The organism is Streptomyces sp. NP160 (assembly GCF_006335115.1).
GTDB lineage: Bacteria > Actinomycetota > Actinomycetes > Actinomycetales > Quadrisphaeraceae > Quadrisphaera.
Map to the genome: position 1 here is coordinate 1 of NZ_VDMJ01000050.1, position 57,671 is coordinate 57,671.

A 57,671-nucleotide genomic window follows, 5' to 3' on the forward strand; every position below is an offset into this window, starting at 1 on the left:
ACCCACCACCGCCCCACCGGCCGCAGGCGCCACCGCGTCACCTGGCGCCTCCTCCCCACCCGCGGGCACCTCCGACTGCGCCAGCGTCCCCTCGCCCACCAGCACACCGGCACCTTCTCCGGCGGAACCGGCGCCCAGCGCCGGGGCGGACGGTGCACCGCCATCCAGCACGCCCCTCGCGACGAGCGCGGGCTCACCGCTGCCGTCCTCGGACGCGACGCCGTCGACCACCCCCGCCATGCCGTCGACGACGACGTGCACGGCGACCACCGCGCCGAGCGCACCGCCCACTGCTGCTCCCCCTGCACCAGCCACACCGGCTCCGCCCACCCCGACCCCGACGGTCTCCGCCTCGCCGGTGACCAGAGCGAGACCCGTCCTGGCACAGCCCGCTGTGAAGAGGCACAGCACGGAGCCCCGGACCGCGAGCGCTCCACGCGGGGTCTCGGTCGCGACGGTCGTCGCTTCCCTCGGCGCCGCACGTGCCGACGAGGCGGTGGCCCTGCCGGTGCCGACGGCCACGCTGCTCGTGGCCACCGACCCCGCGCTCACCGCACCGGCGCCCGATGAGTCCCTTCTACTGGGGGCGGCCCCCGTCCCCGCCTCCACGGGAACGGCCGCGGGGGCGCCCGTCACCCAAGTCGACGCCGAGCCCGTGAGCTGGCTGGACGACCTGGGCACCTACGGCATGCCGCTCCTGGTGGGAGGCGCGCTGCTGCTGGCGCTCACCGGCTCCTCCTCTCTGCGGCGCTGGGTGGACCGCCGCCGGTCGTCCTGACGCGTCCTGGTCCCACGGCCCACGGCGTGTCGCGTGCGCCCGTCCGCGCTACACCTGAGACAGTCAGTGGTTTTGCCCGCACGCAGCGCCACGGGCGTGCAGAGTGGCGCCGGTGCGCCCAGCGGGGTCGCGCCGGACGTCGAGAGGACCGTTCATGCTGCGCCACCCCGAGAGCCCCACCGCTCCGGACGACGCCGCCCCCACCCCCCGCAGGGGAGCGCTGCGCGCCGCGGGAGTGCTGGGCCTCGTGGGGGTGAGCGTGGTGGCCGCCCCGGTCACGGCGATGGCCTCGACGGACACGGGCGAGCCGGCAGCGCACGCCTCCGCCGACCCGACCGAGCTCACCGAGGCGGCGGACAGCAGCGTCGGGACCCCCTCCCCCGAGGAGTCGGTGAGCGGGACCGACAGGGGTCCCGCGGGCTCGCGCGGCGCGCACCGCGCTGAGGGATCCCCCGACGACGCCGCTCAGGACGACGCGGCGCCCCAGCGCGAGAAGACCGAGCCGGTCGTCGAGCAGACCGAGCCCGAGGAGTCGGAGGACTCGGCCGGGTCGGGCGAGTCCCAGGCCGACGACCAGCATCACGAGGACGCCGACGACCAAGCCGACGACCAAGCCGACGACCAAGCCGACGACCAAGCCGACGACCAAGCCGACGACCAAGCCGACGACCAAGCCGACGACCAAGCCGACGACGCTTCCGACGGCGGCGACTGCGCGCCGGAACCGACGGCGCCCGACGACGGCGGGGCGACCGAGCATCCGGACGCGCCGACGACCGAGCCGGTCGAGTCCTGGTCCCCCGACGAGGACCACCACGACGATGACGGCGACAGCCCCGCCGAGCAGCCGGCCGAGCAGCCCGCCGAGCAGCTGGCAGCTCCGCAGCCCGTCGTCGCGGGTCCGGCCGTCGCTGCTGTCGCCGCACCCGCCGTCATCGCCGCACCCGCCGTCGTGGCGGTGGCGGAGTCGGCGCCGGTGGCGCTGGCCACTCCCGCCGTCGTCGTCGAGCAGGCTCCCGCGGCCGCACCCGCTGCGGAGCCGAAGGCCAGCGGCCGCCGCGCGGCGGCCGCTGAGCCCGACCGCGCCGGGACCTCCGAGCGGACCACCCCCGCCAAGCACCGCGCCCAGGGGCCGGTGGCGCCGGTGGCGGACCTGCTGCCGGCAAGCCCGGCGGAGACCGGCGCCATCGCCAGCGGCAGCGGCTCGTACGTGCAGGGCGCTCCCGTGGCGGACGCCGCTCCCGCCCCCGACGGGGGCATCGGCACGCGCCTGGGCGCCGTGGTCGTCGCCGGCGGCACCACGGTCCTCGGCACCGCGCCCGCCAGCGACGAGGAGCCGGGCGGCGGCTCCGAGTCGTGGCTGCTCCCCATGAGCATCGGGCTCGGACTCGTCGCGGCCGTGGGCGGCGCGGAGGGCCTGCTGCGCAAGCGCCGCGCGCGCACCTGAGGGTCCTGACCATGGGACCCGGCTTCACGAACCGGGAGATCTCGGGCATCCTGTGCCCGCACCACCCCCCTGTGGCGCCCCTCCGACGCGGGTCTGCGTCGACGGACCCCGCTTGGAGCCCGCTGTGCGCTGCTGCCCTGGAGACCGCCGGTGAGCGCGGCGACGCGGGGAGCCCGCGCGCTCGGCGTCCTCGGCCTCACCGGTCTCGGGGTCATCGCACTCCCCGCCATGGCCCAGGCGGACGAGGTGCCGGCAGCTGTCGCGTCCCAGACCCCCGGCACCCCCAGCACCCTCGACAGCGTCACCACCCAGGAGCCGGCGTCGGAGAGCACGACGACGACGGCGGCCACGTCGAGCAGTGCTGACGCTCCGAGCAGCGGTGCGTCGTCGGGCGCCGCGGCCACGATGAGGGCGCCCACCGGCACCGGGACGTCGAGCCCGAGCGCCGACGCGACCACGGGCCCGGAGCTGACGCCCTCCGCGGGAGCGCCCACGACGCCTGCGGCGCAGTCGCCGTCCCCCGCGGCGAGCACCCCCACCGTCGAGCCGTCCTCCCCTGCGCCGACCTCGCCCGCGCCGACCTCCCCCGAGCCCGTCCCGTCCAGCGGGGGCATCCAGGGGGCAGTCGCCCCCGGCAGCGGCTCGCCCTCCTCGCCGAGCGGCGGCACGAGCACCGCACCTTCCTCGCCGAGCGGCGGCACGAACAGCGCGCCCTCGCCGAGCTCCGGGGACCCCTCACTGGCACCCAGCACCTCACCGGCGCCCAGCGCCCCCAGCTCCACGCCCGGGCAGGGAGCCGTCTACGGGCCCCCGTCGACCACTCCGCCGCCGCTGTCGTCGTCGTCATCGGCGTCCCAGCCGCGGTGGACGTCCCGTGGGGACGAATCGTCGAGCATCTTCGACACGCTCTCCACCACCTCGCCGGCAGGAACACCGTCGGGCACGCCGTCGGCCACGGGCGGGCTCGGTGCGGCGTCGTCGCCGCCGTCGTCGTCGCCGTCGTCCACCCCGGGGGTGATCGGCACGGCTTCGGGGCGCCACGTCGACAGCACGACCCACGTCGACGCCCTCCGCTCCGGCGCCGAGCTGCAGCAGGGCAGCGCCCGCCACCGCGCCACCGGTCCCGTCGACCTGGTGCAGCTGCTCTCGAGCTCGGTCGACGGCGGCGGGTCGGCGCCCGTGGGCGACCAGCAGCGCCAGCTGCTCGCCGGCACCTCCCTCGGCGCGATCGCCCCGGCGGGTGGCGCCGGATCGTCGCTGCTCACCACCGCCGCGGCGTCCCAGCGGACGACCCCCGGGTCTCCGGACACCCTGCTGCTGCTCACCACAGCGGGCGCCGCGATCGCCCTCGCGGGCACGGCGTTGGAGACGGCGCGGCGCCAGCGGGTGCGCGCCGCCGTGGCGCGCGGGCACGGCCGGCGCGCGCTGCGCTGACGGTGCCGCCACAGGCCGCCACGCTGCGTCGACGGCTGGTCACAAGCAGTCTGCAAGGTGGTGCGAGGAGGGTCACGGCAGCGTCACGGCGCGCCGCCAGGGCTTCTCCCGGTGGCTCTGCCCAGCGCACGATGGAGCCGTCGCGCGTCCCCCTCGGGCCGCGGCGCCAGGAGAGGGGAGCGGCCGTGGAGGCCCAGCAGCAGTCCGGACAGACCGTCCGCCCGTCGGCGACCCGCGCGCGGTCCGTAGGGGTGGGGGTCCTCGTGACGGCCGCCGTGCTCCTCGCGCCGGCCACCGCCTCCGCGGCGACCTCCGCCGAGGGCACCGGGTCCGGCTCCTCCTCGACCACCGCCGCAGCGGGCTCCGGCGCCGTCGATGACAGCGGCTCCGACAGCGGCTCCGACAGTGGCTCGAGCGCCGGCAGCGGTGGCGGCTCCGGCGCGGGCACCACGATGCCCGCGCCCGTCACCACCCCGCCCGCCACGACTCCCACGCCCGCCCCCCCGGTGACGACCCCTCCTGTGACGCCCCCTCCGGTCACCACGCCGACGCCGGACCCGAGCACCACGCCCCCGGTGACCACGCCCACGCCGGACCCGACCACCCCCACGGCCCCGCCGACCACGGCTCCGCCCGTCACCACCGCTCCACCCGTCACCACGGCTCCGCCAAGCAGCGCTGCTCCGCTGCCGGCGACGACCACCCCGCCCACCGCTCCGCGGGCCACCCGGGCGCCGAGCACCGCTCCGCGCGCGGAGACGTCGCCGTCGCTGGCCTCGCTGCTGCCGTCGGCCGACCCGTCCACGCTGACCGTGGTGCCGCTGGCCGACACCGTGACGGTCGACCAGCTCGGCGCCAGCGGCCAGCTGGTGCAGGCGGCCCCGGTGCTGCCGGAGGTCGCCGACGTGGCCGCGGGCCCGACGGCGCTGGGCCCGGTCGACGCGCAGTCCGCCCGGACGACCGTGCAGGACGTGGCGGGGATCCTCGCGCCGCTGCTCGTGGGTGGAGCCCTGCTGGCCGGGGTGCTCGGCCTGTCGGCGCAGGAGCGCCGCCGGCGCCGCGCGCGCTGACGCTCAGAGGCGGTCGCGGCTCGAGGTGCTCGACCGCCGTGTGAGCCGCGGCCCCACCAGCTCGATCGCCGGCGGCTCCTCCGGGTGGGCCAGCCGGCGGAAGACCGCCTCGACGGCGCGGCGCGACACGTCCTCCGGCTCCTGCGAGGTGTTGGTCAGCGGTGGCGACAGCCGCGCGGCCACCGCGTCGGGGCACTGCGCCACCACGTCGAGGTGCACTCCAGGCACGAGCCCGCGGTCGCGCAGCGCCGCCAGCACGCCGGTGAGGGCCTCGGGGTGGGGCAGGACGAGCCCGGGCAGGACGCCGTCGTCGTCCTCCTGCGACAGGACGACGTCGAGGGCGGCGTCCACGGAGCCGCGGTCCAGCTCCACCGGCGGCAGCACCTGCAGCGGCAGCCCGCGCCGGGCCGCCTCGGCGACCGCGCCCCGCTCGAAGCGCTCGATGTAGCCGATGCCTCGGTCGACCAGGGCCTGCGGGTGTCCGAACAGGGCCACCGACCTGCAGCCGCAGCCCGCGAGCTCCGCCACCGCCAGCGCCCCGCCGGCGGTGAAGTCGACGTCCACGCAGCTCACGCCGCGGGGGTCACCCGGCAGGCCGATGAGCACGACGGGCACGTCGAGGGAGCGCGCGACCGGCAGCCGCGCGTCGTCCTCCTCGACCTCCATGAGGACCACCGCGTGGACGAGACCGCGGTCGCAGATGCGGCGCAGGTCCTCCGGTCCGTCGGCGGAGGTGACGAGCAGCAGGTCGTGGTCGTGCTCGCGGACGCCGCGGGCGACGGCGTCGATGAACGGGAGCATGCCCGCGTTGTCCGACGCGGGGTCGAACGGCACCACCAGGCCGACCACGGGCGTCCTCGACGCGGAACTCATCGGCGCACCTCCCCGTGGCCCCCACAAGGAGGACAACACTACGAGGAGTGCGCCCTGACCTGGGACGATCAAGGGAGCTGCGGGCGCGGACCGTGCACAGCTCCCTCGACCGTCGCGGGTGGACGGCGAGGCCGGGTGGAGCGGGTCAGCCGCCCAGGGCGGTCCGGACCGACGTCCACGAGCGCAGCTGCTCGCGCACGTCGTCGCGGCGCTCCTCGGCCACGGCCTGCTCGTGGGCGCGGGTGAGCACGTCGTCCAGGGCCACGCGGGCCCCGGACGCCGCTGACTCCACTGCGGCCTCGACCATCGCCAGGCTGAGCACGTTCTCGTGCACCTCGCCCTGCGGCGTGGTGTCCGCGCGCAGCGCGTCGACGAACACCGCCAACGCGCCCGCGATGCCGTCGTGCGGGAGCCGTGCGCCCGGCTCAGGCACGGCGCCGCCGGCGTCGGCGATGTCGACCGTCGGCTCGTGGTCGCCGTCCCACAGGGCGCTGCCCTTCTCTCCGCCCGCGCGCCAGGCGCCGTTCCACGACGTCTCGGCGCCCGGTGCGCACCAGGAGCCGTTGAAGACGTAGCGGGCGCCGCCGGCGAACTCGAACACCGCGGTGGCGGAGGCGTCTCCGGCGTACCAGCTCCAGGAGGGGTTCCACTCCTCGCAGGTCACCGAGACGGGCTCGGCGCCGAGCAGGAAGCGGGCCATGTCGAACTGGTGGATGGCCATGTCGACCAGCAGCGGGTGCGCCATCTCGTCGCGGAACCCGCCGAAGTGCGGGGCCTTGAAGAAGTCGGTCTGCAGCAGGCCGACGGCGCCGAGGCCGCGCAGCAGGTCGCGGTAGGCCCACAGCTGCGGGTTCCACCGGCGCGACTGGCTGACCATGAACAGCTGGTCGGTCACCTCGGCGGCCGCCACCAGCGACAGCGACTGCGCGAGTGTGGCCGCGCACGGCTTCTCACCGAGCACCGGGAGCCCCGCGAACAGCGCCGCGGTGGTCACCGGGTGGTGCGCGCCGGGCACGGTGATGTCGAGGACGGCGGTGGCACCGGTCTGCGAGGCGAGGGCCACCGCGTCGGTGCCCACCGCCACGTCGGGGTGCCCGCGCTCGGCGAGCTGGCGCCGCGCAGCGTCGAGGTCGAGGTCGACCAGGCCGACCAGCTCGACGTCGGGCGACTCCGCGACCACCGACAGCCACGCGCCGCCCATGGCGCCCGCCCCGACCTGGACGACCTTCAGGGCGTCGACGCGCCCGGTGGACCCCTCGCCGATCACGAGCCCACCCTCGCAGACGGGTCGAGCGCGCCGGTGTAGTCGAAGCCGCGGTAGAAGTCCTCGGTGTCGTGGCGCAGGAGGACCGGGTGCTCGCGGCGGGCGCGCAGCGTGACGGCCCACTCCACCGCGTTCGCGATGACCTTGCGCACGCCCGGGTGGAAGTACGTCGGGTAGTCCTGGTCCCCGGGGCGGAAGTAGAAGATCTTCCCGTGGCCGCGCCGGTAGGTGATGCCCGAGCGGAACACCTCCCCGCCGGAGAAGGTGGACAGGAACACCAGCTCGTCGGGGGCGGGCACGTCGAAGAACTCGCCGTACATCTCGTCCTCGTCGATGACCATCGGGTGCGGGATCCCCTGCGCGATCGGGTGCGTGGGGTCGACGGTCCACACGAGCTCGCGGTCGTGCTCGGAGCGCCACCGCAGCGTGCACGTGGTGCCCATGAGCTTGGTGAAGATCTTCGACCAGTGGCCGGAGTGCAGCACGATCAGGCCCATGCCCTCGAGCACGTGGCGGTGCACGCGCTCGACCACCTCGTCGGCGACCTGGTCGTGGGCGGCGTGGCCCCACCAGGTGAGGACGTCGGTCTCGCGCAGCACCTCCTCGGAGAGGCCGTGCTCGGCGTCGGCGTCGAGGGTGGCGGTGCGGACCACGGCCCGCTCCCCCAGGTGCGCCTCGATCCCCTCGGCCACGGCGCCGTGCATGCCGGTGGGGTAGCGCTCGGCCACCTCCGGCTCGTTGCGCTCGTGGACGTTCTCGCCCCACACGGTGACGCGGATGGGGCGGCCGGTGGCGGCCACGCTGGTGTCGGTGCCGCGGTCGGGGCCGGTCACCGCGAAGCGGCGGCCGCCCTCCTCGCCGTGGTCACCGGTGGTCATGTCTGTCATGGGGGTGGTGCTCCCTGTGGTGGTCACTTGACGGCTCCCCCGGTGACGCCAGCGGCGACGTACCGCTGGGCCACGAGGAGCAGGACGATGGCGGGCAGCGACGACAGCACGGCGGTGGCCATGATCGGCGACCAGTCGCTGACGTACGTGCCGATGTACTGGTAGAGGCCCAGGGTGACCGGGCGCACGTCCTCCGTGGTCGTCAGGGTCAGGGCGAACAGGAAGTCGCCCCAGGCGAAGAGGAACGTGAACAGCCCGGCGGTGATGAGGGCGTTGCGGCTCATGGGCAGCACGATCGAGACGAAGGCGCGCAGCTGGCCGGCGCCGTCCACCCGCGCGGCCTCGATGACCGAGCTCGGGATCGAGTCCATGAACGCCTTCATGACGATGATCGCGAACGGCACGCCCGCGGTGGAGTCGGCGAGGATGAGGCCCGGGACCGAGTTGAGCAGACCCAGGTCGCTGAACGCGCTGTACAGGGCGTTGGCCACCACGATGCCGGGGATCATCTGGGTGATGAGGACGGCGAAGAGCACCCAGTTCACCCAGCGCCAGCGGAACTGCGCCAGCGCGTAGGCGGCCGGCGCCGCGATGACGAGGCTGACCACCACGGCACCCAGGCTCACCACCAGCGAGGTCACGAGGTTGCGGCCCTGGTCGTCGAAGGCCTGCACGTACCCGTCGAGGCTGGGCGCCTCGGGGAACCACGGGGTGGCGACCGCGCCGCCGCCGGACTGCAGCGAGACGTTGACCATCCAGTACAGCGGGAACAGCATCACCGCGAGGATGAGCACGCCGGCCGCGGTGGCGAGCCAGCGGTGCGCCGCGGGCCTGGCGTTCTGCGGCGCCTGGTCCGCAGCGGCGGTGGTGGGCACGGGCACGGCGCTCACTCGTCGACCGCCTTCCGGTTGAGCCGCAGGTAGACGACGGCGAACAGCAGCGACAGCAGCACGAGCACGTTGCCGAGCGCGGCGCCCTGGCCGAAGTCGAACTCCTTGAACGACGTGAAGTAGCTGTAGGTGGCCAGGGTCTGGGTGCTGTTGGCAGGGCCGCCGCTGGTCAGCCCGAGGATGATGTCGAGCACCTTCAGCGTGTAGACCACGCCGAGCACGAGGACCACCGTCACCACGGGACGCAGCAGCGGCCAGGTGATGTGGCGGAACGCGCGCCAGCCGGTGGCCCCGTCGAGCGCGCCGGCCTCGTAGAGCTCCTCGGGGATCTCCTGCAGGCCGCCGTACAGGATGGTCGCGTTGAAGGGGATGCCCAGCCAGATGTTCACGCCGATGACGGCGATGAGCGCCAGGGACGTGCTGGTCAGCCAGGCCGGGTTGCCGTCCACGAAGGGCAGCGCGCCGAGGAACCTGTTGAGCGCCCCGTAGTCGGTGTCGAGGATCCACCGCCACACCGCCGCGGAGGCGATGAGCGGCACCAGCCACGGCAGCAGCAGCAGGGCGCGCAGCACGTTGTTGAGGGGGAACGAGCGCCGGAAGAACACCGCGATGGCCAGGCCGAGGACGAACTGGCCGAGGATCGACCCGCCCGTGAACAGGACCGTGTTGAGCAGCGCCTTGGAGAACAGCGCGGAGCTGATGACCTCGGTGTAGTTGTCCAGGCCGACCCAGGGCGCCTCCCCGGTGAAGAAGGTCTTGGTCGTGTACTCCTGGAAGCCCATCATCACGTTCTTGACGACGGGGTACCCGAAGAACAGGACGAGGTAGACCAGGGCCGGGGCGAGGAAGGCCAGCTCGGCGAGCCTCGCCCGGGTGCGTGCGGAGCTCGACCCCGGGGAGCGGCGGCGTGACGTCTGCCCGCCTCCCCGGGACGGCGGCTGCGCGCCGCCGTCCCGGGAGAGCCGGCCGTCAGCGCCGCTCGCGGGGGCGAGCGAGCTCGGACTGCTCATGGACCGCCCCGTCAGCCGTTCTGCGCGTCGGCCAGGGCCTGCTCGGGCGTCTTGCCGCCCACGATGGCCTCCTGCATGGCGGTGTAGATCTTGGTGGCGGCGTCGGGCCACTGGTCACCCAGCTCGCCGGTGCGGGCGCGCAGGTCCGGCACCAGGTCCGCGAAGCCCTTGACGGCCGGGTTGGTGGCCCCGTACTCCTCGGCGATCGCCGTCTTGGTCGGCACCGTGTTGTTCTTCTCCGCCAGCAGCTTCTGGTTGTCGTCGGAGTTGATGCACTTGACGATCTCGGCGGCCTTGGCCTGCTTGTCGGGGTTGCCGGTCTCGGGGACGGTCCAGGTCTCGCCGCCCAGCGGGGAGACGGTGGGCTCGCCGGCCTGAGGGGCGGGGATCGGCACCACGCCGTAGTCGACGCCCGACTCGGCGAGGCTGGGGAACTGCCAGGGGCCGTTGACCATCATCGCGGCGTTGCCCGCCTTGAACTGGTCGTTGACGTCGGCCTGGGTCCAGTTCACGGCGGACTGCGAGATGGAGCCGGCCTTGAACATGTCGACCCACAGCTGCAGGGCCTGGGCGGCCTCGGGGGTGTTGATGTCCTTCTCGTCACCACCGGCCGACCAGAAGAAGGGCAGGAACTGCCAGGTCCCCTCGTAGGTGTTGATGGCCGACAGCGCCAGGCCGTACTTGCCGTCCTTGGTGAGCGCGGCGGACGCCGTCTTGAGCTCGTCCCAGGTGGTGGGGGGCTGGACGCCCGCGTCGGCGAGCATCTGCTTGTTGTAGAAGAGTGCGATGGAGTTGGTGACCGGCTGCAGGCCGTAGAGCGTGCCGTCGTAGGTGCTCGCCTGGACGATCCCCTCGGCGTAGCCGTCGGTGGAGACGTCCCACTGGGACAGGTCGGCCAGCGCGCCGGAGGAGGCGATCTGCTGCAGGTCGGGGTTGTCCAGCATGAGGACGTCGGGCATGGTCTTCGACTGCGCCTGCTGGAGCACCTTGGCGATGAGGTCGGCGCCCGGGATGTGGACGATGTTGAGCTCGACGCCCGCGGTCTGCGCGCACGCCTTGTAGACGCCCTCCCAGACGGTCTTGCCCGGGTCGTCGTTGTAGTAGTCCTGGATGGTCAGGGTGCCGGCGTCGCCGCCGCTGCTCCCCTGGCTGCCGCCGCCGGAGCCGCCGCCGCAGGCGGCCAGGGTGAAGGGCAGGAGCACCGCTGCGCCTGCCGCCAGCGCGGTGGTGAGAACACGACGTCGAGCCATGGTGGTCATCCGTTCCTCCCCGCATCGTCGCGGGGTTCTCCAGTGGCTGGTGTCCAGCCGTTGCTGACAGTGCGTAGACCCTGGTGTGCTCAAGGTCATCGATACGTATCGACGAAGCATGTGCTCGAGCGGGGCCTCCTCCCCGCGGGGTTCAGGCCGTCTGCTGCAGTGCGGCGCGGGCCGGGGTGCTCGCCCGGCGCGTGAGCCGGGGCTGGACCAGCTCGACGCCCGGCGCTGCGCCGTCGGCGGCGAGCGAGTCCGGGTCGAGCAGGCGGAAGAGCGTCTCCACCGCGCGCCGCGACACGTCGCGGGGCTCCAGGGAGACGTTGGTCAGGGGGGTGGTGAACTCCTCCGCGCCGGCGTCGGTGCTCATCGCCACCACGGCGATGTGCTCCCCCGGCACCAGGCCGCGGTCGGCCAGGGCGCGCAGCACGGCGGCGACGCCCTCGGTGTGCGGCAGCACCAGGCCCGGCAGCTCGCCGTCCTCCTCCTCCACCGAGAGGACCTCGTCGAGCGCGGCGTCGATGGAAGCCCGGTCCAGCTCCACCGGCGAGATCGTCGTCAGCGGCAGACCGCGACGCGCCGCCTCGCGCTCGACGCCCTCGTGGAAGCGGATGACGTAGTTGATGCCGCGGTCGATCTCGGCCGCGGAGTACCCGAGCACCGCCACGGTCCGGCAGCCGGACTCGGCCAGCTCGGCGACCGCCATGGCTCCCGCGGCGTCGAAGTCGAGGTCCACGCAGGGCAGGCCGGCCGGGTCGTCCGGCACGCCGATGAGGATCACGGGCACGTCGAGGGAGGCGGCCACGGGGATGCGCTCGTCGCGCGCCTCGACCTCCATGACCACGAGGGCGTCGACGATGCGGCGCCCGGCCACCCGCACCAGGCCCTGCGCGCCCTCGTCGTTGGTGACGAGCAGCAGGTCGTGGTCGTGCTCGCGCACGCTGCGGGCGATGGTCTCGATGAAGGGCAGCAGGCCCGAGTGGTCGGAGGTGACGCCGAACGGCGCCACCAGGCCGATCACCTGGGTGCGCTGGCTGGCCAGGGCGCGCGCGCCGGCGTTCGGCTGGAAGGTCAGCTCGGCGATTGCGCCCTCGACGCGCTTGCGCGTCTCCGGGGAGATCGGGCGCTTGCCGGACAGGACGTAGGAGACGGTGCTCTGGGAGACGCCGGCGAGCTTCGCCACGTCACGGCTGGTGGGCACCAGAGCACCTCCTTCGCTGCTCGCGTCCGCCATCGTCGTCGATACGGATCGATGGCGAGGAAGTTAGGCGGAGGAGGCCACTCCTGGCAAGCCCCCGTGACGCACCTGTGACATTCCGCGACCGCAGCGCCCCCGGGGATCACCAGCCCCAGGTGCCGGGGCCACCCTTGAACGGGCCGACCACGTCGGCGGTGATCCAGCCGGCGTAGAAGCCGCCCTCCTGGGGTCGCGCCACCTCGCCGTCCACCGAGCACACCAGCCGGCCCGGGCGCAGCGACAGCATCCCCGCGATCGCCTCGAACCCCCGCGACGGCGTCTCGTAGCTCCAGGCCTCCGCCTCGAGCACGTCGCCGGACGGGGTGACGACGTCCCAGTAGGTGGCGCGGCCCTTGAACTCGCACGTGGTCTGCGCGGCGCGGCTGGGTCGCAGGCGCGCGGCGTCCACGGCGGCCCGGGGCAGGTACCACGTGGGCGGGTGGCTGGTCTCCAGCACGCGCACGGCGCCGGTGGTCTCGGCGAGCGCTCCCCCGCCGTCGTCGTCGAAGAAGGCCACCACCACCCGCTTCGAGGACGGGGCGACCGCCGGCGGGCGGGGGTAGTCCCAGACCGACTCCTGGTCGGGACGAGCCGGGAGCGGGACCGGCTTCACGGGGTGCGGGCTCACCCCCGCATGGTGCGACGGCGGCCCGCGGTCCGCGAGCAGACGACGCTGTCTGCGCGCGGGCCGCGGGCCGCCGGCGGAGCGGGGGGAGGTCAGGCAGCGGCGAGCACGGCGCGCAGCGCGCGCACCGGGCGGGGCGCCGCGGAGGCCTCGGGGTGCTCGGCGAGGACCTCGTCGAGCACCTCCATGAGGGCGGGGCGGGCGGGGGCGGCCGCGGACGTCCGCGACTCCCAGACACCCACCGCCACCACTCCGACGACACCGACGACGACGAGGGCCAGCAGCGCGACGGCGAGGAGGATCACGCACTGATGGTCGGCGTGCGCGAGCCCGCTGCGGAACGGCCCGCGGCGTGTCGCGAGCGTGTCGTGTCCACACCGTGACCCGCCGTGTCCTGACCGTTATCTGCGCAGGTCAGCGCACGGTTCTGCGATCTCTGCAAGCGCTGCCCCGATCGGCGCAAGGCGCTTGCAGGTCGGGTGCAAGCGGCCCCCGGCAGGTTCTTCCCGTCAGCCAGACGACCCCGTGGAAGAGCCACCGGGGCCCTGTGAGGAAGGACCTCCCCACCATGTCCGCCACCGCCACCCGCACCCACCGCCGGACCGCCCGCCGCGGGCTCGCGACGGCACTCGCCGCCGCCGGCGCGGTGGTCGCCGCCGCCGTCCCGGCCTCGGCGACGCCGACCGCCGAGGACGTCAGCCCGGAGCAGGAGCTCACCGACGCGATCGTGGTGGTGGACCAGTACTGGGCCGACAACTACGAGTGGTACTTCGGTGAGGAGTACGTCGCACCGCTCGTCTACACCGGCTCCGAGGGCGTGCAGGGCATGTACACCTCCGGCGTCGACAGCTACCTGTGCGCCGGCGAGGAGGCCCTGACGCCGTCCAACGCGCTGCACTGCGGCGAGCCCGTCGGTGAGGACTGGGTCGCGGTGAGCGACGACCTCCTCTACGCCGGCACCGACCAGATCGGTGACGCCTTCGTCTACATGGTCGTGGCCCACGAGTGGGCGCACGGCATCCAGCAGCGCCAGCCCGGCTGGACCGCCCCCTGGACCGAGCTGCAGGCGGACTGCCTCGCCGGCGCCACCCTCGCCGAGGCCACCGAGCAGGGCCTGCTCACCTGGGACGAGGGCGACGAGGAGGAGCTCGCGGCCGGCCTGGAGGCCGTCGCCGACGAGACCGGCTGGACGGACACCACCTCGCACGGCAGCGCCCAGGAGCGCATCGACTTCTTCCAGCACGGCGTCGACGACGGCGTGGAGGGCTGCCTCTACGACGGCGTGCAGCCGTGACACCCGCCTGACCCCGACTCCACGCCCTCGCCCGCAGCCCGCTCGACACCCCAGGAGAAGCCATGCCCCCCGTCCAGGCCGTCACGTCCGCCCTCCGCCAGTACGCCGTCTTCAGCGGCCGGGCCACCCGGTCCGAGCTGTGGTGGTTCTTCGGCGCCTACTTCGCGGCGGCGGTCGTCGCCTCCGTGGTCGACTCGGTGCTCTTCGTCGGGGTGCTGGGCGTCCCGGTGACGCCGCTGACCCTCCTGGTCATCGCGGCGTCGGTCGTGCCGATGCTCTCGGTGACCGTCCGGCGCCTGCACGACTCGGGGCGCTCCGGCACGTACTACTTCATGGGCTTCATCCCGCTGGCCGGGCCGGTGCTGCTGCTCATCGCCCTGTGCGCGCCGTCCAACCCCCTGCCGAACCCCTATGGTGCTCCGCGACGGGGGGTGGTCGCTGACCTCGCCCTCCACCACGGTTTCTAGAAGGGCTGGCCCTGCTCCTAGCGGGTGGTTCGTGGACGGTCCCCTGGCGGAGATCTTCTGCGAACCACCCGCGGCGGCGATGCTGTCCACGTCAGAGAGGTGCTACCCGTGACCAACACACCACCGTCCGCAGCGTCGACCACCAGTCCGCTCCCCCACTCGCCCGGCGGCGACGTCGTCAAGGTGGGTGTGGTCGGGCTCGGCTACCTCGGAGCCGTCCACGCCGCGTGCATGGCCGAGCTCGGGCACGAGGTCGTCGGCTTCGACATCGACGAGCGCAAGCTCGCCGCCCTGCAGCAGGGACGCGCGCCGTTCTTCGAGCCCGGCCTGCCCGAGCTGCTGGCGCGCGTGACCGGCGGCGAGGCCGACGGGTCGATCACCTTCACCACCGACGTCGCGGACCTCAAGAGCTGCGAGGTCGTCTTCGTCTGCGTGGGGACGCCCCAGCGCAAGGGCGAGCTGGCTGCTGACACGACGTACGTGCAGGCCGCCTTCGAGTCGCTCGCGGACGTCATGGCCGGACCGGCGCTCCTGGTCGGCAAGTCCACGGTGCCGGTCGGCACTGCCGCGCGACTGGCGGACGTGCTGGCCGACCGCGCCCCCGACCTGGAACTGGCGTGGAACCCGGAGTTCCTCCGTGAGGGCCACGCCGTCACGGACACCCTCACGCCCGACCGCTTCGTCCTGGGGGTGCTCAGCGAGCGCGCCGAGAGCCAGCTGCGCCGCGTGTACGCCCGCCCGATCGCTGCCGGCACCCCCGTGCTCGTCGCCGACTACGCCACCGCTGAGCTGGTGAAGACCGCGGCCAACGCCTTCCTGGCCACCAAGATCTCCTTCATCAACGCCATGGCCGAGGTCTGCGAGGCCGCCGGCGGAGACGTCAAGGTCCTGGCCGACGCCATCGGCCACGACGACCGCATCGGCCGCAAGTTCCTCAACGCCGGCGTCGGCTTCGGCGGCGGCTGCCTGCCCAAGGACATCCGCGCCTTCATGGCCCGCGCCGGAGAGCTCGGGGCCGACCAGGCCCTGACCTTCCTGCGCGAGGTCGACAGCATCAACATGCGCCGCCGCGCCAAGGTGGTCGACCTGGCCCGCGAGGCCTGCGGCGGCTCCTTCATCGGCCGCAAGATCGCCGTGCTGGGTGCCGCGTTCAAGCCCCACAGCGACGACGTGCGCGACTCCCCCGCCATCTCCATCGCCGCCCAGGCCCGCCTGCAGGGCGCCGACGTCGTGGTCACCGACCCCGAGGCCGTCGCCAACGCCCAGCGCCTGTGGGGCGACCTCACCTACACCGAGGACACCGACGAGGCCCTGCGCGGCGCCGACGTCGTGCTGCTGCTCACCGAGTGGCCCCAGTACGTCGGCCTCGACCCCACCCACGTGGCGTCCCTGACCCGCGGGCGCCAGGTCATCGACGGCCGCAACGTGCTCGACGCCGCTCCCTGGCGCGCGGCGGGCTTCACCTACCGCGCGCTCGGGCGCCCCAACGCCTGACCGCAGGCCAGAACGACGACCGGGGGACACGTGGACGAGGCGCGCCGACACATCCTGCCGAGGGGGCAGCGCAACCTCTTCGTGGCGAGCACGGGAGGCCACCTCACCCAGGCCCACCTCATCGCGTCGCTGATCTCGGCCAGGGGGGACTCCCACTGGGTCACCTTCAGCAACGCGCAGAGCCGCAGCCTCCTGGCGCACACCGAGCCGACGTTCCTCCCGTACGTCGGTCCGCGAGGAGGGTGGGCCCTCCTGCGGTCCCTGCCGCAGATCTTCGCAGCGGTCACCCACACCCGGTGGGACGCCGTCATCTCCACCGGCGCCGCGATCGCCGTCCCCGCCCTGGTGTTCGCCGTGCTCACCGGCAGGCGCGCCTACTACGTCGAGAGCATCTCCCGCTTCGACGGGCCGTCGCTCAGCGGGCGCATCCTGCGCCGGGTGCCGGGGGTGCAGGTGCTGACCCAGCACTCGCGCTGGTCCGACGAGTCGTGGTTGTACGACGTCTGCGTCCTCGACGCCTACGGGTCTCCCGCACGGGTCGGAGCCGGTGACGCCCCCAGCGGAGCCAGGGGCGGCGCGGTTCGCGACGCCGAGGACGTGCTCGAGGTGTTCGTGACCCTCGGCACCATACGGCCGTACCGGTTCGACGCCCTGGTCGACAGCGTGCTCAGCGCCACGGCCGGCCGTCCGTGCAGGATCACCTGGCAGCTCGGCTGCACGACCCGGGAGGGGCTGCCCGGTGACGTGCGGGCAGAGATGTCCGGGGCGGACTTCGACGCGGCCATCGCCAGCGCCGACCTTGTCATCAGCCACGCCGGCGTCGCGACGGCGCTCAAGCTGGCCGAGTCGGGGACGCCCTTCGTGCTGGTGCCGCGCCGGGCTCAGCGCGCCGAGCACGTCGACGACCACCAGCAGCAGATCGCGGACGACCTCGCGCGACGCCGCCTGTGCACGGCCGTGGAGGCACCGGACCTGACCTGGGAGCTGCTGCTGGACGCGCACGCCCTCAACAGCGGCGACCTGGGCTCGGTCGCCTGACGCGGTCCGCCGGGCGCGTCAGGTGTAGACGCGGACCCAGTCCACGTAGAGGTCGGTGGTCTGGCCCGTCGCCGCGAGGTCGACGGGCCAGCCACCGCCGGTGGCGAGGTCGAGCATGAAGAAGAACGGCTCGTCGGTGTGCGACAGCTCGCCCAGGCTCGCCACCTTCCGGCCGTCGATGTAGAACTCCGCGCTGCCGTCCAGCACGCGCACGCCGTAGGTGTGCCACTCGGCGGCCCAGTCGAGCGGGTAGCCCTGGCACGCCTTCTGACCGCCCTTGCTCGGGCCCCAGCTGTGGGTGGTGTGGCAGGCGGCGCCGGTGTCGTGCCCGTACAGCTCCACGGCGTCGACCTCGGCGGCGGTGCCGTCGGCCCGACCGGTGCCGCTGGAGCTGTTCAGCATCCAGAACGCCGGCCACGAGCCGGGCCCGGGCGCACCGAGCATCCGCGCCTCGAAGTACCCGTGCTGCGCGCTGAAGCCGGACCCGCCCCAGCGCTGCGAGGACAGGATGCCGGCAGCGTGCGCCTGCCCCCACGTCTGCTTCGGCGCGAGCACCCCGATCGGCTGCGCCCGCACCTGCAGGTACCCCCCGGGCAGGGTGGCCAGCGTGCCGGCGCCCCAGGCGGGGTCGGCGAAGAGCGCGTCGCCGAACTGCGACCCGCCCCACGGCTCGGGCTTCACTGCGGCGTACCGGGTGCCCCAGCCGCTCTCGCTGATCGACAGCGGGGCGTCGAAGTCGTCCGCGTACTGCAGGGTCATGCCACCCGGCGGGCTGGAGCCGGCCGGCGCCGACGGGGTGGAGGCCGGTGACCCGCCGGCGCGGAACAGCTGGGCGTAGAGCGGGTCGAGGTCGGCACCCGCCGTCGTCGTCCCCGTGATCTTCACGGCGAAGGGGCCCTGGGGCAGCCGCCGCACGTCGGCGGTGAGCACCGCCCGGCCGGAGGCGTCGGCGGTGGCCGTGGCCGCGCGGCGCAGCGGCAGGTCGAGGGCCGAGCTGCTCGGGACGGACAGCCACGCCGTGAGCTCGCTGCCGGCGGGGGCGTTGACGACGACGGTGGCCGCAGCGTCCACGCCCGAGCCGGGCGTGGGGCACGCCAGGCTGAGGCGGCCCGTGAGCGGCGGCGCGACGGCGCTCGTCGTCGTGGTGGTGGCGCAGTCGGCACGGGGCGGGACGGCGGAGTAGGTGGGCGAGCCCGCGGGAGCCGCCCACTGCGGCGGGGTGGCGCCGGCGTCGTAGGCGGTGAGCTCGCGCAGGGCCACGGGTGCGGTGCCGATCTGACGGCGCACCTCCAGACGCACCCAGGTGGTGGAGCGCGGGGTGAAGGCGACGGTGGTGGGCATCCCGGCACCGGCGGCGATGCCGGGGACGCTGACGGTGGAGCCGTCGGAGAAGCGCAGCGTGCCGTAGAGGGCGGCGGCCGTGGACTGCGCCGGGTCGAACGCGTCCGCGGTGGAGCCGAACACCTGCACGCTGGCGACGCGACGGGCGCCCGAGAAGGTCAGCTGCACCCACGGGGCGGCGTCCCCGCTGCTCGCTGACCACTCGGCGCCCAGCTGGCCGGCCCCCGGAGCCCCGTCGGACAGGGCGCCGGCCTGGCCGCTGGACGCCGTCGCGGTGGTGGTCGGGACGGCCGCCTGCGCTCCGGCGAGCGGGGTCACCAGCGCCGCGGCGGCCAGCACCGCCGTGAGCGCAGACCTCCGCATGCTCCGAGGCTCGCAGCCGGTGGAGCCCGATCGCGGGAGGCGGCGTCCCGGCGCGTCGCCCTCCCGAGGCGCAGCCGAGCGCCCGGCTGCTGTTCCCGAGGCCCTCCGAACGGCAACGAGGCGCTCGGTCGCGGGACGGAGCGGGGTGGGGCGTCAGCCGAGCTTCGTCAGGCCGCGCTTGAGCTGGCGGGCGGCCTGCGCGATGCGCTGCTCGTTCTCGATCATCGCGAAGCGCACGTAGTCGTCGCCCTGGGGCCCGAAGCCCACGCCCGGCGAGACCGCCACGTCGCACTCGTTGACGATGAGCTTGGCGAACTCGATCGACCTCAGCTCCGCGTACGGCTCGGGGATGCGCGCCCAGGCGAACATCGTCCCCTTCGGCTTCTCCAGCGGCCAGCCCGCCCGCTCCAGCCCCTCCACCAGCGCGTTGCGCCGCGACTCGTACACCGAGGAGGTCCACTGCGGGTACTCGAGCTCCTCGTTGAGCGTCACCGTGGCCGCGATCTGGATCGGCTGGAACGTGCCGTAGTCGAGGTAGCTCTTGAGCTTGGCGAGGGCCGCCACCACCTCGCGGTTGCCCACGAGGAACGCCACGCGCCAGCCGGCCATCGAGTACGACTTCGTCATCGAGTACAGCTCGACGGCCACCTCCTTGGCGCCCTCGCACTCGAGGATCGACGGCGGCTTCCAGCCGTCGAAGGTGGTGTCGGCGTAGGCGAAGTCGTGCACGAGCACCACGTCGCGCTCGCGGGCCCAGTCGACCAGGCGCTGCAGGTCCGCCTTGGACGCGACCGCCGTGGTCGGGTTGTGCGGGAACGACAGGACGACGACGCGGGGCTTGGGCCAGCCGTACTCCCACGCCTCCATGACGTTCTCGACGTAGTCGTGCGCGACGCCGTTCGCGGCCTTCGGCCCGATCGGCACCTGGCGCACGTCGGCTCCGGCGAAGTACGGCCCCCAGATGTGGATCGGGTAGGACGGCGACGGCACGAGCGCTGCGTCTCCCGCCTGGAGCAGCACCCACATGAGGTGGGAGAAGCCCTCCTTGGCGCCGATGGTGTTGATGACCTCGGTGTCCGGGTCGAGGTGGACCCCGAAGCGCCGCTGGTAGAGCCCGGCCACGGCCTCGCGCAGCTTGGGCAGTCCGCGCGAGGAGGAGTAGCGGTGGTTGCGGGAGTTGTGCGCGGCCTCGGCCAGCTTCTCCACGGCGGTGGCCGGGGAGGGCAGGTCGGGGTTGCCGAACCCCAGGTCGACCACGTCGCGCCCGGCCCGTCGCGCCTGCTGCTTGAGCCCGTCGATGATGGTGAAGACGTACGGGGGCAGGCCCTGGATGCGCCGGAACTCCATGGCCGATCACCCTACGTCCGCGGCGCGGCGCGCGAGCGGGCCAAGCCGGCGACGAAGGCGGGGGACGTCACAGCTGCAGGATCCGCTCAGGCGTGAACCGCCCGCGCAGGACGTCGAGCGCTGCGAGCGCGTTGCCGCGCAGGCGCTGGCGGCGCCACGCGGCCTCCGGGCCGCCCAGGGACAGCACGGCGTTCTTCACCACGCGCCGGCCGATCTCGTCAGCGGCCAGCGGCAGCGGGAAGCTTCCCTTGCGCACGAACCAGGACGGGTTCATGACCTGGGAGTACCCGAGCCGGACGTGCGCCGTGCGCCCACCGGACTTGACCCCGCGGTGCACGATGACGCACTGCGGTGCGGTCACCAGCCGTCCCTGCTTGAGGAGCCGCCGGGCGAGGTCGTGGTCCTCGAGCCACGAGTACAGGGGCAGCCGCTCGTCGAAGCGCTCGGCGGTGGCGCCGACGCGGTAGCCGAACCCGCAGCCGTACAGCGTCTTGCGGTCCGCCACCGGCTGGCCGCCCGCGGGGTCGGGGTCCCGGGCGGACTCCGCGAGCGCCCGCAGCGCGTCGTCCACCGTCACAGCGGGGCCGACGGCCCCGTCGAGGAGCACCCGGGCGCTGAGCGCGAGGACGCTGGGGTCGGACTCGAAGACCGCGAGCGCGTTCTCGACGAAGTCGGCGCGGACGCGCGAGTCGTCGTCGAAGAAGAGGACGACGTCGACGCCGGGCACCGCGCGCATGCCCGCGTTGCGCTGCGCGGCGACGCCCGAGGCGCGGGTGACCAGCACCCCGTCCGGCACGCCACCGGTGGGCAGGCTGCGCTCGTCGGGGACGCTCAGCACCACGTGGTCGGGCGCCACGGTCTGGGCCGCGAGGTCGGCGAGGACGTCACCGACGACGTCGGGCCGGCCGGCCGTGGCGATGACCACGGCGACCTGCAGGCGAGGCTCCGTCACCGGTCAGGCCTCCCGCGCCGCGACCGTCGCGAGCGCCGCCAGGCCGCTCGCCCCGAGGGCGTCCTGGACGAGCGCTCGCACACCGAGCCCTCCGTCGCGGTACGGGCGGTAGGCGCCCGCCCCCAGCAGGCCCGCAGCCGCCCGGAGCCGGTCGCGCCCCTCTGCGGCGTGCAGGTCCGCCCGCGCGGCGTAGTGGTCGGCGAGCCGCTGCCAGCGGCTCGACGCCCGGTCGAGCACGTCGCGCTCGGCCACGGCCCCGCGCGCCAGCAGGTCTGCGCGCCCACGGCACACGTCGGCCAGGAAGGCGGCCCGCTCTCCGGCAGAGGCCGCGCTGGCGGCGTAGTGCCGTGCCCGGTCGCGCAGGTCCTCGAGGCGCCCGGCGGCGCCGCCGGTGGAGCCGGTCGAGCCGTAGAGCTGGCGGCCGTGCTGCCGGTAGGCCGCCAGCCGCTCGGCGACCGTGACGGTGGTGCCCAGGCTGGAGGCCAGGAACCAGACCCAGCGGTCGTGCGACAGGGGCCGGTCAGGCGAGTGCGTGTCGGGGCCGCGCTGATCGCGGGGCGCCACGTCGAGCAGCCACCGCTCGAAGAGGAGCGTGAAGCCGAAGTACTTCTGCCAGGGGTCCCCGGTCAGCCGCGCCGCGGGTCGCGTGCGGGTGATGCCCTGGTCGTCGTCGCCGGTGTGGCGGCCTGCGTCGTCGACCAGCCGCACGGCGTGCGCCGCCGCGACTGCGCCGTGCTCCACCAGCGCCGCGCGCATGCGCTCCAGCTTGGTCGGGTGCCAGACGTCGTCCTGGTCGCAGAAGGCCACGAAGCGCGCCCGCGTGCGCTCCGCTCCCGTGAGGAAGTTGTCGGCGAAGCCGAGCCGGCCCCCGGAGCTGGTCCAGCGCACCGGGACGGGGCTCCCGGCGGCGACTCGCTCGACCTCGGAGCGGGTGGCGTCGGTGGAGCCGTCGTCGCTGACCAGCACCTCCGCGGGGGGCAGGGTCTGGGCGAGCACGCTCGCGAGCTGCTCGGCGACGTGCCGCTCACCGTCGTAGGTGCCGATGACCACGGCGACGTCGCTGCTCACGCGCCGTCCCCGCGGGCGTGCCGGGGCAGCCGCTTGGGAGGCGGCGGCCCGACGGGGACCATCGGCTGCAGCGCCCTGACGACCTCGCCCTCGCGCACCTGCAGCCGCCCGTCCCGCAGCACCGCGGCGGCCAGCGTGCCCGTGACCAGCCACAGCAGGCCGGTCGAGTCGGACAGGTCGGGCCCGTTGTAGACCTTGCCGAGGAACATCGCGACGGCCACCCACAGCACCGGCCGGACCGACGGGATGCGCAGGGCGGGCCGCACGACGGCCACGACGAAGGCCACGAACAGCACCAGCCCGAGCACGCCGGTCTGGCTGACGAGTGCCGCCAGGAGCGAGGAGGGGCGGTTGGAGCCGAGCCCCACGCCGATGCCCAGCGTCTGCGCCGCCAGGGCGAAGGAGAAGGTGTCGGCGCCGGAGCGGTCCTCGTAGGAGGAGGAGCCCAGCTTGTCGCTGAGCGTCTGGGTCAGCAGGTCCATGAGCTGCGGCAGCACGAACACCAGCGCCGCCCCGACGGCGGCGATGGCCAGCCACGTCGTCGACTGCAGGTGGACGCGCCGCACGGTCAGGCCCAGCAGGCCGACGAGCACGGCGACCACGAGCATCACGACCCCGGAGACGATGAACGACGTCGACGTGGACGCCAGTCCGATCCAGAGCGCGGCCCCGGCCAGCGCGAGGGCCCCCAGCCGCTTCCACCCGGTGCTGCGCGGCAGGCTGGCGACGGCGAAGACCAGCGCCGGGATGGCGATGCCCGCCACCGCTGACGGCTCGGGCATGATCCCGCGGAACCTGACCACCCCGCCCTCGGCGCTGTCGATGAAGCGGAAGGCCGGGGAGTTGTCGAAGAACCCCTCCGGGAAGGGCAGGCCCGCGTCCCGGTGGAGCAGGGCCCAGACGTTGAGGGCCATCGCCACCGCCAGCCCGAGGCCGACCGCGCTGTTGCCGGTGGCGGGGCTGCGCGCCACGATCGCGAACACCGCGACACCGATCCACAGGTACGTGAGCTGGGCGATGTTCGACGTCGTCAGCAGCCCTGCAGCGCCCAGGGGCGTCTGCTGGCCGGTGGCGTCCAGCACGGGCGTCCCCGCGAAGACGATGCCCCCGAGGGCCGTGATCATCGTGGTCCACAACCCGAACAGCAGCAGCGGCGTCATGCCGGGGACGGGCGCGTCGTGGCGGCGGAAGCCGTGGCGCTGGGCCGCCCCCGCCACGGTGAGGGCGACGGCCGCGATCGCCGCGGCGTAGAACGTCGGCACCACGATCCGGTCGCTCAGAGCGAAGGCGATGCCGGCCGCGGTGGCGCCGGCCAGCGACAGCGCCCGCGGCCACCCCAGCCGGGTCAGCGCGCCGAGGGTCACGAGGAGCGCGGTGGTCAGTGTCAGGGTCGTCACGGGCACCCCTCTCGGCGCGGTTCCGGCGGACGGCGTGGCCACCCTAGGACGTCAGGCGGTCACCCACGGGCGCGCCGGCCACCCCGTGGCACCATCGCGCCCCATGCGACGGCTGCGCATCGCGCACGTGACCAACGCGATGGCGCTGGACGGCACCGGGGTGACCAACGCGGCCGTCGACCTGGCGCTGGAGCAGCGGGCGGCCGGCCACCAGGTCGCCGTGCTGTGCCGCTGGGCCGACGAGCCCATGCGCGCGCTGCTGGACGGGGCCGGCGTGCTGCTCGTCGAGGGCGTCGAGGCGGCCCGGCCGTCGGACCTGCAGCGTGCGGTGCGCGCGGCCGCGCCGGTGCTGCGCCGCGCCGACGTCGTCCACGTCCACACCGTGCGAGCCACGGCGGTGGCCCTGCTCGCCGCACCGGCGCGGTTCGCCACCCGCAGCGTCAGCACGCTGCACAACCCCTACCAGCGGTCCGCGCCGCTGATGTGGACGACGCGGCGGGTGGTGAGCATCAGCGCCGCCGACCGCGACCTCGTCGCACGCCGGACCCGGGGCCTGCGGCGACCGGCCGTGGTGCTCAACGGCACGGTGGGCAGCCGGCGGCTGCCCCCCGCCGACGCCCTGCAGCCGGTGGACCTGGGCCCGCACGCCGTCGTCTACGTCGGGGCTCTGTACGCCCGCAAGGGCGTCGACGTCCTCCTGCGCGCCATGGTGCGGGTGCGCCGCGAGCTGCCCTCGGCGCGGCTGCACCTGGTCGGCAACCGCGACAACCCGCAGCTGGAGCAGCTCGCCGACGACCTCGGCCTGGGCGAGGGCGCCGTCTTCGAGGGCTTCAGCCCCGACCCTCGTCGCTACATGAAGGGCGCAGCCGTCGTGGTGCTGCCCTCGCGCGCGGAGGGCTTCGGGCTGGTGCTCGTCGAGGCCCGTTCCACCGGGGTGCCGGTGGTGGCGACGCGGGTCGGCGGCATCCCCGAAGCGCTGGACGGCGGCAGGGCCGGGCTGCTGGTCGACCCCGAGGACGACGTCGACCTGGCCCGCGCCCTGCTGTCCGTGCTCACGGACGAGGCGCTCGCCGTCCGGCTCAGGCTGGCTGCGCTCGAGGGGCTGGAGCGCGCTCACGTGGCCCGTGCGGCGCGCGAGTACGCCGAGGTCTACGCCTCGCTGCCAGGGCTCTCGGCCGTCGGACCGTGACGGGCGGGGCCCTCGAGTGCGGTGCGGCGCAGGACGGCCCACGCCTGGTAGCCCGTCACAGCCACCTCGCTGAGCGCGAAGCCGGCCGCCACGCCGGTGGTGCCCCAGACCGCCCCGGCGCCCACCATGCCGACCAGCCCGACCACGGCACCGACCAGCGTGCTGGTGAAGACGGTGCCCGTGGCCCCCAGCGGGACCAGCACGAGCCGTCCCAGGGCGGTGTTGAGGCTGACCGCCAGGAAGGCGACCCCCACGAGCACGCTCACCGCCCGGTCCGCGGCGAGCTCCTCGGTGAACAGCAGGCCGGAGAGCCAGGGCCCGAGCAGCGAGAAGCCCACCAGGCCCGCCGCGCCGAGCGCCGCGTGCAGCGCGAGCCCGGCGCGCATCCGCCGCGTGGTCCGCTCCCCCGGCAGCACGGGCCTCTCGGCCACCCAGCCCTGCAGGGCGCTGGTGAGCGCCTGCACGGCCGTCAGGCTCAGCCGGTAGAGCCGGTCCGCCGAGCCGAACGAGGCCAGGAGCCCCACGTCGCTGACCACCACGCCGGCCACGAGCAGGGGCGTCTGGCTGTAGGAGCCGCCGACGGCCACGGTCCCGCTCGCAGCGCGGGTGCGCCAGACCTCGGCCCAGGCGCGCACGGCCAGCACCTGGCGCGCCCGCACCCCGACCACCCGCCGTCCGTAGGCCCAGGTCCCGGCGGCGGTGGCCAGCGCCAGCAGCGCGGGGTAGGTCCACAGCTGCTGGGTGGTCAGCACCAGGACGGCGCTCAGCCCGATCGCGACCAGGCGGGGGAGGATCTCGAAGACGGCGATGGCCGACGGCCGCCCGATCCCGATGGAGAACCAGGACGGCGAGAGGGCCCCGACCACCATGGCCGTCGACATGGCGGCGGCCGTCCACCGGTGCCCCTCCTCGCTGAGCGCGGCGGCGACCAGCGCGCACACGGGCATCGCGACGGCCACCACGACGCCCCGCGAGGCGAGGCTGCGCGCGTACACCTCCCGGCGCTGCGCGGCGTCAGCCCTGGCGACCGCGACCGGACCCACCAGCCCCCACCCCAGACCGGCCACCACGGCCCCCAGGCCGCCGGCGGACTGGCCCAGGAGGACGGCCGCCCACCCCTCCTGGCCACCCACCCGCGCCAGCAGCGGCAGCAGCAGGAAGGGCGCGAGCAGCGACAGCAGCGGCAGCCCGGCGAAGCCCGCCATCCGCCGCACGAGGGTGGCGTGTCCCCCGGGGGCGGTGCTCAGAGCGCGTCGAGGCGGTGCTCGACCAGCGCCTCGCGGACCTCGCGGGTGAAGCGCCGCTCCTCGTCGCGGATGACCGCGCGGTAGGGGTCCTGCATCGCCCGCGCCTCTGCCGGCGCCGCGAGCACGCGGCGCAGCACGCGGGCCGCGTTGCCGACGAAGTCGCCCTCGGGAGAGACCTTGTGCTCCCAGGGCAGCGGCACGTCGGCGTGGAAGGCTCCCGAGCCGCGGCGCGCGACCACCGTGACGGCTCCGCACAGGGCGGCCTCGCGGGGCATGCGGTCCTTGCCGGGGTGGTAGCCGAGGTCGAGGTAGACCAGGCTGCGGCGCAGCTCGGCGACCAGCTGCTCGCGGGTCATGCCCTCCAGGGCGACGAACTCCACCTCCGGCACCCTCAGCCTCAGCGCCTCGACGGCCTCGCGGGCCTTGGCGGGGTTGTAGGTGACGGTGCTGCGGCCGCCCGGCGGGTCGGTGTCGTCGAGGCCGTCCAGCGGGGTCCAGTCACCGACCACCGTGGCCAGCACGTCGGCGCGGGCGTACAGGTAGGCGCGGGCGTACTCGGACTGCGCGAGGTGCCTGACCGTGGCCAGCTGGCGGTAGTCGCCGCGCAGGTGCAGGGCGGCGTGCCGCGCCGCGGCCTTCGCGCGCCAGCGCAGCGACGGCTCGACCAGCCGGCCGTCGGGCGACCACAGGTCGTGGCGGCGGCGGTGCTCGCGCCACGGCGTGGCCATGTCGATGCTGAGCCACCAGCAGTAGGTCTGGGCGTGCCGGTAGCGCGCCAGCTGCCGCAGCGCCTTCTCCGGGGCGATGACCACCGACCCGGGGACGTCGGCGACCCGGGCCGCCTCCGGTGCGTCGTAGTGCCCGTAGGCCGGGTGGCGGGGGACGTCCTCGGTGCCGGGCTCGGGCACCAGGCTGGCGTCAGCGCCCAGGCCGCGCAGGGTGTGGACGAGCTGGTGGAGCGCCTCGGGGCCTCCGGAGCGGAAGCCGCGGGGGTACAGGACGTGGAAGACCTCACCGGAGGTGGAGGCCGCTGACCGCGCCTGGTGCTGGTGCGCGGCGGCTGGCTGGCTGGTGGGACGGGCCATGGCTCCTCGTCGTCAGGTCCGAGGCGGACGCGCCCGCGTGAGGCTATCCCAGCCCCGGACGGCCGGGGCGGGGTCTCGACCGTCCGCACGCCCGGAGAGCGGTGCGAGGATCGCGCGGTGGTTCCCCCCACCCCCCGCCGGCCCCGTGCGTCCCGCCGGCGCCGGCGTCGCCGCGACCTGATCGGGCTCCTGGCCGTCGTGGTGGTCGGTCTGCTGGTGGTGGCGCTGGTGGTCCACGAGCGTCGCGGGGCCTCGACGGCGGAGGGCGTCACCGCGTCGTCGACCGCTCCCGGCTTCAGCGCTGCAGCCCTGCTCGACGGTGACGGCGCGGACCCCGTGTGGCGCAGCGACGGGAGCACCACGGGCACGTCGCTGACGCTCGCCTTCGGGGCGGCGACCACCGTCGACCGGCTGGTCCTGACCACCCCTGACTCCGCGGACCGCATGACCCAGGGGCACCTGCTCTTCAGCGACGGCTCGGCGCTCCTGGTGACGCCCGGGATCGGCGAGACGACGGTGACCTTCACCCCGCGCACGGTCGAGCAGGCCGTGCTCACGGTCGACGCCGTGGCCGACGACGCCTCGGCCGTGGAGCTGGCGGGTCTGCGCGTGGACGCCGGAGGGCACGACGCCGCAGGCGCCGCCCCGAGGGGCGACGTGGCCGGCGACGCGACCGTGACGGCGTCGAGCACCGGCTCCGGTGACGCGGCCGCCCTGGTGGGCCTCAGCGACGACCAGCTCGGTGACGCCCGGGGCTGGGCCTCCGCCACGGGTGACGCCGAGCCCTCCGTCACCCTCACCTGGCAGCGGCCGCTGGAGCTCTCCAGCGTGCGCCTGTACGGGCCGGCCGGCACCGGTGGCGGCTCCCGCGAGGGACGGCTGGAGTTCTCCGACGGCTCGCAGGTGCCCTTCGCCGCGGTGCTCGACGCGGGTGACGCACCCACCACCGTCGCCTTCATGCCCCGGGTCGCGGACTCGGTGCGCGTGGTGCTCGAGGCGGCCGACGAGGGCGACTCCCCCGGGCTGCGGGGGGTGCAGGTGCGCGCCCGCGGGTCGGCGCCCCCCACGGTCGCGGGTGAGACCGAGCAGGCAGGGACCAGCGGCTCTGCAGCGAGCAGCTCCCCGGCGCCCGCCGCCTGCGACGCCAGCACGCCGGTCGGCGACGTGCCCACCCAGGCGTCCCAGCGCCGGCTGGTCTGCCCGGCGCCGGGGACCTCCGGCGGGGCCCGGCCGACGGTGGTCGTCGCCGCTCCCCCGGGCACCGAGCTCACCGCCACGTCCAGCACCGCGGCCACCACGGCCGCCGGGGAGCGCGAGGAGCCCGTCGTGGCCACGGCCACGAGCGACGCCTCCGGCAGGGCCGTGCTGGAGGTGCAGCAGCCCCTGCCGGCGGGTCCGGTCAACCTGCGCGTCGACGGCGCGGGAGACCCGCTGTGGGTGCAGCTGGTGGTGGCGGGCTCGACCGCGCCCGGACCGGCCTCGTTCGCGCCTCCCGGCCTGTCCCTCGTCTACGAGGACGACTTCGACGCCCCCCTCTCGCTGAGCGAGACCGGACGGGACTCCCGCTACACCGCGCAGCGGCCGACGGCGAAGGGCGGTGAGGGCTACGGCGAGGCCGCCTTCGGCGAGGAGGCGCTGCAGGCGGACACGGCCCAGACCGGCGACGGGCTGCTGCACCTGCGCACCGAGGACGCCGCCGGCGGCGCGGTCGGCGCCATGCTGTCCAGCGCCACCTACGGCGGGGCGGGCTTCTCGGCCCAGTACGCCTACTTCGAGACGCGGGCGCTGGGCGCTCCCGGGCTCGGCACCTGGCCGGCCTTCTGGATGCTCACCACGCCCGCCCTGGCCGAGGAGGGCCGCGACAACGCCGAGGTCGACGCCTTCGAGATGTACGGCCACGACACCACCGGGCTGTGCAACTCCACCCACGACTACCGCGGCGGCCAGAACGCGGACAAGCAGATCGACTGCAACCCGATGGCCTCCGGGGACGACTGGGCGATGCAGTGGCACACCTACGGGGCGCGCGTGCTGCCCGACGTCGTCGTCTTCACCACCGACGGCGTCGAGACCGCGCGCATCCCGCGCCCGGAGGCCGGGGACGAGCCCTTCTTCTTCATGCTGACCCTCGCCCGCGGCGGCGGCTGGCCGGTGGACCTGTCCGGCACCGGCGACGTGGCCGACATGTACGTGGACTGGGTCCGCGTCTACACGTGAGCCCACCCCGACGGGCTACCGTCGCTGCTCGTGACCCTCCAGGACTTCCTGCGCGAGCTGAGGCACAGCTGGTGGATCGTCGCGCTCGGCGTCGCGCTGGGGGGGCTGCTGGGAGCGGTGCTGGCCACCTCCCAGACCCCGACCTACCAGTCCTCCGCGTCGCTGTTCGTGACGACGGCGGGGGCGGGGGCCTCGGACGCCCGGGCGGCGGACAACTCCTTCGTGCAGTCCCGCGTCACGACCTACGCCAGCCTGGGCACCCAGTCCTCGGTCCTCGAGCAGGCAGCGGCATCGCTCGACGGGGTCAGCGTCGAGCAGCTCCGCAGGGAGGTCACCTCCTCGGCCAGGGAGGGCCAGAACCTCATCGACGTCAGCGCCTCAGCGGACTCCGCGGACCAGGCGGCGGCCGAGGCCAACGCTGTGGCGCAGGCGCTCGCCACCACCGTCAACCAGCTCGAGGCGCCGTCCGGGTCGGCGGCGGGCACGGAGTCCGAGGTGGTGCTGCGCGTCACCCAGGAGGCGACCGCGCCGGCAGAGCCGGTCTCCCCCAACGTGCCCAGGACCGTGCTGGTCACCCTGCTCGTGGGGCTCGCCGCGGGGATCGGGGTCATGGTGCTCGCGGCTGCGGCCAGCGGGCGGCTGCGCGGCCCGCGCGACGTCGCGAGCATCACCGGCATCGTGCCCACGTCGGTGCCGGAGGCGCGGGGCGAGCGGCAGCGCGAGGCCTACCGCGCGCTGCGCTCGGCGCTGCGCCACAGCCTCGGGGCTCGCGGCTCGGTGGCCATCGCGCCGGTGCAGCCGGGCACCAGCGGGCGCGAGCTGGCCGAGGAGCTGGCCCAGGCGCTCGGGGAGGTGGGCAGCACCTCGCTGCTGATCGACGCCGACTTCCGCTCCGACCGGGGCCGCGGGCGCCGCAAGGACACCGGTCAGGCCAACCCCTCCCGCGGCCTCGCCCAGGTGCTGGCTGGGGAGGAGGCGCTCGACCAGGTGGTGACCGCCGGCGGACACCCCAACACCTGGCTGCTGCCCGCCGGGACGTTCGTGGAGTCGTCGGCGCAGCTGCTCAGCAGCGACAACATGACGCGGATCCTCGAGCACGTCACGCGCGACTTCGACTACGTCCTGGTCCTCGCCCCGCCGATGCTGCAGCGCTCGGAGGCCGCGGTGCTGGCGGCGCAGGCCCACGCGACGGTGCTGCGCATGGACGCCCGCGCGGTGCGACGCCCTGACCTGCTCTTCGCCCTGGAGAGCCTGCACGCGGTCGGCGTCACCTCAATCAACCTCGTGCTCGAGGGCGTCTCCAAGCTGGACATGCAGCCAGCGCGGGTGCGCTACACGGCCCAGGTCACCCCCGACGCCCTGCTGCTCCCGCGCTACGGCGGCGCCCCGGTCGACGCCGACCAGCGCTGATGGTGGACGACGCGGACGGGAGCCTCTCGGTGGACGCCGACGTCCTCGTGCTCGGAGCCGGGATCAGCGGCCTCGTGTCCGCGTCGGTGCTGCTGGGTCAGGGAGCCGGCCGCGTCGTCGTCGTCGACGGCTACCCGCACGTCGGGGGCAACCACCTCGACGCGCACCTGGGCCCGTACACCTTCGACATCGGCAGCCTGGTCTTCCAGGACGACTCCCCGCTGCTCGCCCACTTCCCCGACCTGCTCCCCCGCTACGTGCCGATCGAGCCGACGTGGGAGCGGCTGAACCCGCAGGGCCGGGTGACGGCCTACCCGTTCTCCGTCACCGACGACCTGCTCGCGGCAGGTCCGCTCGAGCTGGCCCGGCTGCTCGGGTCGGCGCTGGTGTCCCGGCTGCGCCGCCGCCCGCAGCACACCGCGCGCGACTTCGCCGAGCACTGGCTGGGGCCGCGGTTCGTGCACCGCTCGGGGCTCGACACGTACATGGAGCGGTTCTGCGGCGTGCCCACCGAGCAGATCGACCTCGAGTTCGCGCACAAGCGCATGATGTGGATCCCCAAGAACGCCAGCGCGGGCGAGCTGACCCGCAAGGTCACCGACCTCGTGCGGGCGCGGCTCGGGCGCCCGCGACCGCAGCCCGCGCCGGAGAACCAGCAGCTGGCGCGCCCGCGTGAAGGCTTCGCCCACCTCTACGAGCCGGCCGTCGCCTCGCTGGAGGCGAAGGGCACGCGCTTCGTGCTGGGGGCGGAGCTGCAGCGGCTGGAGCGCGACGGCGAGGGCTTCGTGCTGAGCACCAGCGGAGGCGAGGTGAGGGCGTCCCGGGTGGTCTCGACGGTGCCCGTCGACGTCGCGCTGGACCTGTGCGGCCTGCGCGAGGCGGGCGAGGAGCCGCTGCCCGTGGTGCGCCTGGTCAGCCTCTACTACAGCTTCTCGGGGCGACGCGGCCACGACGCCCCGGTGCTCTACAACTTCTCCCACGAGGGCACGTGGAAGCGCCTGACCACGTACTCCGACTTCTACGGCCCGGCCGAGGGGCGGGAGTTCCTCGGGGTGGAGGTGGTCTCCAGCCGCGGCGGCCAGAGCGTGGAGGACGCGGCGGCGGACTTCCGGCGCCACACCGCGGCCAACGGGCTGTTCGAGGGCGACCTGCGCCTGGAGGGCAGCCACGTGCTCGACCACGCCTACCCCATCTACACCCGGGGCAGCGCCGCTCGCGCCCGAGCGGCGATGGCGCGCCTGGAGGCGTGGGGCGTGGAGTCGCTGGGCCGGCAGGGCGCCTTCGAGTACCAGCCGACCGCGCGCCACTCCACCGTGGAGGCGGAGGCGTTCCTGGCCCGCGACCCGAGCTCGTGACCCGCCGCACCACGTGGCTGCTCATGGCGAGCCACGTCCCCGCCAGCGGTCGGCTCGGCGGCATCGTGAGGTACACCGTCGAGCTGGCGCGGGCGCTGGCGGAGCGGGACGACGTCGAGGTGCACCTGCTGACCTCGCCGGCCGCCGCCGACCACCTCGCGCCGCTGGTGGGAGGCACCGGGCGCGTGCACACGACACCGGCCTGGGCGGACCCGGTGCTGCCGGCGTTCGAGCGCTGGCTGCTGGGGAGCCGGCTCGGTGACCGCTTCGACGTGGTGCAGGGCGTGAAGCACCTGCTGCCCCGGGGCGCGCGGGCCCGCACCGTGCTGACGGTGCACGACATGATCCTCGCCGACCGCCCGCGGGACTTCCCGCTGGCCAAGCGCGTGCTGCTGCAGCGGCCGTACGCCGCGTCGATCCGGCAGGCGGACGCGCTGGTCTGCGTCTCGCAGGCCACGCGCGCGGCGCTGCTGGTGCACCACCCGCAGGTGGTGGGGCGCACGGCCGTGGTGCTGTCGGCCACCAGCCCGCAGCTGCTGGGCGCCGTCCCGGAGCCGGTGGAGGCGCTGGTGGGCCGGCGCTTCGGCCTGGTGGTGGGTGACTCCTCCCCTCGCAAGAACCTCGCGACGGCGGTCTCCGCGTGGGCGCGCCTCGTGGACGGGCCGGAGCACGCCGACGCCGCCCTGGCGCTGGTGGGCCCCCCGCCCTGGGGCGAGGAGGCGTACGGCCCCGACCACGCGCGACTGGTGGCGTCGGGGCACCTGGTGCAGCTGCAGGGCGTCGACGACGCCGCCCTGAAGTGGTGCTACGAGCACGCTGCCGTGGTGCTGGCGCCGAGCCTGGTGGAGGGCTACGGCCTGCCGGCGCAGGAGGCCCTCGACCTGGGGGCGCCGCTGGTCACCTCGCTCGACCCGGCGCTGGTGGAGGTCAGCGCCGGGGCCGCCACCCACGTGGACGCCCGCGACGTGGCCGGCTGGGCTGGCGCTGCCGCCGAGCGGCTGGCCGCCGGGGCCGCCCGCCCGCGGCCCGCGCAGCACCCGCGCACGTGGCACGACGTGGCGGACGACACGGTGCGGGCGGTGCTCGGCACCCCCTGATCGCCGATCCGCCGGATCCGCCTCACGCGCCGGGGATGCCCGGTATGGTCCGTTTCGAGCGCTGCGCAGCGGGCAGCGTCCGTCCGCGAGGACGCTTCCCCGTGCGAGGTGTGCCCTGTCCCGCGACGTGCGCGTGAGCATCGTCCACGAGCGCTTCACCGAGTTCGCGGGCTCGGAGGCGGTGGTCGAGGCGATGGCCCGCCGCTGGCCGCAGGCGCTGCTGCACGCACCGGTGGCCCGGCGCGGCGTGCTCCCGGGAGACCTCGAGCCGCGGGTGCGGGCCACCCGGCTGAGCCGCCTGCTGCGCGGCCCGGGCTACGCGCACCTCCTGCCGGCGCTGCCGCTGGCCATGCGCTCGCTGCGGCTGCCCGACGCCGACGTCGTCGTCGCCTCCCACCACGCCTTCGCCACGCAGGTGGCCATGACGTCGGCGGCGCCGGTGGTGGCGTACGTCCACTCCCCCGCCCGCTGGGTGTGGGAGGCGTCGATGCGGCGCGGGGAGGGCACCGGCCTGCTCGGAGGCGGGGGCGTGGGGGCGGCCGGGCTGGCGGCGTTCTCGACGGCGTTCAAGCCGTTCGACGTGGCGGCCGCGCAGCGGGTGCACACGCTGGTGGCCAACTCCACGTGCGTGGCGGAGCGGATCCGGCGCTGGTGGGGCCGCGAGGCGCAGGTGGTGGCCCCTCCCGTGAACACCGGCTTCTACGCGCCCGACGCCCGGACGCCCCGGGAGGACTTCTTCCTGCTGGCCGGCCGCCTGGTGCCCTACAAGAGGCCCGACCTCGCCGTGAAGGCGGCCGCCCGGGCGGGCGTGCGGCTGGTGGTGGCCGGCGAGGGCCGGTTCCTGCGGCAGGTGGAGGGTCTGGCCGGGCCGCGCACCACGTTCCTGGGGCGGGTGAGCGACGTCGAGCTGCGCGACCTGTTCCGGCGCTGCCGGGCGCTGCTCATGCCCGGCGTGGAGGACTTCGGCATCGTGCCGGTGGAGGCCATGGCGTGCGGCGCACCTGTCGTCGCCCTCGCCGAGGGCGGTGCGCTGGACACGGTGGTGCCGGGCGTGTCGGGGCAGCTGGTCCCCGCAGTGCCGCGCGAGCTGGAGGTCGACGCGTGGGCCGAGGCGCTGCTCGCCTTCGACGCCCCGGCCTTCGACCCCGACCGCGTCCGGGCGCACGCCGGGACGTTCTCGCGGGCGAGCTTCGCCGACGCGATGGCCGCGGTGGTCGACCGCGTGGCCCACGGCTCGGCGCTCCCCCAACAGGCCGCTTCCCCGTCGATCGACCTCAGGGACAGCGCGCCCGCGGCGGCCCGTCACACCTCCTGGTCCTGAGCGCTCGGCCGCAGACCGCGCGGCGCTCTTCAGGAGGCCGAGCGCTGGGCCTGGCGGCTGACCGGCCGGACAGGGAGGCGGACGACGGCGGGCACGAGCGCCCCGCCCTGCTGCAGCCCGCCGGCGGCTCGCTCCCCGTGCTCGGCGCGGGTGAGGACGCGCCCCACGAGCAGCGCGAAGGCCGAGGCTGCGCCGGTCCAGGCGAGCAGCGAGACCACGATCCAGGTGTCCACGGGTCATGTCTAGGCGCTGGGCCCGTGCGCGTCATGAGCCCCGGGTGGGAGCCGGCTGGGAGTCGCTCAGCCCGTGGGCGGAGCTCAGGCGGCCTCGCGGCGGGAGCCGTGGGCGGCCGGAGCGGCAGAGGGCACCGCGTGCAGGTACCTCAGGTCCCGCACCTCACGGTGACCGTGGCGCCAGCGGTCGCTCTTGCCGGAGACGGCCAGGGACCGTCCCAGCAGCAGCGCCGCGGCGCAGGCGACGACGACCCACGCAGCGACCAGGGCAACGATGACCATGCCTCACTGTGTACCCACCGATGGTGGTGATCAACCGCGCCGCGCCGCCACGATCGCGACACGCCGCACCGGCACCTGGAGCTCTCACCCTGGTGAGCAGGCCCTTCGCGGGGTCTCGGCCGGTTCGCCCCACCTCGTCCCCCATCGTGCGCGCCCCCGGCGGCCAGGGCACGTCCCACCGCGGGTGACGCGATGCCCCGACACGCCGGCGGCCGCCGTCGCCGGGCCCCTACAGTCCCCCGGGGTGCGCCGGGCGTGCGCACACGTCTGGAGGCCCCCGGTGCTCGGCAGGACCACGACGGCGCTGGCGGCAACGGCCCTCGCGCTCACCACGCTGCTCGGTGCGGCGCCGTCGGCGCTCGCCGCCAGCGGCTACGAGAAGGGGCCGGACCCGACGCGAGCGTCCGTCGAGGCGAAGGCGGGCCCGTTCGCCGTCTCCACCAGCACGGTCTCGCGCACCACGGCGAAGACCTTCGGCGGCGGCACGGTCTACTACCCCACCGACGCGAGCATCGGCACGGTCGGCGCGGTGGCCGTCTCCCCCGGGTACACGGCGCGGCAGTCGAGCGTGGCGTGGCTGGGTCCGCGCATCGCGTCGCAGGGCTTCGTGGTGATCACCATCGACACGCTCAGCGTGTACGACAAGCCCGCCGCCCGCGGTGACCAGCTGCGCGCGGCGCTGCGCTACCTCACCACCTCCAGCGCGGTGAAGGACCGCATCGACCCGACGCGCCTGGCGGTGGCCGGCCACTCCATGGGCGGCGGGGGCGCGCTGGAGGCCGTCAAGGACGACCCGTCCCTCAGGGCCGCCGTGCCGCTGACGCCCTGGAACACCGACACCACGTGGCCGGAGGTCACCACGCCGACGCTCGTCATCGGCGCGCAGAACGACGACGTCGCCCCGCCGTACCGGCACGCGCGGCTCTTCTACGGCTCAGTCCCGAGCAGCACGCCCAAGGAATACCTGGAGCTGCGCGGAGCCAGCCACTACGCGCCCACCAGCGTCAACAGCACCAACCCGACGGTGGCCAGCTACACGATCAGCTGGCTGAAGCGCTTCGTGGACGGCGACACCCGCTACTCGCAGTTCCTCTGCCCCGCCCCGGCGGTGGGGACGACCTTCAACGTCGTCCGGTCGACCTGCCCGTTCTGAGTCCCCTCCTGAGCCGGTCGGCGCGGCGCGGCGCGTAGCGGACCCGCAGCAGCGGCGCGAGCCACGGGCTCGGGCAGAGGAGCACGAGCAGCGACCACGCCGCCACGGCGAGCCTGTCGGCCAGCGGCTCCGGTCCGGGCCACGTGGGTGAGCGCAGCGCGTCCAGCAGCCGCCGCGCCGTCGAGTCACCGGGCAGCCCCGGCAGGTGCGGCGACCGCCGGGACGCGGCGCAGCGGAACTGCAGCAGCTCCCTGCTACGGAACAGCGGCGCCTCGTCCACCGTGCCGTCGCCCGACCCGAGGCCCGCGGCGCGCTGCGCGAAGGCCCAGCGGACCCGGGCCCGCTGCACCTCGCGGGCGAAGCGGGTCGGGTCGCGCAGCAGGGCGCTGTCCTGGGCGTCGTGCTGCCGGTAGCCCACCAGCACGCCGGGCAGGCTCACCACGTCACCGAGCAGCGGTGCGGTGGCCACGCAGGCGGAGTCGAGGAAGTCCCCCGCCTCGGGGCCGGCCGGCAGGATGCGCTCGAGGTACCAGCGGGCGTAGGCGTTGCCGGAGCCGGGCGGCGTGGGGTACGCCGACGTCGTCGTGAGCCAGTGGCGCACCGCAGACGGTTCAGGCACGGGCTCGTAGCGCGGGAAGGGCCTGCCGATCCGGCGGCCGGCGGTGTCGAAGCGCTGCATCTGCAGCTGCACCTTGGTGGTGCGCGGCCCCATGGCCTCGACCACGCGGCGCGCGGCCTGGGGCGGCAGGACGTCGTCGGCGTCGAGGAAGACCACCACGTCACCGGTGGACTCGGCGAAGCCGGCGTTGGCGGCGGGGCGCTGGTCGCCGTGGTCGAGCCTCAGGGCGCGGACGCGGTCCGCGTAGCCGGTCACCACGTCCCAGGAGCCGTCCGTGGAGCCGTTGTCGACGACGACGACCTCCACGTCCGGCCAGTCCAGCGCCAGGGCGCTGTCGACGGCTTCGCCCAGGTAGTGCGCGTAGTCGTAGTTCGTGATCACCACGCTCACCCGCACGGGGCCACTCAAGCAGCACCCGCGGACGTGCGACTCGGTGGACGCAGGCGCGTCCCCCCGAGGGGGTGCCTCAGGAGGCGACGTGGTCGCGGTGGTGCGACGAGCTTCGGTGAGGGGCGTGGTGACGGTCGTGGTGGTGCCGCGCGGTGGTGATGTCGACCACCGGGGCGTGCGCGCCCGGCCTCCGGCGGTGCAGCACCCGCTCGCGCCGGTCCGCCCGCACGACCGTGCCCCCGACGAGCAGCGCGAGCGCGGTGGCGACGGGCAGCCAGGCCACGAGCACAGCGATGAGCCAGATGTCCACGGCTCCAGTGGGGGCCCCGTCGTCTGGATCTCCATGGACGCCGCCTGGGAGTGCCCTGGACGCCGCACAGCCGGCCGTCACGCAGGCACCGCCCAGGTCGCGGGCTGACCCTTGGTGTAGTTCTCGGCCTCGACCGCGCCGCCGGCGATCGCCTCGGCAGGCAGGTCGAAGCAGACCTGGTAGTCGGCGGCGCCGCCCGCCCTCAGGTTGGGCTGCTGGAAGCCCGGCCGGGGGACGGTGGCGGTGCAGCCGGTCCAGGAGTAGTTGCGGGCGTCGGTGCCCAGGAACGCCATCTGCAGCTCGGCCCAGGGGATGCCCTCCCCGGCGCCGTTGTAGACGACGCTGACGTCAGCGAGGACGTAGCGGCCCGTGGGCGGCTTGTTGTAGGGGTTGGCCTCGGCGATGGCCGCGTCGGCGCTGGTGTTCACGGCCGTGATGGTCACCGTGTAGTCGCCGACGGTCGCGCTCTGCCCGTACGCGAGCCCCTCCAGCGCAGCCGCGGGTGCGCTGGAGGACGGCGGAGCAGCCGGTGGCGCCGCGCTCGCGGAGGGCGCGGGCGTCGCTGACGGCGAGGGAGCCGGCGCGCTCGCTGACGGCGCCGGACGGGCTGGGGGCGCGGACGTGCTCACCAGCCGGTCGCCGAGCTGCACCACGTAGACGACGTCCACGACGAGCGCCACCACCAGTGCGAGGGCGCTCGCGGCGACGCCCACCGCGGCGCGCCTGCGGCCGCCGTGCAGGCCGCGCCGGCCCAGCACCAGCGCGAGGACGCCCATCACCACCCCGCCGAGCGCCGCGAGGACGCCGAGCAGGTTCACCAGCGGAACCCAGCACAGGAGCAGCGCGACCACGCCGCACACCAGCGCCGTCAGGGCCATCCACGTCGAGGGGCGTGGCGGCGGCGCTGCCAGCCCAGGTCGCTCCGCTGTGGTGTTCGCGTCCGACACGTCGCCCCCCGGCTCCGGCACGCCGCGCTCGGCAGTGAGCGCGGACAGCAGAACCTAACCCGCTGCTCAAGCGGGGACGGCCAGGGCCAGCACCGCCCCTCCGAGCAGGAGCGCGGGCAGGGCGGCGACGTCGCCGAGCGTGAGCCCGTGCTGGTAGGTGAACTCCACGAGGATCGGCCCCTCCAGAGGGCTGTTGAGCAGCCACCACACCCCGGTGACGACGACGGCGCTCAGCCCCACCCGCCAGGCGCTGTGCGGCACCGGCGCATGCACCAGCGTCAGCAGGCAGGAGAGGGCCAGCAGGGCGAGGGCGAGCCCGACGACCCCAGCGACGAGCAGGGGCAGGCGCAGTCCGGGCATCGGGACATCATGCCCAGGCACCCCGGTGCAGAAGGCGTCCGCGGTCAGACCTGCGGCGGCACCAGCGTCCGCGGCGGCAGCCCGAGCGAGCGGACGTGCTCCGCGATGTCCTCCATCGGCGCCAGCCACACGTCGTCCATGCCGAGCACCCGCTCCAGCAGCCGCTCCAGCTCCAGCGCACGGCCCGGACGCCCCGACAGGAACGGGTGGCAGGTGAGCACCCAGCACCCACCGGCTGCTCGGAGCCCGTCGAGCTCGGCCTCCCACACCGCCCGGGCCACCGCCGGCGCCTCGATGAGCCCGCTCCCCACCAGGCCGGGCAGGTAGGCGAAGCGCTCCCAGTCGTCCAGGGCCCAGTGGATGGGGATCTCGACGACGGACGAGGCCGACGACGCAGACGACGACGCAGACGACGACGCGGCCAGCTCGTACGGACTGTCGCCGTCCATGAGGGAGGAGTCGTAGAGGAAGCCGCGCTCGGCCAGCAGCGAGGCGGTCCGCCACGAGGCGTCCCACATCGGCGCGCGGTACCCGACCGGCCGCACCCCGGCCACCGCCTCCAGCGCCGCCAGCCCGCGGTCGAGCGCGGTGGCCTCCTCCGCCTCGGTCAGCGCCGACGGCTGCTCGTGCAGGTAGCCGTGGTGGCCGACCTCGTGGCCGGCGGCCACCACGTCGCGGACCGCACCGGGGTAGCGCTCGGCGGTCCACCCGGGCACGAAGAATATGAAGCGCACGCGGTGGCGCTCCAGCAGGTCGAGCAGGCGCGGCAGCCCGACCAGCGGCCCGTAGGACTGGTGCGTGATGACGCTCGCGCGGGCGGCCACCTCGGGCTGCTCCCACAGCAGCCCGGACTCGGCGTCGAGGTCGAACGTGAACGACGCCGCGGCCCGCGCGCCGCCCGGCCACGGCAGCGGTGCCGGCAGGCGGCTCACCGGCGTGCCCCCACCCGCAGGGCCAGCGCGGTGACCAGCTCGTAGGCGACGTTGGCAGCGGCGACGGCGGTCACCTCGGCGTGGTCGTAGGCCGGGGAGACCTCCACCACGTCGGCGCCGACCAGGGGCAGGTCGGCGATGCCCCGCAGCACAGCGAGCAGCTCGCGGCTGGTCAGCCCGCCGGCCTCGGGCGTGCCGGTGCCGGGCGCGAAGGCGGGGTCGAGCATGTCGATGTCCACGGAGACGTAGACGGGGTGCTCCCCCACGCGCTGGCGCACCCTCTCGATGATGCCGCGCACGCCGATGTCGTCGACGTCGCGGGCGTGGACGGCGGTGAAGCCGAGCGCGGCGTCGTCCAGGAGGTCGGCGCGGTCGAACAGGGAGCCGCGGATGCCCACGTGGGCGGAGCGGTCCTTGACCAGCAGCCCCTCCTCCGAGGCCCGGCGGAACGGGGTGCCGTGCGTGCAGGGAGCGCCGAAGTAGGTGTCCCAGGTGTCGAGGTGCGCGTCGAGGTGCACCAGCGCCAAGGGGCCGTGACGGCGGGCCAGCGAAGCCACACGGACGATCCGGACGAAGGCGAAGCGAGGCTGGTCGCCGTTCGTGGGTGGGCAGCTTGACCGTCTCGCGCCAGGCCATGCTGCAATTCACGATGACCGGGAGCAGAGTGCGGACTGCAGCTAGCGGCTGACTAGAGCGCCTGCTACACGAGCAGCTCGGCGCCTAGGGTGTGCGAGTCGAATCGCCACCCGCTTCGGAGCACCACGCGCTGCACGCGCCTGACAGAACCAGCGACTCAGTTCTAGCCACATTCCATTGTCCGCTTGGGCCACCTGAACACCAGGACGACGCTCGATATGAGAGACCCTAGGCAGTGCGCAGAAGTCACCATCCGGAGGAGTCACCCCGTTGAGAATCCTACTTCCCGCGAGGATCGTAGAGAGGCATGTCGGTGGAAACACCACCTACTCTCGAGAGCTGAAAACAGGCTTGCTCGCTAGAGGACATGCAGTTGACTCCATTCCAGCGGGTGGCAATCCGATAACAACCCTGCTGCGCGAGACGTTCGCATCGCAGGCTTCCCAGAGCTCAGAAACGGTCCTTCACTTCACCGCGGACACGGGACCTCTTCTAAGGTCGCGATCTCCAGCCGTTGTCACCGTTCATGGAGTGGCTAGCCGTTGGATCAACACAGCGAGGAATCGCCGCCAGGAAGCCGCATGGAGATTCCGCGTACAGAGGGCGATATCCAGCGTCGACCGAATAATCACCGTCTCGAACTCCAGCGCGGAAGACATACTGGCCACATTCAAGGTGCCCCAGTCAGACATCAGCGTCATTCCCCATGGAATATCCCCAGCATTCTTTGAAGCCGGCGCGTCACGCGATACCATGGGCGAAACTAGTGCGCCATTTGCTCTTTACATCGGAAATCTCGAACCCCGCAAGAACCTGATTAACCTGATAGAAGCATTCGCAAAGCCTCCAATGGCCTCCATAGGGGCGAGGCTGGTTATCGCGGGTCGACCCGCTTGGAACTATGCAGAGATACTGAAAGCGCTCGAAGGGGCCGAGAACATAGAGTACCTCGGATTCATTGACAACTCTACCCGCATGTCTCTCCTAAAGAAAGCGCGCCTGTTTGTCTTTCCCTCACTGTATGAAGGCTTCGGCTTTCCGGTTCTGGAGGCTCTCGCAGCCGGGTTACCGGTAGCAACCTCGCGCCGAGGATCGCTCGCGGAAGTGGCCGGCCCGTCATGGGAGCTAAGCGAGTTGAATGCGGATGCCCTAGCGCGGGATCTCAGCCGCGCCTGGCAAGACGAAGATTGGCTGACTGAGTGCTCAGTCGCAGGCCCAGAATGGGCTAGGCAGTACAACTGGGAGACGAGTGTCGAGAAGCATGAATCGGTGTACAGGGAGATCATCTGATGAGAGTGTTAGTTCTTCATGCTTACAGCGCCCACAACAAGGGGGACGGCTTGCTGGTGGACGAAACACTACACCTGATCAAGCAGGCGCTTGGTGAGTCAAATGAGATACATCTAATTGCTTCTGATCCGAGCAGTTTTGCGCATCTCCCGATCGACGGCCTTCACAACTCAAAGCCGAAACACCCCAGAGCTTTGATCGACTACGTCCGCCAGCTGTGGATGATGCGAACCTATGACGTCGTCGTCGCGGTAGGAGGGGGCTACCTTCGTGCGGGTAATTGCATCGAGGCCCTCAAAACGCTAGCCATTCATGGCCCGCAACTCTTGGCCGCAACCGCATCCAGAAGACCAGCCATCTACCTGCCGCAGAGTATCGGCCCCCTACGCGGGCCATCTGGGCCACTTTTCCGGATGCTTCTCAGAAGGACCAGGAAAGTCTTCCTTCGCGACGATGTATCCGTGCGCGAACTCCATCTCCCGAACACTCAAAGAACGAACGACCTGGCCCTCATGGCGCGCCCTTCGAACCATCGCATCGGGCGCCCCCTACACCACAGACCGATCTTGAGTGTTCGCCACATCCGAGGCCGCATCCCTCTGCCGGTCTTGAGACTGGCAGAAAAGCTTGATCAGTTCGATGGATACGTGCAAAGTTCGACTGGAGGGAACGATGACACGCACGCTATGGCGTCCATCAGTCCTCTTGAGACCGTCACCATGACGGAGCTACTTGGACCTGAGCCTTCGGAGCGTCGAGTAGTGATTGCCGTCAGACTGCATGCCGCTCTTATGGCGTTAAATGCTGGACACCTCGTAATCCACCTCGCATATGAAAGAAAGGGATTTGGGGTTTTCGAGGATCTTGGACTTCTGGAGTATGTTCACAAGGTTACAGATTTCGATGTCGACCTGGTGCTACACCAAATAATGGCTTTGACTCACAATGCTGACACGCGATCTTCCTACGAACAAGCAGTAGCCGCCGCGAGACAGCAGGCCATGACTGCACACCAGTCTATTGTCGACGAGCTAGCCCGTGCAGCGGCGACTACGCCCATGGGCGTCTGACATGAAGACTTTGGCTAGAAAGACTCTCGCCCACACGCTGCGCCAGAACAACGCAACAGTGCTGGCTTGGTACCTTTCCGCTGGTTTTATTTTCATAGTTGCCAACCTGGCAATCCTCTTGCTTCTGAGGTTCGTGCCGCCGGAGGACATCCGCCAGGCGACCGGGGGCTTAGCGCCGCCCGATCGAGCATTCCAGCAGCAGCTCTGGTTCTTGTGGGTCGTCGCGGCCATTGCTTGGCTTTTCTCTCAGAACCTGAAGGCATCGAACGGCCAGAGATCCCCCACTTCAGACTCATATCAGCTGTATCGCGCTGGCATCGCCGTGGCAGCCATAGGCGTCGCATCCTATCTCGCATGGGCTGGGATCGCTATTACGCGCGGGTACTCGCCCGGACTTCTGTTGTCAGTTTTGCAGGGTAACCCGGCGGCACTTGCCGCTTCACGAGAATACCTCCGACCGGTCGCTGGAATCACCAGTGTGGTCGCGTTTTCGGTGCCAGGCATCTGTGCGGCTATAGCCTCTCGCCAACCCATTAGCCGTTGGGGCCGCTGGCTCATAGCAATAACTCTTGCAGGAGCCGTTGCCAGAACTTTTCTGAATGCCGAGCGACTGGCTCTGGAGGAATTTATGCTTCCCGTGCTGGTTGCCATCGCCTTCCGTGACCGGGAGAAGGTAAGCCAGCGCATCCGGTCGGTACTCGTTATAGCTCCGTTTTTTACTGTTCTTTTGTTCGCTGCAGGAGAAGCGCTACGGCCGAGCTATACATCTCGATCGGGCGAAGTGGGATTTACGAGTTATATATATGACCGACTCCTCGGCTACTACCTCTCTGCTCAGGTCAACGGGGAACCGTACGCCAGATTGATACCGCATGTTCCAGCTCCAAATTTCACCGCCGACGCAATCTGGAACGCTCCGCTCATCGGCTCATTTGTGACCCCAGCCTCGACCTTCGGATTTGACTCGCGAGAAAGATTTGCCATCGCCTTGGGTAGGTACTTGAATCCAGAACTAAATACCGTCGCACTACTTCCCAGTATATTGGCCGAGTGGGGCATCTGGTTAGCAGTTCCGGTAGTCCTTTTGTGCACTATAGGCCTGACGGTGGCCTCCAAGCGCTGCAGTCCTGACCACCCGGCCTCTGCGGCCGCATACGGATTCCTCTTGATTGCTGCACTGGAGTCCGCCCGTTACCCGTATCTCGCTCAATCAAGGTTCTGGCTCGCTATTTTAGGCTGCCTAATTGTGATCGCAATTTCAAGACGGATCAAGGCAACTGGTGCCTAGCCTGATCAACCGTGCCCTTGGTCACGGTCTCCTCATCGTCAGCTCTGGCGTTTCGGCAATCCTTCCTTTGGCGCTGCTCAGGTCCATAGACCGCCTCTACGGTGTCGAGATTGGTGCGGCAGCATCAGTGTCGCTGACGGTCGCCGCCTTTGTCTCGCAGATTGGGGTTGCATATTGGCTGGAGTCTCGAATCCTGGGGCAAACAGCAATTGACTTAGGCATCAGCCCGGTAATTGTCACGATAGGCCTTGGTGGATGCGTATTGTGGCCGCTGGGTGCCGCCTCCCCATCCGTTGGGTTGTGGCTTGCCGTACCCGCGCTTGCTGCGCTCGAGGCGACTAGGGCGATCGGCATCTATAGGGGCAGATCACCCTGGGAGCTAATCGCGACGGTGATCCTCCTCATGCTCTGCATCACGGTCCTCTGCATGCCGCATCAGCTCATTATCTGGATGGCAACGCCGTTAGCTGTCGCCGTTGTAATTTGTCTTCGCCGCTACTCGAGTCGCGGCGGTTTGATGCCTTCACCCAGGCGAGGGGCTGGTTGGGTACTGGCTGAGACTGCCTCGACTGGGATCGTGCAACCCCTGGTGAGCGTCGTGATTCTGGGTGCCATGGGAGCGTCTGCAGCACTCGCCTATCGCTATCTTCTGAGCCTCATCAATCTGTTCTCTCCATTCCTTGCCGTCATACGAATCCGACTGATGCGCAGCCACTCAGATTTCGAGATTGTCGTGACTGGAGTGGCGGTGACCTTTATCTCGGGAACGCTTATCATTCCAGAAGTGTTTCATCTGTGGAGTTTCTTCTTTGGGGAAGTTTGGAACGAGGTTGGCATATGGAGCCTGGCTGTGGCCTGTGTTTGGAAGTTCGCCAGCCTGGTGTCAACAATCCCGTTCGCAAGCCTCCGTAGGCTGGGCCGTGCCCGCGAGGTATTTATTCTGCGCGTTGTATCGAGCGTCATCTATCTGGGGCTGGCTGCGCTTGCGGCTGGCCTGGGAGGCAGCATTTTCTTGGTGATCGCTGCTTACGCCCTGGCAGAGGCTGCAACAAGTATCATCTACGGGAGGTTTGCGTGGGTCCAAAAATCGCAGTCGTGACAAGCACGATCGGCAGAGCCGCGGCGTTGAGGACTCTGGTAGAAACGATACCGCCGGGGGTGACGATTAGCATCGCCTGGCAGGGCCGTGACTCAGCTGATGCATCCTTGCGAGCGCTACTCGATCAACGAGGTGCTTCTGTAACCCCAAGCTCCGGTGGGGTCAGCCGCGGGCGCAACGAGGCCTTCGCTCAGATTGAGACCGACGTGAGCCACGTAGTATTCCCCAATGATGACACTTACTACCCAGCGGACTTTTTTGAGAAGCTGCAGGCTGAATTGGAGAGCCGCCCAACTGACCTTGGATTATTCCCTGTTTTGCACACCAATGGGCCGAATCAAGAAGTAGTGCCCAGGGCCGGGCTGTCTACATGGGGGGACGCGAAGGGTTCGGTAGTACGTCGAGTTCTACAGACTGCACACGAGCCCGGCATGTTAGCAAGTCGAAAGTTGTACGAGCGCCTTTCGGGATTCAACGAATCACTCGGTGTCGGTTCGGCCACGCCGTATCAGAGTGGTGAAGGAGCGGACTTCGTCCTCCGTGCGATAGGCTGCGGCGTCAAAGTCTCTGACCTATCTGGAGTCCTTTACGCTTTGGAATCCCCACAGGAGCGCGACCAAGACTTGCGTCGGAAACGACTTCGTTATGATGTGGGCACCGCGCACATGCTAGGTATCCACCACCAATCGTCTGGCGTCAAAAGGACGACAGCTCGCTTTCTTGTGGCGAATCTAGTTCGCGGTCGAAGCCTTCGGGCGACTCTCCGGGTGCTGAGCGCGTTCCGAGCCGGTTGGTCTCGATGAAGATTGCGATTGTTCCTTCAACTCCCTTCTGGGAGGATCATTTCGGTCGACTCGCTCTATCTGAGTCCGATCTGGCAGACGGGATCTACCGCGGCACCTGGATTACCAGTTATGCGCGTTCACTGACAGCTTCGGGCCACGAGGTGACGCTTCTCGTTCCCTCGCGCGTGCGCGCCTCGCGGGTTGAAGGCGTCCTGATGACAGTGGCCCTCGTGAAAGCCCAACGCTGGGCGGCGATTGTCCCTCGACGCTGCTCTCGCGGCCCGCTCCGGGATATTGTCTCGCTGTTATCGTCGTTCTGCCTTTTCGAAGAACTGCGGCGACATGATCTGATTTACGTCCAGGAGTATAATACTGGACGTTTTGCCCTCCTCTCTAGAAAGCTTGGACGCCGAAAGCTGCCTCCAATGATTGCGGCACATCACGGCGGCAGCATCGAACGCACCTACAAGTGGGTGATGGCAGTGGCCGATTACCCAGCCTGTTCACTATTTACGACGCTGACGGAACGTGAACTTCGGTCACTGCACAAACTGACTAGTGTCGAAGAGAGAAAAATTCGGTTGCTCAGCAATCCGGTGGATGATCGTTGGTTCAAGCTTGACGGCAGTCCTGATGCGCGGACCATTTTGTGGATGGGTCGCATGGAGGATCGCGCGAAGAACCTTTCCTTCTTGCTAGATATGGTCGAAAACGTCGTTGCGGGAGGCGTTGAAGTTCGCCTGCTGCTCGCTGGCGGGGGTGGGGACGCTGATGCAATCCGCGATCGCGTAAACCAGTCTCCCACATTGCGGAAGAGTGTTGAGATGCACGGACGCTTGGACAGTGTTAGTGATCTTCTGCAAGTGGCCAAAAAGGCCAGCATCTTAGTACTTCCAAGTCGAGTAGAGGGCTTTCCTCTGGTCGTCGCCGAAATGCTCTGCGGCGGGCGCGGACTCCTTCTCTCCCGTTTGCCATACGTTGATTCTGAACTTCAGGGCCTCGCGGGAGTAAGTGTTTTTGAGCAAGGGGATCTGCCGGGCGCCACTGCGGCGCTGGAGAGAGCGGTCACTGAGGGACTCAGCCCGGATGAGTCAACCGTACTTTGGGCTCGCGCGCGGTTCTCGCCCGAGAGCTTCCACTCGGATTTGGCGGCAATAGTCGTGGAGGCTGCAGCAGTGGACTAGAAAGGCAGGAGCTTGTTGGAAGCCCGCCCCTGCGATCCAGTAGCCACGTATACTGAGGGGGATCGATGTCCGGTAAGTCCAAACTGAGAGACAGGCTGGTTCCACCGGTGAGCACCGACTCCGGCACTAGGCCCATAGAAGGCGAGCGCCCAATCGTGTTGCACGTTGTGGAGGCCCTCGGTGGCGGAGTGATGGTTGCCCTCAGGGACTACATCGTAAACACACAAGATGCTTACGACCACGTCATCCTGGGGGCGCACCGGGATGGGCACGACACCGGTGACCTCGACGAGTTCTCCGTTTTGCGACTGCGCGCCGGCAAGTCTCCACTTGGCATGATTCGTCAGCTACGCCAGGTAGTAGATCAAATGCAGCCGGACCTTATCCATCTCCATTCATCCTGGGCTGGACTGGTAGGAAGGCTTGCCTTTTTTAAGAGGTCAAACATTCTCTACACGCCACATTGCTATGCCTTCGAGCGCCTCGACTACCTCAAGCCCGCCAGGGTCGTCTTTTGGATCGTTGAGGCTCTGCTGGCATTTCGCACTCGATGCGTGATAGCCGTGAGTCCACGCGAGGCTAATCTCGCGAGAAGTTTGCCCGGTAGTCGCAGTGTCTATTATGTGCCCAATACTGCAATCTTTTCGGAGCCAGATCTAGCAAGAAATGAAAACTCGAGAATCACGATCGTGGCGGCTGGGAGAGTGATGCGACAGAAGGGTCCTCGGTGGTATTCCCAGTATGCGCGTCACCTCGCAAATGCTTCAGCAGACATATCTCTCCTCTGGCTGGGTGGTGGTGAGCCCGAGTTGGAGTCGGAACTCTCTGCCGCAGGTGTCCAAGTGTCTGGATGGATCTCGCGCGCAGAGTTAGTCGAACGGCTCTCTACGGCGGACTTATACGTTCACTCCGCGGCTTGGGAAGGCGCGCCTCTTCTCCTTTTAGAAGCCGCGAGTATGGGTGTCCCTGTCATCGCCAGGGACATCCCAGCTCTTCGCAGTCTCGGAGTGACACACCTGTTCACCGATCCTGTGGAAGCAGCCACATTCACGGCGAAGGCAATTGAGGCCAACTCGATGGTGGGCCTGATCGATGATTCGCATCGGATCACAAAGCGTCATGCACCGGCCAAGCAGCGGGAAGCGTTGCTGGCGGCGTACAAATTTTGCGTCGATACCACGTCGAAGGACACATGACGCGCAGGTGGAAGTCTGTAGTTGACCGCCCTCAAAAGCAGGGGTTGTCCCTCTTTGGGGGCATGCTCAGCCTGACGCAGACTTTCGATGTGGCCGCCACCACCTCGGCGACGAACCCCCGGACGAGCGCGACGCCCCGAGCGCGGGCCTCCAGCGCATCGACCGTGCGCCCGGGGCTGTCGACGTCGTCGGACACCACCACCGCCACCACCGAGCGCCCCTGGGCGGCAGCGGCCCGCATGGCCTCAAGCGCTCCCTCGAGCCGTCCCATCACCAAGGCCCCCTCGCCTCCGGCGCACCGGCGAGCGCGTTTTCGATCCCCGACATAAGCAGCCGTGCGTCGAGCACTGTCAGCCCCCACGGGGATGGCGTGCCTCTTACGTCCGGTGGGAGCCTCAAGTTCGTCGGCTCCTCGGCGTCATCGACCTGCTTCACTGGTCCCCGTCGGCCGGCGCCCTCCGCGCCCCGGGCCGGGACGGCGCTGAGGCGGTGGAACGCACCGGTTCCAGATTTTCCCGCGCAAGGGCAGGGCTGCCCTTGCGCCGAGGCCCGGGTGTGCGCGCCGCGGCGTCGCGCGCGCATGGTGCGGCCTGCTGAGAGCGGCGCCGTGCTCGACCGCCCGCGCTACCAGCCATCCCCCTCGGAGTTGCGGCTGGGGCTGGACCGCCAGACCCCCGTGCCGCGCGCACCAGGTGGACGTGGCCAGGATGACGGCGGTCGTCCGGGTGCCCCGGACGACCGCCGTCAATGGTCCTGCAAGCTGCGTCACGCGCCGGAGGAGCCACCCAGCACCACCCGCACGCTCTTGACCCCCGACGTGGTCACGGGCGTCGCGCTGCCACCGGTGCACGCGCCCTTGTCGCCGGCCTGCTTCACGTAGGTGCCGCGCTGGGCGTACCCGCCGCTGCCGTCGCTGTCGAAGCTCGGGCGGTTCCAGGTCACCGACGACTGCGGCACCGTGCTGCACGTCTTCTGCGTGCCGAAGTACTCCGCGAAGTTCTGCGCGCCGGTGATCGCGGTGGCCTCCGGCGCCACCCGCAGGGAGCCGATGAAGGTCTCCTTGCCGGTCTTGCGGTTCAGCAGCCAGGCGCCCCACCACTGGCCGTCAGCATCGGCGTCGAGCTGCCACACGCGCAGTCGGTAGCTGGTCCCCGTGGTGATCGTGTAGGGCAGGCGGCAGCTCAGCCCCGATCCCTCCCCGTCGAAGGCGCCGCAGGACGGCCCGGACGCGGCGGTGGCGTTCCACAGCGAGAAGATGGCGGTGTCCCCCGTGGTGCCGTTGAAGCGGTTGCCGTTGGTCTGCAGGCCCGTGTACCCGCCGTCGGGGGCGGCCGTCCAGTTCCACGCTAGCGCCCAGTACGTGGCCGTCGCGCGCTTGTTGACGGTCATCACCTGGTCGACGTTGTAGAAGCCGGCGTCCGAGCCGGGCACCGACCAGTGCGTGTAGTAGTAGGCGTTCTGGTGCTGCGCAGCCGCTGCCGGGGACGCCCCGAGCAGGAGGGCCAGCACGGCCAGGGCGGCGACGGAGGCGCGCTTGATCACAGCCGGATCCTGGCTACCGGCCGAGCGGTCTTGAAGTCCCCCCGGGAGGCTCACCGGTGTCAGCCGCGTCCCCTGTTGAGGGTCGTTGACGATCACCACCGGCCACGCCACCCTCGCCTCGAGACCCCGGCACGAGCCGGTGCGGTCCCGACGCCGGGTGCGAGCTCCCTGGCACCGACCCCGTCGTGCACCCCTTACCCACTCGCCACCGCTCGTCGCGAGCACCTTCCCCCGAGGGCACCCATGCGCCACTGGCTCCGCTCTGCCCTGGCCACCTCGCTGGCCGCGGCCACCGCCGTGGTCGGACTGGCGGTCGCGCCCGCCACCGCCGCGACGAGCACCGCCTCGTCGTCGCCCGCGCTGCACCCCGGGGGTGCGCTCGTGGCCCCGACGAAGCAGGCGCCGCGCCTGCCGACCAACGCCCGGGTGGTGCTTCCGGAGAGCGTGGACCTGACGTCGTGGGCGATGCCCGTCGCTGACCAGGGTGCGGTCAACTCCTGCGTCGCCTGGGCGATCGGCTACGGCCTGCAGGGCTGGGAGCCAACCGCGCCGGCCGCGAGCCCAGCAGCTCCGCCCCGATGCACATGTACTCACAGATCCACATCGGCGGCGGCGACTACGGCGCCTACCCCTGCCAGGGTGCGCAGCTCCTGGTCGACCAGGGCATCGACGCCCAGGCCCACTACACGCACGGGGACTACGACTGGCAGACGCAGCCCACCGCCTCCGAGCGGACCGACGCGGAGCTCTTCCAGGCCACCAGCTGGGCCAACCTCTACGACGGCGTGCCCGGCGAGGACGCGGTCACCAGCATCAAGTCGGTGCTGGCCTCCCAGCACCCCGTGGCCCTGCTCTTCCCCATCTGCCCGGCCTTCGACGCCCTCTCGGCCACGGACGACCGCCTTTCGGCCTCAGAGGTCCGGGGCGCGAGCGACCGCGGCAACCACGAGGTCCAGGTGCTCGGCTACGACTCCACCGGCGTGCTCATCCAGAACAGCTGGGGCACGTACTGGGGGAACAAGGGTCGGGCGTGGCTCGACTGGGACTTCGTCACCCAGTACAGCCTCGGCGCCGTGACGCTGGGCAGCATCGAGCCGCCGGTGACGCAGACCGCCCCGAGCGCCCCCACGTCGGTGGTCGCCTCCCGCCCAGGCGCGAGCACCGCGACCCTCACCTGGAAGGCGCCTGCCAGCAACGGCGGGTCGGCCATCACCGGGTACAAGGTGAGCCGCAACGGCGTGGACGCCTCCGGGAAGGGCGCCTGGTCCACCACGGTATCGGCGACGACGACGTCGTTCACCTTCTCCAACCTCGTCGCCACCTCCGGCTACACGCTCTCCGTGCGCGCCATCAACGCGATCGGCACGGGCACGGCGGCCTCCGCCACGGTGGCTGCCGCCCCGAGCACCCCGTCTACGGCGACGTCAGTGACCGGCTCCACCGCGACGAGCACCGCCACCCTGGCCTGGGCGGCTCCGGTCAGTGATGGCGGCTCAGAGGTCACCGGCTACCGCGTCTCCCGCAACGGGACGAGCGCCAGCGGCAGCGGGGCGTGGTCCACCACCAAGAGCGCCACCACCACGAGCCAGACCTTCACCGACCTCCTGCAGGCCACCACCTACAACCTCTCGGTGGCCGCGGTGAACGCCAACGGCACCGGCCCGACGACCACCGTGACCGTCACGACGAAGGGCACCAGCGTCCCGCAGTCCGTGAAGGCGACCACCTCCGGGACCACCGCGACGCTCACGTGGACTCCCCCGGCGACCACCGCTTCGTCCGTCACGGGGTACTCGGTGGGCCGCAACGGCTACGACAGCAGGGGCAACGGTCCCTGGTCGACCACCAAGTCCTCCTCCTCGAGGTCGCAGACCTTCACCAACCTCAAGCCCGGCAGCACCTACCGGCTCTCGGTGGCAGCGGTGACGAGCGCGGGCAAGGGGAACGTGGCCACGGTGACGGTCACCATCCCGAGCTCGTGAGGCACCGCGGGCCGGAGTCCTGCGGTCGAACCTGATCGGAGGACACCGGCGCCGCTCCGCTGGGGCGGGTGGCACGATCTCGCCGGTGCGACGAGCGACCACGTGGGCCCGCGCCCTCGCCGTCCTCATCGCCGCGTCAGGAGCGGTGCTATTCCTGGCGCCGATGCTCGGGTGGGAGCGCTGGCACCTCGTCGCCGCGACGCTGCCGGCGCGCAGCGGACTGACCACCGCCGCCGTCGTCGGCCTGCTCCTCACCGCCGGGGCCAGCGTGAGACGCAGCTGGCGCGCCCCCGCGATCCCGCTGGCGGCGTCCCTGGCGCTGGTGACCGCCCTGCACGCCCCCGTGGTGATCGCCCGCGGCACCACCACCGAGCCCGTCGCCGCCCCCGCCCCCGGACAGCTGCGCGTGCTGGAGTGGAACACCAACGGAGCCCTGGTCACCCCCGACGTCGTGGCCCAGCTCGCCCAGGAGCAGCAGGCCGACGTCGTCGTCCTGCCCCAGCGAGCCCTCAAGGACGGCAACTGGGGATTCCGCCGGGCCTTCAACCGCGCCGGCTACCCCATGAAGCGCGCCAGCGCCGGGGACTACCGCGCCCAGGTGTCCGTGTGGATGACCGCTGACCTCGCCCCCCACTACCGCTACGCCTACGGACCCGACCCCGAGAAGTCGGTCGCCCTGATCCCCGTGCCCGCCGGAGACCCCGACGCCGTCGGGCTGCCCGCCATCCTCGCCCTGCACGCCCCCTGGCCCGTCGGCTCGACCATGGACGCCTGGCGCCGGGACCTGGACTGGGTCACCGACCTGTGCTCCACCGGCTCCCCCGTGGTGGTGGCCGGAGACTTCAACGCCAGCATCGACGACTTCGGCGGGGCCACCCTCGGCAACTGCATCGACGCCGCCTGGCAGCGCGACGGCGCCAGCGTGGGCACCTGGTCCACCCGGCTGCCCACGCTGCTGGCCATGCCCATCGACCACGTGCTGCTCACCCCCAGCGCCGGGGAGGTGGCCAGCTTCACCGTCCTGACGGACCAGGACGGCTCCGGCGCCCGCCACCGACCGGTCATGGCCGTCATCACGCTCTCCGCGACGGCGCAGGCCGCCACCGGCTGAGCCTTCCTCACCGCACCACGGCTCGGGACGCGATTGGTCGCGAACCTGTGCGTGCGGAGTCAGTGGTGGGTCATCGTCATCGCCGAGGCAGAGCTGCTCGACTTGTTCAGGGCGAACCACAGACCGCCCACGTCTCCCGAGCGTCGGTCGAGGAGCATCGGCAGTGCCTCGTCGCTCATCGAGCCATCAGCGGTCCTGACACCGCTGCTGTACGTCTCCCAGAAGACGACCGGGTGGCCCCCCGTGAGCGACTCGCCGTTGACCAGCTCGTACACGGCCGTCGGATCGGTCTCGTCGCGATCGAGGTGTTCACGCACCACGGTCAGGTAGGCCTTCTGCGGCGACCCGGTGATGGCGGCTGACCTGCCGTCGCTGAACCCCCCGATGGAAGGCCAACGCCAGTGCATGTGGATGCAGTCCGGACACCCGGGACTGACGATCCCCGGCTTCAGCGGGTCGTAGAGGGGGTTGCTGCCCGGACGGGTCAGGGCACCACCGGACTGGTGATAGTTGTCCCAGGTGGCGCCCCCCGTGGAACCGATGGTGGTGGCCCTGTACTCCGTGTCGCCGCCTCGGACGGTCACTGACCCCCCGGTGAGTGAGGGGAAGTCCCTGGTCAGCATCGACTGACCGCCCGCGACTCCGTCGGGCTGGAAGTCCAGGCGCTGCACCGTCCTCACCTCGACCTTGAGCCGGTTAGGGTTGGTGATGGACGGGGTCTCCCACCGGAGGGTGGGCCACATCCGCCCGCAGCGGATGGTCCCCGACGGCTCGCAGTAGTCGTTCTCCTGGGAGTCCGCGAAGTGATAGGCCTGGAAGACACGGATCTTGCCGACGCCCGGAAGGCCACTGATCGTGTAAGCGCCCGACACCATGTGGTCGTCGCAGTACAGCGCCGTCAGGTTGGTGGCCGGCACGCCGTTGGCGGCGCGCCCGTAGGGCGTCAGCTCCACCTGGTGCGTCGTGACCACCCCGTCGAGGGTGACTCTGACGTCGAACTTGGGAGCCTGCATCGCTCGGATGGCCTTGCGACCGTTGAGGCTGGCGCCGGTGAGCACCACCCCGTCGTCAGCGCTCACCTTCCACGAGAAGGCCCACTGTCCCGCCACGTTCTTGCTTCCGCTGTAGCAGGGGTCGTTGGCCCAGTTGATGGCCGGAGACGGTGACGCAGCTGTAGGAGAGGCCGACGGGCTGGGCGACGATGTAGGGCGACTGGCCAGCGCGAGGTAGACGTCGTTGTCACCTGCGAGATCCTTCACCGCCGCGATCGTAGGAACCGGGCCCGGGACCGCTCTACCGTCTGCGGTGCAGCCGGTGACGCATCCTCCTGAGCCGTCGCCCAGGGTGCCCTGGGTGATGTAGCCCCAGGTCTGCAACCGGCCATCGGTCGTCACGGCAGCGCTGTTGAGCCGGTTGGCCGCCACCTTGCTGACCCCGGTGAGGCGCGAGAGGACAGCGGGCTTGTTCCGATCAGCCTTGGTGCCGTCGCCGAGCTGGCCGAAGTGGTTCCACCCCCAGCTCCAGACCCGGCCCGTGCGGTCGAGGGCCAAGACGTGCTCTTGTCCCACGGAGACCTGCTGAACGGCGGGCAGGCCCGCAACCACCTTCGGTGTGCTGCGACTCACCGTCGTTCCGTCGCCGAGCTCACCGTAGGTGTTGATGCCCCACGAGTAGAGGCGGCCGGAGCTGTCGAGAGCCCAGTAGTGGGGGTCTGCGTAGTAACCGTTTCCCACATCGACCTGGACGATGTCGGACAGCCCGGAGACGCTGGCGATCTTCCAGGCTCCCGTCTCCAGGCGCCCGAAGACCGCTACCGTCCCGTCCTTCCGGAGGGCCAGGTTGTCCTTCCACGCCAGGGCCTGATCGCCCATGAATCCAGCCATCTGGCGGCCCAGGGCGATCGAGCGCACGTTGGACAGACCGCTGACCTTCGTGGGTGACAACATCTTGGCGAGGTCAGCGCCGAAGTTCCCGCCCCACACCCAGACGGTCCCGTCGGACTTCACCGCAGCCTTGAGGGTTCCGTCGGAGTTGATCTGCGCCACTCCCGTGAGGCCGGGCACCCGAGAGGGAGAGGCAGCAGTCGTCGACGCCGTCGACTGCGTGGTGCCGTCACCTCGTTCTCCGTTGTAGTTGCTCCCCCAGGCCCAGACCAGTCCTGTCGACGTCAGCCCCGTCGACGAGCCGCTGCCTGTTGAGACGTTGACCAGCTGGGGCAGACCCTCCACCTCAAGGGGCGTTGTCTGGTCGGAGCCCCTTGGTGACGCGTCGCTCCCCCACACCCACGGGGAGGTGGACGGCTCTGCCGCGACAGCTCCCCCACCTGAGGCGATCAGGACGCCTGACGTGATGGCTGCGGTGACGCTCGTCGCGACTGCCAGCCACTGGAACAGCCTGCCGCGTCGAGCAGGGTGGGAAGGGGTCACGGGGTCCTCCGCGTCCGAGCCGAGCGGGCTGAGCGTGAGGAACGTAGTAGCGCGGTGGGCCTCGAGGAGGAAGACCGAGAAGCGTGTCCCTCGAGGTGGGACCTCATCCCCGGCGGACCGCCGGTCCACGGCACAGCGCTGATCTCCCGCGACACAGGATCGGTCGCAGGCTCACGGCACCGCCCAGAGGTCAATGCCTGAACCGCCCGTGGGGACTGCCCGACGCCGCGGAACCGTGGGAACGTCGTCGCCGTGGCCGAACAGCTGACAGCACAGCGGGGAGCGCGGCTGGCGTGGGCGGACGTCGCACGCGGAGCGGCGATGATCCTCGTCGTCTTCGCCCACGCGCTGCAGCTCATGGGCGTGCACGACTGGAACGCCGGAGCCTTCGACACCGTCAACCGGTACCTCACCGTGCTGCGCATGCCGCTGTTCTTCCTGGTCTCGGGCATCTTCGCCGCGACCGCCGTCCAGCGGAGCTGGCGTGGGCTGTTCGCCTCCCGGCTCGCGCTGCTCGTCTACATGTACCTGCTGTGGAGCGTGGTCAGGGCCGTCTGGTTCTCCGTGGTGCCGTGGCCGCTGAGCGAGACCCACCCCGCCGTCGCGCTGCTCCTCGCGCCGGTGTGGCCGACCACCGGGCTGTGGTTCCTCTACGCCCTCGTGCTGTTCCTGCTCGTGGCCAAGGCCACCGCGCGCTTCCCGGCCTGGGCGCCGCTGGTGCTGACGGGCCTGGTCTCCGTGGCCGCTGCGTACGACGTCGTCCCCACCGGCGGCAACGGCGTGTGGCGCTCGGTGGCCATGTACGCCTTCTTCTTCCTCCTCGGTGCGCGGCTGCCGCACGTGTGGAAGGCGCTGGCTGACCGCGCCACGGTGGTCCTGGCCGTGGTGGCCGCCGTGGCCATCCCGCTCAGCCTGGTCGCGTTCACGCTGCTGCCCGCGGTGCTGCGCGGGGCCGGGCGGATCGGGCTCTCTGCGCTGTGCGTGGCGGCGTGCCTGGTCATCGCAGCCGCGGTCGCGCGCTGGGGACCGCTGTCACGCCCGCTGCAGTACGTGGGCCAGCGCACCATCGCCGTGTACGTGGTGCACCCGCTCCTGCTGGCGCTGCTGGTGCCGCTGCTGCCCGCCGGCTCGGTGCCGGCGGTGGCCGCCGTGGTGCTGTTCACCGCGCTGGGTGTGGTCCTGCCGCTGCTGCTGCGCCGAGTGCTGCAGGGGAAGAGCGGCGTCTTCGACCTGCCGGCGCCTCTGGCCCGGCGACTGGCACCGCACGCCGACCGCAGCCCGCGGCCAGCGGCCAGCGGCCCCGTGAGCGCCTCCGGCGCCTGACTGCGGCAGAGCCGCTCCGACCTCTTCGACCGGGTCCCGGTGAGTCCGAACGGATGACGGTGCGGAGCCTGCCTCGGGACCCACGTCGCTGCCACCAGCGCGCTCTGTCCCCTCCCCCAGTTGTGGTGACGACCCGGCCCTTCTCGTGTCCAGCGGCGCCGTGCGACTTTGCGCTGCCAGACGACGTACTGACGAGCGGGGCGGGGTGGACATGGTGCGGTGGCGCGGAGGGTCTGTCATCGGAAGGCTGACTGCTGTGGCCATGGCGCTGGCCGTTCTCCTCCCGGCGCTCGTCCTGTCCTCGGCACCCACCGCCTCCGCTGCGGACCCGACCGTGGCCGAGCTGACGATCTACGCCGACGGATCGGCCATCGGTGAAGGGTCAGGCGGCTTCCGGCGAGGACACGCCTTCCTCTCGGTGGAGAACCTGTCCGGCAGCGCGCTGACCGTGGGGAGGCTGAGCCTCGACCCTGGCAAGACGATCACCCTCGGCACGTGGGGGAACAAGGACGAGCACCTGGGGCTCTGGTACAACCTCGAGGCCGCCGTGATCTTCCACAAGAGCAACACCTACGCGACGACGTCGATCGACACCTCGCTGCGCCAGAGCCAGATGGCGACCTTCAACAAGACGGTGCTCGCGAGTGACGCCTACTCCAAGAACCTCTTCAGGCTCAACACCTGCGCCTCCTTCGCCTCTCGGGTGTGGAACAGCGTCGCCCCGAGGAAGCTGCGCGTCGCGCAGACGGCGGTGCCGGTCCTCCTGGCACGCAACCTCGAAGCGCTCGGGGGCGTCGCCGCCGCGTCGGTCGGCCTGCCGTTCGACCCGGCCCACGTCTGGTACGGCAACGGCACCGCGGCCCCCACGCTGAGCATCGAGTTCAACGCGCCCCTCGTCGTCACCCCACTCACCGTCACCACCAGCAGCCTCCCCGAAGCGGTCCGTGGCACTGCGTACTCCTCCCAGCTGACCTCCAGCGGTGGCCTCGCGCCGTACACCTGGCGCCTCACCAAGGGCAGGCTCCCGTCGGACCTGCGCCTCACCAGTGCCGGCCTGATCACC

General features: G+C 71.7%; 51 protein-coding genes and 3 pseudogenes (1 of these 54 running past the window's edge). 25 read left to right on the top strand and 29 right to left on the bottom strand.

The window, feature by feature from the left end:
* Positions 1-291 (bottom strand): annotated as a pseudogene (locus FHN55_RS20585) (hypothetical protein); the annotation flags it as partial.
* A gap of 205 nt (positions 292-496) precedes the next feature.
* Here FHN55_RS20585 and FHN55_RS20590 point away from each other — a divergent pair.
* From FHN55_RS20590 to FHN55_RS22945, 4 genes are all read left to right on the top strand, one after another.
* Entirely contained in the window at positions 497-778 is a 282-nt protein-coding gene (locus FHN55_RS20590; protein WP_139714287.1) for a hypothetical protein, read from the top strand.
* Positions 779-932: 154 nt separating this feature from the next.
* Complete coding sequence (locus FHN55_RS20595; protein ID WP_139714288.1) at positions 933-2,225, top strand: hypothetical protein; 1,293 nt, start codon at positions 933-935, stop codon at positions 2,223-2,225.
* A 150-nt stretch (positions 2,226-2,375) separates the two neighbouring features.
* Positions 2,376-3,659 carry a hypothetical protein gene (locus FHN55_RS20600; protein ID WP_139714289.1) on the top strand — a complete coding sequence of 428 codons (1,284 nt, stop codon included), beginning with the start codon at positions 2,376-2,378 and terminating at the stop codon, positions 3,657-3,659.
* A gap of 185 nt (positions 3,660-3,844) precedes the next feature.
* Positions 3,845-4,729, top strand: coding sequence for a hypothetical protein (locus FHN55_RS22945; protein WP_180357981.1), 885 nt, complete (start codon positions 3,845-3,847; stop codon positions 4,727-4,729).
* Between the two features lie 3 nt (positions 4,730-4,732).
* Here FHN55_RS22945 and FHN55_RS20605 read toward each other — a convergent pair whose 3' ends face one another.
* The 9 genes from FHN55_RS20605 to FHN55_RS20645 all read right to left on the bottom strand — a co-directional run bounded on the left by FHN55_RS20605 (position 4,733) and on the right by FHN55_RS20645 (position 13,073).
* The gene (locus FHN55_RS20605) at positions 4,733-5,602 is read right to left on the bottom strand and encodes a substrate-binding domain-containing protein (RefSeq protein ID WP_139714290.1); all 870 of its coding nucleotides are present in this window, start codon (positions 5,600-5,602) and stop codon (positions 4,733-4,735) included.
* Between the two features lie 145 nt (positions 5,603-5,747).
* Complete coding sequence (locus FHN55_RS20610) at positions 5,748-6,869, bottom strand: Gfo/Idh/MocA family protein (RefSeq protein WP_257571170.1); 1,122 nt, start codon at positions 6,867-6,869, stop codon at positions 5,748-5,750.
* Complete coding sequence (locus FHN55_RS20615) at positions 6,866-7,780, bottom strand: ThuA domain-containing protein (protein WP_257571172.1); 915 nt, start codon at positions 7,778-7,780, stop codon at positions 6,866-6,868. The genes FHN55_RS20610 and FHN55_RS20615 overlap by 4 nt, the downstream gene beginning before the upstream one ends.
* Entirely contained in the window at positions 7,777-8,529 is a 753-nt protein-coding gene (locus FHN55_RS20620) for a carbohydrate ABC transporter permease (protein WP_139714354.1), read from the bottom strand. Before FHN55_RS20620 ends, FHN55_RS20615 begins: the two co-directional genes overlap by 4 nt.
* Positions 8,530-8,639: 110 nt before the next feature.
* On the bottom strand, positions 8,640-9,653 hold the full coding sequence (locus FHN55_RS20625) for a carbohydrate ABC transporter permease (protein ID WP_139714291.1): 1,014 nt from the start codon (positions 9,651-9,653) through the stop codon (positions 8,640-8,642).
* An 11-nt stretch (positions 9,654-9,664) separates the two neighbouring features.
* Complete coding sequence (locus FHN55_RS20630; protein ID WP_257571173.1) at positions 9,665-10,912, bottom strand: sugar ABC transporter substrate-binding protein; 1,248 nt, start codon at positions 10,910-10,912, stop codon at positions 9,665-9,667.
* A 142-nt stretch (positions 10,913-11,054) separates the two neighbouring features.
* Positions 11,055-12,107 (bottom strand): LacI family DNA-binding transcriptional regulator, encoded by a 1,053-nt coding sequence (locus FHN55_RS20635; RefSeq protein ID WP_180357982.1) that lies wholly within the window; start codon positions 12,105-12,107, stop codon positions 11,055-11,057.
* A 139-nt stretch (positions 12,108-12,246) separates the two neighbouring features.
* The gene (locus FHN55_RS20640) at positions 12,247-12,771 is read right to left on the bottom strand and encodes a DUF427 domain-containing protein (protein WP_257571174.1); all 525 of its coding nucleotides are present in this window, start codon (positions 12,769-12,771) and stop codon (positions 12,247-12,249) included.
* A gap of 89 nt (positions 12,772-12,860) precedes the next feature.
* Positions 12,861-13,073 carry a hypothetical protein gene (locus FHN55_RS20645; RefSeq protein WP_139714293.1) on the bottom strand — a complete coding sequence of 71 codons (213 nt, stop codon included), beginning with the start codon at positions 13,071-13,073 and terminating at the stop codon, positions 12,861-12,863.
* Between the two features lie 263 nt (positions 13,074-13,336).
* Between FHN55_RS20645 and FHN55_RS20650 the strand changes: the two genes are divergently transcribed.
* The 4 genes from FHN55_RS20650 (at position 13,337) to FHN55_RS20665 (ending at position 17,061) form a co-directional block, all read left to right on the top strand.
* Complete coding sequence (locus tag FHN55_RS20650) at positions 13,337-14,062, top strand: hypothetical protein (RefSeq protein ID WP_139714294.1); 726 nt, start codon at positions 13,337-13,339, stop codon at positions 14,060-14,062.
* A gap of 62 nt (positions 14,063-14,124) precedes the next feature.
* Positions 14,125-14,529, top strand: a complete 405-nt coding sequence (locus FHN55_RS20655) for a DUF805 domain-containing protein (protein WP_139714295.1) — start codon at positions 14,125-14,127, stop codon at positions 14,527-14,529.
* A gap of 189 nt (positions 14,530-14,718) precedes the next feature.
* Positions 14,719-16,023 carry a UDP-glucose/GDP-mannose dehydrogenase family protein gene (locus FHN55_RS20660; RefSeq protein ID WP_218974893.1) on the top strand — a complete coding sequence of 435 codons (1,305 nt, stop codon included), beginning with the start codon at positions 14,719-14,721 and terminating at the stop codon, positions 16,021-16,023.
* An 81-nt stretch (positions 16,024-16,104) separates the two neighbouring features.
* Complete coding sequence (locus FHN55_RS20665; RefSeq protein ID WP_139714297.1) at positions 16,105-17,061, top strand: glycosyltransferase; 957 nt, start codon at positions 16,105-16,107, stop codon at positions 17,059-17,061.
* Positions 17,062-17,079: 18 nt separating this feature from the next.
* On the opposite strand, the gene FHN55_RS20670 is transcribed toward FHN55_RS20665, so the two are convergent.
* The 5 genes from FHN55_RS20670 to FHN55_RS22950 all read right to left on the bottom strand — a co-directional run bounded on the left by FHN55_RS20670 (position 17,080) and on the right by FHN55_RS22950 (position 23,529).
* A complete protein-coding gene (locus tag FHN55_RS20670) occupies positions 17,080-18,765 on the bottom strand; it encodes a family 16 glycosylhydrolase (RefSeq protein WP_139714298.1) in 1,686 nt (561 codons plus the stop codon).
* A gap of 153 nt (positions 18,766-18,918) precedes the next feature.
* Complete coding sequence (locus tag FHN55_RS20675; protein ID WP_139714299.1) at positions 18,919-20,112, bottom strand: aminotransferase class I/II-fold pyridoxal phosphate-dependent enzyme; 1,194 nt, start codon at positions 20,110-20,112, stop codon at positions 18,919-18,921.
* Between the two features lie 67 nt (positions 20,113-20,179).
* Positions 20,180-21,064 (bottom strand): glycosyltransferase family 2 protein, encoded by an 885-nt coding sequence (locus FHN55_RS20680; protein ID WP_139714300.1) that lies wholly within the window; start codon positions 21,062-21,064, stop codon positions 20,180-20,182.
* 3 nt (positions 21,065-21,067) lie between these two features.
* On the bottom strand, positions 21,068-22,132 hold the full coding sequence (locus tag FHN55_RS20685; RefSeq protein ID WP_180357983.1) for a glycosyltransferase: 1,065 nt from the start codon (positions 22,130-22,132) through the stop codon (positions 21,068-21,070).
* Positions 22,129-23,529: a hypothetical protein gene (locus FHN55_RS22950; RefSeq protein ID WP_180357984.1), complete on the bottom strand. Its 1,401-nt coding sequence runs from the start codon at positions 23,527-23,529 to the stop codon at positions 22,129-22,131. Before FHN55_RS22950 ends, FHN55_RS20685 begins: the two co-directional genes overlap by 4 nt.
* Positions 23,530-23,632: 103 nt before the next feature.
* Here FHN55_RS22950 and FHN55_RS20690 point away from each other — a divergent pair, with 103 nt between their 5' ends.
* Positions 23,633-24,718, top strand: a complete 1,086-nt coding sequence (locus tag FHN55_RS20690; RefSeq protein WP_180357985.1) for a glycosyltransferase family 4 protein — start codon at positions 23,633-23,635, stop codon at positions 24,716-24,718.
* Here FHN55_RS20690 and FHN55_RS20695 read toward each other — a convergent pair.
* Positions 24,679-25,923 carry a lipopolysaccharide biosynthesis protein gene (locus FHN55_RS20695; protein WP_139714303.1) on the bottom strand — a complete coding sequence of 415 codons (1,245 nt, stop codon included), beginning with the start codon at positions 25,921-25,923 and terminating at the stop codon, positions 24,679-24,681. The two genes, FHN55_RS20690 and FHN55_RS20695, sit on opposite strands and share 40 nt — an antisense overlap.
* Before the next feature lie 38 nt (positions 25,924-25,961).
* Positions 25,962-27,050 (bottom strand): hypothetical protein, encoded by a 1,089-nt coding sequence (locus tag FHN55_RS20700; RefSeq protein WP_139714304.1) that lies wholly within the window; start codon positions 27,048-27,050, stop codon positions 25,962-25,964.
* A 117-nt stretch (positions 27,051-27,167) separates the two neighbouring features.
* On the opposite strand from FHN55_RS20700, the gene FHN55_RS22955 reads away from it, so the two are divergent.
* The 5 genes from FHN55_RS22955 (at position 27,168) to FHN55_RS20725 (ending at position 34,450) form a co-directional block, all read left to right on the top strand.
* Entirely contained in the window at positions 27,168-29,267 is a 2,100-nt protein-coding gene (locus tag FHN55_RS22955) for a family 16 glycosylhydrolase (RefSeq protein WP_180357986.1), read from the top strand.
* Between the two features lie 30 nt (positions 29,268-29,297).
* Positions 29,298-30,677, top strand: a complete 1,380-nt coding sequence (locus FHN55_RS20710; protein ID WP_139714306.1) for a Wzz/FepE/Etk N-terminal domain-containing protein — start codon at positions 29,298-29,300, stop codon at positions 30,675-30,677.
* Positions 30,677-32,032 (top strand): FAD-dependent oxidoreductase, encoded by a 1,356-nt coding sequence (locus FHN55_RS20715; RefSeq protein ID WP_139714307.1) that lies wholly within the window; start codon positions 30,677-30,679, stop codon positions 32,030-32,032. The genes FHN55_RS20710 and FHN55_RS20715 overlap by 1 nt, the downstream gene beginning before the upstream one ends.
* Complete coding sequence (locus tag FHN55_RS20720) at positions 32,029-33,129, top strand: glycosyltransferase family 1 protein (RefSeq protein ID WP_218974882.1); 1,101 nt, start codon at positions 32,029-32,031, stop codon at positions 33,127-33,129. Before FHN55_RS20715 ends, FHN55_RS20720 begins: the two co-directional genes overlap by 4 nt.
* A 133-nt stretch (positions 33,130-33,262) precedes the next feature.
* Positions 33,263-34,450 (top strand): glycosyltransferase, encoded by a 1,188-nt coding sequence (locus FHN55_RS20725; protein WP_218974883.1) that lies wholly within the window; start codon positions 33,263-33,265, stop codon positions 34,448-34,450.
* A gap of 29 nt (positions 34,451-34,479) precedes the next feature.
* Here FHN55_RS20725 and FHN55_RS20730 read toward each other — a convergent pair whose 3' ends face one another.
* Complete coding sequence (locus tag FHN55_RS20730; RefSeq protein WP_139714309.1) at positions 34,480-34,683, bottom strand: hypothetical protein; 204 nt, start codon at positions 34,681-34,683, stop codon at positions 34,480-34,482.
* An 84-nt stretch (positions 34,684-34,767) separates the two neighbouring features.
* Complete coding sequence (locus FHN55_RS20735; protein ID WP_139714310.1) at positions 34,768-34,965, bottom strand: hypothetical protein; 198 nt, start codon at positions 34,963-34,965, stop codon at positions 34,768-34,770.
* Positions 34,966-35,245: 280 nt separating this feature from the next.
* Between FHN55_RS20735 and FHN55_RS20740 the strand changes: the two genes are divergently transcribed.
* Entirely contained in the window at positions 35,246-36,118 is an 873-nt protein-coding gene (locus tag FHN55_RS20740) for an alpha/beta hydrolase fold domain-containing protein (RefSeq protein ID WP_257571175.1), read from the top strand.
* Here the strand turns inward: FHN55_RS20740 and FHN55_RS20745 are convergent.
* The 6 genes and pseudogenes from FHN55_RS20745 to FHN55_RS20770 all read right to left on the bottom strand — a co-directional run.
* Positions 36,087-37,133, bottom strand: coding sequence for a glycosyltransferase family 2 protein (locus tag FHN55_RS20745; protein WP_218974884.1), 1,047 nt, complete (start codon positions 37,131-37,133; stop codon positions 36,087-36,089). The genes FHN55_RS20740 and FHN55_RS20745 overlap by 32 nt on opposite strands.
* 70 nt (positions 37,134-37,203) lie before the next feature.
* The gene (locus FHN55_RS23350; protein ID WP_218974885.1) at positions 37,204-37,437 is read right to left on the bottom strand and encodes a hypothetical protein; all 234 of its coding nucleotides are present in this window, start codon (positions 37,435-37,437) and stop codon (positions 37,204-37,206) included.
* A 77-nt stretch (positions 37,438-37,514) separates the two neighbouring features.
* Positions 37,515-38,315, bottom strand: coding sequence for a hypothetical protein (locus FHN55_RS22960; protein WP_180357987.1), 801 nt, complete (start codon positions 38,313-38,315; stop codon positions 37,515-37,517).
* Positions 38,316-38,450: 135 nt separating this feature from the next.
* Positions 38,451-38,744: a hypothetical protein gene (locus FHN55_RS20760; RefSeq protein ID WP_139714313.1), complete on the bottom strand. Its 294-nt coding sequence runs from the start codon at positions 38,742-38,744 to the stop codon at positions 38,451-38,453.
* Positions 38,745-38,788: 44 nt separating this feature from the next.
* Positions 38,789-39,676, bottom strand: coding sequence for a polysaccharide deacetylase (locus FHN55_RS20765; RefSeq protein ID WP_139714314.1), 888 nt, complete (start codon positions 39,674-39,676; stop codon positions 38,789-38,791).
* A pseudogene (locus FHN55_RS20770) lies at positions 39,673-40,227 on the bottom strand (arginase family protein); the annotation flags it as partial. The gene FHN55_RS20765 and the pseudogene FHN55_RS20770, both read right to left, overlap by 4 nt.
* A gap of 436 nt (positions 40,228-40,663) precedes the next feature.
* Between FHN55_RS20770 and FHN55_RS20775 the strand changes: the two are divergent.
* The 6 genes from FHN55_RS20775 to FHN55_RS20800 all read left to right on the top strand — a co-directional run bounded on the left by FHN55_RS20775 (position 40,664) and on the right by FHN55_RS20800 (position 48,224).
* Positions 40,664-41,602, top strand: coding sequence for a glycosyltransferase family 1 protein (locus FHN55_RS20775; RefSeq protein ID WP_257571177.1), 939 nt, complete (start codon positions 40,664-40,666; stop codon positions 41,600-41,602).
* Positions 41,602-42,672, top strand: coding sequence for a polysaccharide pyruvyl transferase family protein (locus tag FHN55_RS20780; protein ID WP_139714316.1), 1,071 nt, complete (start codon positions 41,602-41,604; stop codon positions 42,670-42,672). Before FHN55_RS20775 ends, FHN55_RS20780 begins: the two co-directional genes overlap by 1 nt.
* Position 42,673: 1 nt before the next feature.
* The gene (locus FHN55_RS20785; RefSeq protein ID WP_139714317.1) at positions 42,674-43,960 is read left to right on the top strand and encodes a hypothetical protein; all 1,287 of its coding nucleotides are present in this window, start codon (positions 42,674-42,676) and stop codon (positions 43,958-43,960) included.
* The gene (locus FHN55_RS20790; protein WP_139714318.1) at positions 43,953-45,059 is read left to right on the top strand and encodes a hypothetical protein; all 1,107 of its coding nucleotides are present in this window, start codon (positions 43,953-43,955) and stop codon (positions 45,057-45,059) included. The genes FHN55_RS20785 and FHN55_RS20790 overlap by 8 nt, the downstream gene beginning before the upstream one ends.
* Before the next feature lie 799 nt (positions 45,060-45,858).
* The gene (locus tag FHN55_RS20795) at positions 45,859-47,028 is read left to right on the top strand and encodes a glycosyltransferase family 4 protein (protein ID WP_139714319.1); all 1,170 of its coding nucleotides are present in this window, start codon (positions 45,859-45,861) and stop codon (positions 47,026-47,028) included.
* Between the two features lie 107 nt (positions 47,029-47,135).
* Entirely contained in the window at positions 47,136-48,224 is a 1,089-nt protein-coding gene (locus tag FHN55_RS20800; protein ID WP_180357989.1) for a glycosyltransferase, read from the top strand.
* Between the two features lie 31 nt (positions 48,225-48,255).
* On the opposite strand, the gene FHN55_RS20805 is transcribed toward FHN55_RS20800, so the two are convergent.
* Positions 48,256-48,498 carry a hypothetical protein gene (locus FHN55_RS20805; RefSeq protein ID WP_218974887.1) on the bottom strand — a complete coding sequence of 81 codons (243 nt, stop codon included), beginning with the start codon at positions 48,496-48,498 and terminating at the stop codon, positions 48,256-48,258.
* A gap of 491 nt (positions 48,499-48,989) precedes the next feature.
* Positions 48,990-49,766, bottom strand: coding sequence for a DUF3472 domain-containing protein (locus FHN55_RS20810; protein WP_139714322.1), 777 nt, complete (start codon positions 49,764-49,766; stop codon positions 48,990-48,992).
* A 584-nt stretch (positions 49,767-50,350) separates the two neighbouring features.
* On the opposite strand from FHN55_RS20810, the gene FHN55_RS20815 reads away from it, so the two are divergent.
* Both FHN55_RS20815 and FHN55_RS20820 read left to right on the top strand, forming a co-directional pair.
* Positions 50,351-51,748 (top strand): fibronectin type III domain-containing protein, encoded by a 1,398-nt coding sequence (locus tag FHN55_RS20815; protein ID WP_180357990.1) that lies wholly within the window; start codon positions 50,351-50,353, stop codon positions 51,746-51,748.
* An 85-nt stretch (positions 51,749-51,833) separates the two neighbouring features.
* Positions 51,834-52,859 (top strand): endonuclease/exonuclease/phosphatase family protein, encoded by a 1,026-nt coding sequence (locus FHN55_RS20820; protein ID WP_139714324.1) that lies wholly within the window; start codon positions 51,834-51,836, stop codon positions 52,857-52,859.
* Between the two features lie 59 nt (positions 52,860-52,918).
* Here FHN55_RS20820 and FHN55_RS20825 read toward each other — a convergent pair whose 3' ends face one another.
* Entirely contained in the window at positions 52,919-54,904 is a 1,986-nt protein-coding gene (locus FHN55_RS20825) for a hypothetical protein (RefSeq protein WP_139714325.1), read from the bottom strand.
* Between the two features lie 90 nt (positions 54,905-54,994).
* Positions 54,995-55,414 (bottom strand): annotated as a pseudogene (locus tag FHN55_RS24350) (hypothetical protein); the annotation flags it as partial.
* Between the two features lie 123 nt (positions 55,415-55,537).
* Here FHN55_RS24350 and FHN55_RS20830 point away from each other — a divergent pair.
* Together FHN55_RS20830 and FHN55_RS20835 are read left to right on the top strand one after the other, a co-directional pair.
* Positions 55,538-56,608: an acyltransferase family protein gene (locus FHN55_RS20830; protein ID WP_139714326.1), complete on the top strand. Its 1,071-nt coding sequence runs from the start codon at positions 55,538-55,540 to the stop codon at positions 56,606-56,608.
* A gap of 262 nt (positions 56,609-56,870) precedes the next feature.
* A protein-coding gene (locus FHN55_RS20835) for an Ig domain-containing protein (protein ID WP_257571178.1) crosses the window boundary here: on the top strand, positions 56,871-57,671 show its 5' portion. 741 nt of this gene lie beyond the right edge of the window; 801 of the gene's 1,542 nt are visible here — the first part of the coding sequence; the start codon lies at positions 56,871-56,873; the stop codon falls past the right edge of the window.

Bases quoted from the DNA above. Each gene is read 5' to 3' on its own strand.
- FHN55_RS20595 (WP_139714288.1), top strand. From the start codon at position 933: ATGCTGCGCCACCCCGAGAGCCCCACCGCTCCGGACGACGCCGCCCCC.
- FHN55_RS20605 (WP_139714290.1), bottom strand. From the start codon at position 5,602: ATGAGTTCCGCGTCGAGGACGCCCGTGGTCGGCCTGGTGGTGCCGTTC.
- FHN55_RS20620 (WP_139714354.1), bottom strand. From the start codon at position 8,529: ATGCTGTTCCCGCTGTACTGGATGGTCAACGTCTCGCTGCAGTCCGGC.
- FHN55_RS20625 (WP_139714291.1), bottom strand. From the start codon at position 9,653: ATGAGCAGTCCGAGCTCGCTCGCCCCCGCGAGCGGCGCTGACGGCCGG.
- FHN55_RS20630 (WP_257571173.1), bottom strand. From the start codon at position 10,912: ATGACCACCATGGCTCGACGTCGTGTTCTCACCACCGCGCTGGCGGCA.
- FHN55_RS20650 (WP_139714294.1), top strand. From the start codon at position 13,337: ATGTCCGCCACCGCCACCCGCACCCACCGCCGGACCGCCCGCCGCGGG.
- FHN55_RS20655 (WP_139714295.1), top strand. From the start codon at position 14,125: ATGCCCCCCGTCCAGGCCGTCACGTCCGCCCTCCGCCAGTACGCCGTC.
- FHN55_RS20670 (WP_139714298.1), bottom strand. From the start codon at position 18,765: ATGCGGAGGTCTGCGCTCACGGCGGTGCTGGCCGCCGCGGCGCTGGTG.
- FHN55_RS20675 (WP_139714299.1), bottom strand. From the start codon at position 20,112: ATGGAGTTCCGGCGCATCCAGGGCCTGCCCCCGTACGTCTTCACCATC.
- FHN55_RS20690 (WP_180357985.1), top strand. From the start codon at position 23,633: ATGCGACGGCTGCGCATCGCGCACGTGACCAACGCGATGGCGCTGGAC.
- FHN55_RS20695 (WP_139714303.1), bottom strand. From the start codon at position 25,923: ATGGCGGGCTTCGCCGGGCTGCCGCTGCTGTCGCTGCTCGCGCCCTTC.
- FHN55_RS20700 (WP_139714304.1), bottom strand. From the start codon at position 27,050: ATGGCCCGTCCCACCAGCCAGCCAGCCGCCGCGCACCAGCACCAGGCG.
- FHN55_RS20715 (WP_139714307.1), top strand. From the start codon at position 30,677: ATGGTGGACGACGCGGACGGGAGCCTCTCGGTGGACGCCGACGTCCTC.
- FHN55_RS20735 (WP_139714310.1), bottom strand. From the start codon at position 34,965: ATGGTCATCGTTGCCCTGGTCGCTGCGTGGGTCGTCGTCGCCTGCGCC.
- FHN55_RS22960 (WP_180357987.1), bottom strand. From the start codon at position 38,315: ATGGCCCTGACGGCGCTGGTGTGCGGCGTGGTCGCGCTGCTCCTGTGC.
- FHN55_RS20760 (WP_139714313.1), bottom strand. From the start codon at position 38,744: ATGCCCGGACTGCGCCTGCCCCTGCTCGTCGCTGGGGTCGTCGGGCTC.
- FHN55_RS20780 (WP_139714316.1), top strand. From the start codon at position 41,602: ATGAGAGTGTTAGTTCTTCATGCTTACAGCGCCCACAACAAGGGGGAC.
- FHN55_RS20785 (WP_139714317.1), top strand. From the start codon at position 42,674: ATGAAGACTTTGGCTAGAAAGACTCTCGCCCACACGCTGCGCCAGAAC.
- FHN55_RS20795 (WP_139714319.1), top strand. From the start codon at position 45,859: ATGAAGATTGCGATTGTTCCTTCAACTCCCTTCTGGGAGGATCATTTC.
- FHN55_RS20815 (WP_180357990.1), top strand. From the start codon at position 50,351: ATGTACTCACAGATCCACATCGGCGGCGGCGACTACGGCGCCTACCCC.